The sequence below is a fragment of the Haemophilus sp. HMSC061E01 genome (genome assembly GCF_001810345.1).
GTDB lineage: Bacteria > Pseudomonadota > Gammaproteobacteria > Enterobacterales > Pasteurellaceae > Haemophilus_D.
The window spans coordinates 1-57,671 of the sequence record NZ_KV801005.1; the positions used below are offsets into that span (position 1 = coordinate 1).

Annotated in this window: 52 protein-coding genes (1 of these 52 running past the window's edge); 21 read left to right on the forward strand and 31 right to left on the reverse strand. The window is 39.7% G+C overall.

Annotated features, from left to right (window positions below):
* Positions 1-169: 169 nt before the first annotated feature.
* A complete protein-coding gene (locus tag HMPREF2732_RS03420) occupies positions 170-991 on the forward strand; it encodes a DUF5718 family protein (RefSeq protein ID WP_070591166.1) in 822 nt (273 codons plus the stop codon).
* Positions 992-1,033: 42 nt separating this feature from the next.
* On the opposite strand, the gene birA is transcribed toward HMPREF2732_RS03420, so the two are convergent.
* A complete protein-coding gene (gene birA / locus HMPREF2732_RS03425; protein ID WP_049384783.1) occupies positions 1,034-1,948 on the reverse strand; it encodes a bifunctional biotin--[acetyl-CoA-carboxylase] ligase/biotin operon repressor BirA in 915 nt (304 codons plus the stop codon).
* A 133-nt stretch (positions 1,949-2,081) separates the two neighbouring features.
* On the opposite strand from birA, the gene guaB reads away from it, so the two are divergent.
* The 4 genes from guaB to HMPREF2732_RS03445 all read left to right on the forward strand — a co-directional run bounded on the left by guaB (position 2,082) and on the right by HMPREF2732_RS03445 (position 6,521).
* Positions 2,082-3,545 (forward strand): IMP dehydrogenase, encoded by a 1,464-nt coding sequence (gene guaB / locus HMPREF2732_RS03430; protein WP_049384782.1) that lies wholly within the window; start codon positions 2,082-2,084, stop codon positions 3,543-3,545.
* A 64-nt stretch (positions 3,546-3,609) separates the two neighbouring features.
* Entirely contained in the window at positions 3,610-3,939 is a 330-nt protein-coding gene (locus tag HMPREF2732_RS03435; protein WP_049365428.1) for a hypothetical protein, read from the forward strand.
* A gap of 13 nt (positions 3,940-3,952) precedes the next feature.
* Entirely contained in the window at positions 3,953-5,512 is a 1,560-nt protein-coding gene (guaA, locus tag HMPREF2732_RS03440; protein WP_049384781.1) for a glutamine-hydrolyzing GMP synthase, read from the forward strand.
* Between the two features lie 76 nt (positions 5,513-5,588).
* Positions 5,589-6,521: an AEC family transporter gene (locus HMPREF2732_RS03445; protein WP_049384780.1), complete on the forward strand. Its 933-nt coding sequence runs from the start codon at positions 5,589-5,591 to the stop codon at positions 6,519-6,521.
* A 21-nt stretch (positions 6,522-6,542) separates the two neighbouring features.
* On the opposite strand, the gene HMPREF2732_RS03450 is transcribed toward HMPREF2732_RS03445, so the two are convergent.
* The 9 genes from HMPREF2732_RS03450 to HMPREF2732_RS03490 all read right to left on the reverse strand — a co-directional run bounded on the left by HMPREF2732_RS03450 (position 6,543) and on the right by HMPREF2732_RS03490 (position 16,533).
* On the reverse strand, positions 6,543-6,788 hold the full coding sequence (locus HMPREF2732_RS03450) for a YgjV family protein (protein WP_049384779.1): 246 nt from the start codon (positions 6,786-6,788) through the stop codon (positions 6,543-6,545).
* A 121-nt stretch (positions 6,789-6,909) separates the two neighbouring features.
* Positions 6,910-7,239, reverse strand: a complete 330-nt coding sequence (locus HMPREF2732_RS03455) for a branched-chain amino acid transporter permease (RefSeq protein ID WP_014065151.1) — start codon at positions 7,237-7,239, stop codon at positions 6,910-6,912.
* Positions 7,236-7,961 (reverse strand): azaleucine resistance protein AzlC, encoded by a 726-nt coding sequence (gene azlC, locus HMPREF2732_RS03460; protein ID WP_049362213.1) that lies wholly within the window; start codon positions 7,959-7,961, stop codon positions 7,236-7,238. The genes HMPREF2732_RS03455 and azlC overlap by 4 nt, the downstream gene beginning before the upstream one ends.
* Before the next feature lie 9 nt (positions 7,962-7,970).
* Positions 7,971-8,900 (reverse strand): LysR family transcriptional regulator, encoded by a 930-nt coding sequence (locus HMPREF2732_RS03465; protein WP_005697769.1) that lies wholly within the window; start codon positions 8,898-8,900, stop codon positions 7,971-7,973.
* A 114-nt stretch (positions 8,901-9,014) separates the two neighbouring features.
* On the reverse strand, positions 9,015-10,970 hold the full coding sequence (locus tag HMPREF2732_RS03470; RefSeq protein ID WP_070591169.1) for a site-specific recombinase: 1,956 nt from the start codon (positions 10,968-10,970) through the stop codon (positions 9,015-9,017).
* A gap of 146 nt (positions 10,971-11,116) precedes the next feature.
* On the reverse strand, positions 11,117-12,169 hold the full coding sequence (gene fbpC / locus HMPREF2732_RS03475; RefSeq protein WP_005697795.1) for a ferric ABC transporter ATP-binding protein: 1,053 nt from the start codon (positions 12,167-12,169) through the stop codon (positions 11,117-11,119).
* Between the two features lie 24 nt (positions 12,170-12,193).
* Positions 12,194-14,251 carry an ABC transporter permease gene (locus tag HMPREF2732_RS03480; RefSeq protein ID WP_070591171.1) on the reverse strand — a complete coding sequence of 686 codons (2,058 nt, stop codon included), beginning with the start codon at positions 14,249-14,251 and terminating at the stop codon, positions 12,194-12,196.
* Positions 14,252-14,317: 66 nt separating this feature from the next.
* Positions 14,318-15,355, reverse strand: a complete 1,038-nt coding sequence (locus HMPREF2732_RS03485; protein ID WP_005696379.1) for an ABC transporter substrate-binding protein — start codon at positions 15,353-15,355, stop codon at positions 14,318-14,320.
* Positions 15,356-15,492: 137 nt separating this feature from the next.
* Positions 15,493-16,533, reverse strand: coding sequence for an ABC transporter substrate-binding protein (locus HMPREF2732_RS03490; RefSeq protein ID WP_005697792.1), 1,041 nt, complete (start codon positions 16,531-16,533; stop codon positions 15,493-15,495).
* A 186-nt stretch (positions 16,534-16,719) separates the two neighbouring features.
* Here HMPREF2732_RS03490 and udk point away from each other — a divergent pair, with 186 nt between their 5' ends.
* From udk to HMPREF2732_RS03510, 4 genes are read left to right on the forward strand one after another with little or no spacing between them, the layout of a single operon-like run.
* Complete coding sequence (gene udk, locus HMPREF2732_RS03495) at positions 16,720-17,361, forward strand: uridine kinase (protein WP_070591173.1); 642 nt, start codon at positions 16,720-16,722, stop codon at positions 17,359-17,361.
* An 8-nt stretch (positions 17,362-17,369) separates the two neighbouring features.
* Positions 17,370-17,951, forward strand: a complete 582-nt coding sequence (gene dcd / locus HMPREF2732_RS03500; protein WP_049370185.1) for a dCTP deaminase — start codon at positions 17,370-17,372, stop codon at positions 17,949-17,951.
* Between the two features lie 3 nt (positions 17,952-17,954).
* Complete coding sequence (locus HMPREF2732_RS03505) at positions 17,955-19,145, forward strand: AsmA-like C-terminal region-containing protein (RefSeq protein WP_070591176.1); 1,191 nt, start codon at positions 17,955-17,957, stop codon at positions 19,143-19,145.
* Positions 19,145-20,323, forward strand: a complete 1,179-nt coding sequence (locus HMPREF2732_RS03510) for a sugar transporter (RefSeq protein ID WP_070591179.1) — start codon at positions 19,145-19,147, stop codon at positions 20,321-20,323. The genes HMPREF2732_RS03505 and HMPREF2732_RS03510 overlap by 1 nt, the downstream gene beginning before the upstream one ends.
* 40 nt (positions 20,324-20,363) lie before the next feature.
* On the opposite strand, the gene HMPREF2732_RS03515 is transcribed toward HMPREF2732_RS03510, so the two are convergent.
* The 5 genes from HMPREF2732_RS03515 to uvrD form a co-directional block, all read right to left on the reverse strand.
* Positions 20,364-21,347, reverse strand: coding sequence for a peptide ABC transporter ATP-binding protein (locus tag HMPREF2732_RS03515; protein ID WP_049384063.1), 984 nt, complete (start codon positions 21,345-21,347; stop codon positions 20,364-20,366).
* Positions 21,340-22,323, reverse strand: a complete 984-nt coding sequence (gene dppD / locus HMPREF2732_RS03520) for a dipeptide ABC transporter ATP-binding protein (protein WP_070591182.1) — start codon at positions 22,321-22,323, stop codon at positions 21,340-21,342. Before dppD ends, HMPREF2732_RS03515 begins: the two co-directional genes overlap by 8 nt.
* A gap of 8 nt (positions 22,324-22,331) precedes the next feature.
* Entirely contained in the window at positions 22,332-23,228 is an 897-nt protein-coding gene (locus tag HMPREF2732_RS03525) for an ABC transporter permease subunit (RefSeq protein WP_070591186.1), read from the reverse strand.
* A gap of 12 nt (positions 23,229-23,240) precedes the next feature.
* Positions 23,241-24,245, reverse strand: coding sequence for an ABC transporter permease subunit (locus HMPREF2732_RS03530; protein WP_070583213.1), 1,005 nt, complete (start codon positions 24,243-24,245; stop codon positions 23,241-23,243).
* 109 nt (positions 24,246-24,354) lie between these two features.
* Entirely contained in the window at positions 24,355-26,532 is a 2,178-nt protein-coding gene (gene uvrD / locus HMPREF2732_RS03535; protein WP_070591189.1) for a DNA helicase II, read from the reverse strand.
* Between the two features lie 146 nt (positions 26,533-26,678).
* On the opposite strand from uvrD, the gene HMPREF2732_RS03540 reads away from it, so the two are divergent.
* Positions 26,679-27,725: an ABC transporter substrate-binding protein gene (locus tag HMPREF2732_RS03540; RefSeq protein ID WP_070591191.1), complete on the forward strand. Its 1,047-nt coding sequence runs from the start codon at positions 26,679-26,681 to the stop codon at positions 27,723-27,725.
* A gap of 68 nt (positions 27,726-27,793) precedes the next feature.
* Here the strand turns inward: HMPREF2732_RS03540 and fdhD are convergent, their stop codons facing one another.
* Entirely contained in the window at positions 27,794-28,603 is an 810-nt protein-coding gene (gene fdhD / locus HMPREF2732_RS03545; protein WP_070591194.1) for a formate dehydrogenase accessory sulfurtransferase FdhD, read from the reverse strand.
* Positions 28,604-28,878: 275 nt separating this feature from the next.
* On the opposite strand from fdhD, the gene fdnG reads away from it, so the two are divergent.
* From fdnG to fdhE, 4 genes are read left to right on the forward strand one after another with little or no spacing between them, the layout of a single operon-like run.
* Positions 28,879-31,962, forward strand: coding sequence for a formate dehydrogenase-N subunit alpha (gene fdnG, locus HMPREF2732_RS03555; RefSeq protein WP_148129035.1), 3,084 nt, complete (start codon positions 28,879-28,881; stop codon positions 31,960-31,962).
* Position 31,963: 1 nt separating this feature from the next.
* The gene (gene fdxH / locus HMPREF2732_RS03560) at positions 31,964-32,899 is read left to right on the forward strand and encodes a formate dehydrogenase subunit beta (protein ID WP_070591200.1); all 936 of its coding nucleotides are present in this window, start codon (positions 31,964-31,966) and stop codon (positions 32,897-32,899) included.
* The gene (locus HMPREF2732_RS03565) at positions 32,892-33,608 is read left to right on the forward strand and encodes a formate dehydrogenase subunit gamma (RefSeq protein WP_070591202.1); all 717 of its coding nucleotides are present in this window, start codon (positions 32,892-32,894) and stop codon (positions 33,606-33,608) included. Before fdxH ends, HMPREF2732_RS03565 begins: the two co-directional genes overlap by 8 nt.
* A 59-nt stretch (positions 33,609-33,667) precedes the next feature.
* Entirely contained in the window at positions 33,668-34,576 is a 909-nt protein-coding gene (gene fdhE, locus HMPREF2732_RS03570) for a formate dehydrogenase accessory protein FdhE (RefSeq protein ID WP_070591204.1), read from the forward strand.
* Between the two features lie 50 nt (positions 34,577-34,626).
* Here fdhE and rimI read toward each other — a convergent pair whose 3' ends face one another.
* From rimI to HMPREF2732_RS03585, 3 genes are read right to left on the reverse strand one after another with little or no spacing between them, the layout of a single operon-like run.
* Complete coding sequence (gene rimI, locus HMPREF2732_RS03575; RefSeq protein ID WP_070591956.1) at positions 34,627-35,067, reverse strand: ribosomal protein S18-alanine N-acetyltransferase; 441 nt, start codon at positions 35,065-35,067, stop codon at positions 34,627-34,629.
* A gap of 5 nt (positions 35,068-35,072) precedes the next feature.
* Positions 35,073-35,477: a DNA polymerase III subunit psi gene (locus tag HMPREF2732_RS03580; protein ID WP_070591206.1), complete on the reverse strand. Its 405-nt coding sequence runs from the start codon at positions 35,475-35,477 to the stop codon at positions 35,073-35,075.
* A gap of 3 nt (positions 35,478-35,480) precedes the next feature.
* Complete coding sequence (locus tag HMPREF2732_RS03585) at positions 35,481-36,077, reverse strand: hypothetical protein (protein ID WP_070591208.1); 597 nt, start codon at positions 36,075-36,077, stop codon at positions 35,481-35,483.
* Positions 36,078-36,164: 87 nt separating this feature from the next.
* Between HMPREF2732_RS03585 and rsmC the strand changes: the two genes are divergently transcribed.
* Together rsmC and HMPREF2732_RS03595 are read left to right on the forward strand one after the other, a co-directional pair.
* On the forward strand, positions 36,165-37,157 hold the full coding sequence (gene rsmC / locus HMPREF2732_RS03590) for a 16S rRNA (guanine(1207)-N(2))-methyltransferase RsmC (RefSeq protein ID WP_070591211.1): 993 nt from the start codon (positions 36,165-36,167) through the stop codon (positions 37,155-37,157).
* Between the two features lie 10 nt (positions 37,158-37,167).
* Positions 37,168-37,665 carry a YbhB/YbcL family Raf kinase inhibitor-like protein gene (locus HMPREF2732_RS03595; RefSeq protein ID WP_005696405.1) on the forward strand — a complete coding sequence of 166 codons (498 nt, stop codon included), beginning with the start codon at positions 37,168-37,170 and terminating at the stop codon, positions 37,663-37,665.
* A 75-nt stretch (positions 37,666-37,740) separates the two neighbouring features.
* On the opposite strand, the gene HMPREF2732_RS03600 is transcribed toward HMPREF2732_RS03595, so the two are convergent.
* Positions 37,741-38,091, reverse strand: a complete 351-nt coding sequence (locus tag HMPREF2732_RS03600; protein ID WP_070591213.1) for a DUF496 family protein — start codon at positions 38,089-38,091, stop codon at positions 37,741-37,743.
* A 178-nt stretch (positions 38,092-38,269) separates the two neighbouring features.
* Between HMPREF2732_RS03600 and serC the strand changes: the two genes are divergently transcribed.
* On the forward strand, positions 38,270-39,352 hold the full coding sequence (serC, locus tag HMPREF2732_RS03605; protein WP_065243376.1) for a 3-phosphoserine/phosphohydroxythreonine transaminase: 1,083 nt from the start codon (positions 38,270-38,272) through the stop codon (positions 39,350-39,352).
* A 64-nt stretch (positions 39,353-39,416) separates the two neighbouring features.
* Positions 39,417-40,520 (forward strand): histidinol-phosphate transaminase, encoded by a 1,104-nt coding sequence (gene hisC / locus HMPREF2732_RS03610; protein ID WP_070591215.1) that lies wholly within the window; start codon positions 39,417-39,419, stop codon positions 40,518-40,520.
* Positions 40,521-40,560: 40 nt separating this feature from the next.
* On the opposite strand, the gene HMPREF2732_RS03615 is transcribed toward hisC, so the two are convergent.
* The 4 genes from HMPREF2732_RS03615 to gshAB all read right to left on the reverse strand — a co-directional run bounded on the left by HMPREF2732_RS03615 (position 40,561) and on the right by gshAB (position 45,291).
* Positions 40,561-41,346 carry a Cof-type HAD-IIB family hydrolase gene (locus HMPREF2732_RS03615; RefSeq protein WP_070591219.1) on the reverse strand — a complete coding sequence of 262 codons (786 nt, stop codon included), beginning with the start codon at positions 41,344-41,346 and terminating at the stop codon, positions 40,561-40,563.
* A gap of 18 nt (positions 41,347-41,364) precedes the next feature.
* Positions 41,365-41,829, reverse strand: a complete 465-nt coding sequence (gene ybeY, locus HMPREF2732_RS03620; protein WP_070591221.1) for an rRNA maturation RNase YbeY — start codon at positions 41,827-41,829, stop codon at positions 41,365-41,367.
* A 1-nt stretch (position 41,830) separates the two neighbouring features.
* Complete coding sequence (locus tag HMPREF2732_RS03625; RefSeq protein WP_070591223.1) at positions 41,831-42,919, reverse strand: PhoH family protein; 1,089 nt, start codon at positions 42,917-42,919, stop codon at positions 41,831-41,833.
* A 98-nt stretch (positions 42,920-43,017) separates the two neighbouring features.
* Positions 43,018-45,291 (reverse strand): bifunctional glutamate--cysteine ligase GshA/glutathione synthetase GshB, encoded by a 2,274-nt coding sequence (gshAB, locus tag HMPREF2732_RS03630; protein WP_070591226.1) that lies wholly within the window; start codon positions 45,289-45,291, stop codon positions 43,018-43,020.
* 206 nt (positions 45,292-45,497) lie between these two features.
* Between gshAB and HMPREF2732_RS03635 the strand changes: the two genes are divergently transcribed.
* The 3 genes from HMPREF2732_RS03635 to HMPREF2732_RS03645 all read left to right on the forward strand — a co-directional run bounded on the left by HMPREF2732_RS03635 (position 45,498) and on the right by HMPREF2732_RS03645 (position 49,170).
* A complete protein-coding gene (locus HMPREF2732_RS03635; protein ID WP_049365385.1) occupies positions 45,498-46,496 on the forward strand; it encodes an iron ABC transporter substrate-binding protein in 999 nt (332 codons plus the stop codon).
* Between the two features lie 88 nt (positions 46,497-46,584).
* On the forward strand, positions 46,585-48,105 hold the full coding sequence (locus HMPREF2732_RS03640; RefSeq protein ID WP_070591229.1) for an ABC transporter permease: 1,521 nt from the start codon (positions 46,585-46,587) through the stop codon (positions 48,103-48,105).
* Positions 48,106-48,117: 12 nt separating this feature from the next.
* Positions 48,118-49,170: an ABC transporter ATP-binding protein gene (locus tag HMPREF2732_RS03645; RefSeq protein WP_070591231.1), complete on the forward strand. Its 1,053-nt coding sequence runs from the start codon at positions 48,118-48,120 to the stop codon at positions 49,168-49,170.
* 37 nt (positions 49,171-49,207) lie between these two features.
* On the opposite strand, the gene HMPREF2732_RS03650 is transcribed toward HMPREF2732_RS03645, so the two are convergent.
* The 7 genes from HMPREF2732_RS03650 to HMPREF2732_RS03680 all read right to left on the reverse strand — a co-directional run.
* Entirely contained in the window at positions 49,208-49,927 is a 720-nt protein-coding gene (locus HMPREF2732_RS03650) for a TerC family protein (RefSeq protein ID WP_070591234.1), read from the reverse strand.
* Positions 49,928-49,995: 68 nt separating this feature from the next.
* Complete coding sequence (uvrC, locus tag HMPREF2732_RS03655) at positions 49,996-51,822, reverse strand: excinuclease ABC subunit UvrC (RefSeq protein ID WP_070591238.1); 1,827 nt, start codon at positions 51,820-51,822, stop codon at positions 49,996-49,998.
* Between the two features lie 9 nt (positions 51,823-51,831).
* Positions 51,832-52,590 carry a 3-deoxy-manno-octulosonate cytidylyltransferase gene (kdsB, locus tag HMPREF2732_RS03660; RefSeq protein ID WP_070591240.1) on the reverse strand — a complete coding sequence of 253 codons (759 nt, stop codon included), beginning with the start codon at positions 52,588-52,590 and terminating at the stop codon, positions 51,832-51,834.
* Positions 52,591-52,599: 9 nt separating this feature from the next.
* Complete coding sequence (locus HMPREF2732_RS03665) at positions 52,600-52,779, reverse strand: Trm112 family protein (RefSeq protein ID WP_005696424.1); 180 nt, start codon at positions 52,777-52,779, stop codon at positions 52,600-52,602.
* 18 nt (positions 52,780-52,797) lie between these two features.
* Entirely contained in the window at positions 52,798-53,778 is a 981-nt protein-coding gene (gene lpxK / locus HMPREF2732_RS03670) for a tetraacyldisaccharide 4'-kinase (RefSeq protein WP_070591242.1), read from the reverse strand.
* A 53-nt stretch (positions 53,779-53,831) separates the two neighbouring features.
* Complete coding sequence (gene msbA / locus HMPREF2732_RS03675; RefSeq protein WP_070591245.1) at positions 53,832-55,580, reverse strand: lipid A ABC transporter ATP-binding protein/permease MsbA; 1,749 nt, start codon at positions 55,578-55,580, stop codon at positions 53,832-53,834.
* A 50-nt stretch (positions 55,581-55,630) separates the two neighbouring features.
* Positions 55,631-57,671, reverse strand: the 3' portion of a protein-coding gene (locus HMPREF2732_RS03680; RefSeq protein WP_070591249.1) for a DNA internalization-related competence protein ComEC/Rec2. Its footprint extends 362 nt past the window's final position; the window shows 2,041 of its 2,403 coding nt (coding positions 363-2,403); the start codon falls outside the window, past its right edge; it ends in the stop codon at positions 55,631-55,633.

A 57,671-nucleotide genomic window follows, 5' to 3' on the forward strand; every position in this document is an offset into this window, starting at 1 on the left:
GTCGTTGTGTGGGGCGTATTATAGGCATTTCAGAATTCTTTGCAAGTGCTTTTTTACAAAAAAATTCAATTTTTTTCTTGTCTGATGATTTAATCATCAAAGTGAATTGTCTTTGTTCAATATTCAAGGTAAATTACCTCCAAAGAGTAAGCATTCTAACGAGGTAGTTATGAATTTTGAGCAAATGATTGGTTTCGGTGTGGCAGGAAATTTCGCAGGTCATTTAGAGCAAGCCGGCGAGGCGGCTGATTTCACTCAAGTAAAAACAGAAAATGCCATTCAACCAAAAGCGATTTTCCCTTTTTATGTACCAAGTGAAAAAGCGGGCTTTCTTTCTACCTATCCTTTAAGTCACAATCAAATTAATTTTCCACAAGGCGCAGATAATCTGCAAATTGAACCTGAAATTGCACTTATTTGTGAGCTTATCTATAAAGGAAATCAAGTTGAGAAAATTATCCCGCGCTATTTTGCAGCCTATAATGATTGCTCTATTCGTCGCCCTAATGCGAAAAAAATCTGTGAAAAGAAAAACTGGGGCGAGGCAAGCAAAGGTATTTCATCCAAACTGATTCCACTTTCTTCCTTTATTAAAGGAAGCGAAATTGATCAATATCGTATTGCTTGCTTCCATAAACGCAATGACGAACTCAATACTTATGGCATTGACAGTCCAGCGATTGGTTATAGCTATTTCCACCAACAATTATTAGATTGGATCGTGGATAGAATGAACAATCAACCCGATGAAGGACCGATGAATCATATTGCCTCTTTATTAGAGCTAGCAAACTATCCGAAACAAGCGATTATTAGTATTGGTGCCACCCGTTATACTGAGTTCGGTGAAACACATTTCTTGCAACCTAATGATCTCAGTATGGTTGTCGTGTATAACGGTGAAAAATATTCTGCTGAGGAAATTGAGAAAATGGCAAAAAATAAAAAATTTGCAGATGACATTTCAGCACTTATTCAGAAAGTGGTTTAGCATACATATAAAAGTGCGGTTAATTTTGACCGCACTTTTTATTCACTTCCTTCTTAAAGAAACTTCTCCGGCATTAAAATACCGCTCGCCTTCATCAGTTATGACTTTTAAATAACCGCGTTTATCAATTCCCTGCTCTATACCTGAAATTGCGCCTTGTTCGGTAAAGACATTTACTTCATCACCAAAAAATTCATTATGGTTTATCCATTGTTGTATGAATTCCTCATCAATGCCCTTTTCTTCAAATTGAGCTAATCGAGAATAAATGCGTTGAATCACTTTAATAAGGATCGTCTCACGATCTATATTTGGATCCTGTTCGGTTAGCTGCGCATACGGCTGACTAATTTCGGTTGATTGTGGCAATTTTACATTGATCCCAATACCAACTACTAAGTTTAGCAGACCATTCTTGTTATTAATGATCTCTACCAAGATACCACCCAGCTTTCGCCCCAAAAGTAAAACATCATTTGGCCATTTCACTTTCGCATTTAACGCTTCGGCAATCGCTAAACCAATCACTAAACTTAATCCATCCAATGCTTTTTTAGGATCAATAGTCCAATAAAAACTAAAAATTAACTGCCCTGCAAACGGTGAAAGCCATTGGCGACCACGACGTCCCCGCCCTGCTGTTTGATATTCTGCCAAACACAAATCACCTTTTTTTAATTGGTTAATTTGATTCGTTATAAATTCATTTGTTGAAGAAATGGTTCGATGATAATGCACGGAATAAGGTGAAAGTACGGTCGAAATTGCTTGCGGATTTAACAAAGGCATTTCTGGCACAAGCTGATAAACCTCATTTTCTTCTCGAATATTCAATCCCACTTCTCTCAATAATGCCATTTCTTGCGCCAATTCATTTGGCGTAATATTTAAAAACGACATCAAATCTGACCGCACTTTAGGTTGGCAATCAGACAAACAATCCAATAACGATGACATATTCATTCCTTCTTATAAAAACCTTGGCAAATCTTACCATAAAAGAGAAAAAATTCATTTTCAACTACATGAAAAATCTGTATAATCCCGGCGCAATATTTTTTGACACAACTTTTAACAGCGAGATATTGCCATGCTTAGAATCAAACAAGAAGCTCTGACTTTTGACGACGTTCTACTCGTCCCAGCTCATTCAACTGTTCTTCCGAACACAGCCAACCTCTCAACTCAACTCACCAAAGAAATTCGCTTAAATATTCCTATGCTTTCTGCTGCGATGGATACTGTCACAGAAACCAAATTAGCGATCTCTTTAGCACAAGAAGGTGGCATCGGCTTTATTCACAAAAATATGACGATCGAACGCCAAGCGGATCGTGTTCGTAAAGTGAAAAAATTTGAAAGTGGTATCGTATCTGAACCTGTCACTGTTTCGCCAGATTTAACCCTTGCAGCACTTGCTGAAATGGTGAAGAAAAACGGCTTCGCAGGCTACCCTGTTGTCGATGCTGAAAATAACTTGATTGGTATCATCACTGGTCGCGACACGCGTTTCGTAAAAGATTTAAGTAAAACCGTTTCACAATTAATGACGAAGAAAGAAGACTTAGTCACCGTAAAAGAAGGTGCAAGCCGTGAAACAATTTTAGAATTAATGCATAAAAACCGCGTAGAGAAAGTGCTTGTTGTAGATGATGCTTTCAAATTAAAAGGCATGATCACCGTTAAAGACTTCCAAAAAGCGGAACAAAAACCAAATGCATGTAAAGATGAATTTGGTCGTTTACGCGTAGGTGCGGCTGTAGGTGCGGGTCCAGGTAATGAAGAACGTATTGATGCATTAGTGAAAGCCGGTGTTGATGTGTTGTTAATCGACTCTTCTCATGGTCACTCAGAAGGCGTATTACAACGCGTTCGTGAAACTCGTGCAAAATATCCAAATTTACCTATCGTTGCGGGTAACGTAGCAACGGCTGAAGGCGCTATCGCCTTAGCTGATGCGGGTGCAAGTGCAGTAAAAGTAGGTATCGGACCAGGTTCTATTTGTACAACGCGTATTGTGACTGGTGTAGGTGTTCCACAAATCACTGCTATCGCAGATGCCGCTGCAGCATTAAAAGATCGTGGTATTCCAGTTATCGCTGACGGAGGTATCCGTTTCTCTGGCGATATTGCAAAAGCTATCGCAGCAGGTGCGAGCTGTGTAATGGTTGGTTCTATGTTCGCGGGTACTGAAGAAGCGCCAGGTGAAATCGAACTTTATCAAGGTCGTGCATTTAAATCTTACCGTGGTATGGGTTCATTAGGTGCGATGGCGAAAGGCTCTTCAGACCGTTACTTCCAATCAGATAACGCGGCAGACAAACTCGTACCAGAAGGTATCGAAGGCCGTATTCCATATAAAGGTTACTTAAAAGAAATCATCCACCAACAAATGGGTGGCTTACGTTCTTGCATGGGCTTAACCGGCTGCGCAACCATCGAAGAATTACGTACAAAAGCGGAATTTGTTCGCATCAGTGGTGCGGGTATTAAAGAAAGCCATGTTCACGATGTAACTATTACTAAAGAAGCGCCAAACTATCGTATGGGCTAATTGATAAAAGAGCGGTTTATTTAACCGCTCTTTTGAAATATTTTGGGCAACTAAAAGGACTAAAATGAAAAAACTAGCATTACTCATTCCGTTTATCATATCAAGTTGTGCGCTTTTCGGACCAACTTATACTGGAGAAACAACGGCAAGTTCTTTACTAAAATCAGATACAGAACGTAATATCAATCTGGCTTTTAGAGCAATCCATAATTGTACACCAAAACAAATTCATACTCAGATCAATGATGCAAAAATCAACCCTAAAACATCTACTGTTGATTCAGCATATGAAACTTGGACAGTAAAAGGCTGTAATCAAACTGAAGTATTTAAAATTAAATATATCAGCGATGGTCAAGGTGGAACCTACATCAATATGACCACGTCAAACTAACATAAGGTAAAAAATGACAAACATCCACAACCATAAAATTCTGATCCTCGACTTTGGTTCACAATATACTCAACTGATTGCACGTCGTGTGCGTGAAATTGGTGTTTACTGCGAACTTTGGGCGTGGGATGTGACTGAAGAACAAATCCGTGAATTTAATCCAGACGGTATCATTCTTTCTGGCGGTCCAGAAAGTACCACTGAAGAAAACAGTCCGCGTGCACCAGAATATGTATTTAATGCCGGTGTGCCTGTATTGGGTATTTGTTACGGTATGCAAACCATGGCGATGCAACTTGGCGGTTTAACTGAGACCTCTGATCATCGTGAATTCGGCTACGCTTCTGTTTTAATGGATAATCCGACCGCACTTTTCGCTCATTTAAATGATGGTGACAGCAAATTAGATGTATGGATGAGCCATGGCGATAAAGTAACGCGTTTACCAGAAAACTTCCAAGTTACTGGTACGACGCCGACCTGTCCAATTGCGGCAATGTCTGACGAAAATCGTCGTTTCTACGGCGTACAATTCCACCCTGAAGTAACCCATACTAAAAAAGGCTTGGAATTATTAATGAATTTCGTAGTGAACATTTGTGGTTGCGAAACAAAATGGACAGCAGAAAACATTATCGAAGATGCCGTTGTTCGCATTAAAGAGCAAGTGGGCGATGATGAAGTGATTTTAGGTTTATCTGGTGGTGTGGACTCTTCTGTGGTTGCATTACTTTTACACCGTGCTATCGGCAAAAACTTACACTGCGTATTCGTGGATAACGGCTTACTCCGCTTACATGAAGGCGACCAAGTTATGGAAATGTTTGGCGATAAATTCGGCTTGAACATTACCCGTGTTGATGCAGAAAGCCGTTTCTTAGGCGAGCTTGCTGGTGTATCCGATCCTGAAGCAAAACGTAAAATTATCGGTAAAGTATTCGTGGATGTGTTCGATGATGAATCGAAAAAACTCACTAACGTGAAATGGTTGGCACAAGGTACGATTTATCCTGACGTAATCGAATCTGCAGCTAGCAAAACCGGTAAAGCACATGTAATTAAATCACACCACAACGTAGGTGGTTTGCCGGATTATATGAAATTAGGCTTAGTTGAACCGTTACGTGAATTGTTTAAAGATGAAGTACGTAAAATCGGTTTAGCATTAGGCTTACCGGCTGAAATGATCAACCGTCACCCATTCCCTGGCCCGGGTTTAGGCGTACGTGTATTAGGCGAAGTGAAAAAAGAATACTGCGATTTATTGCGCCGTGCCGATGCGATCTTTATCGAAGAATTACGCAACAGCGGTTGGTATGAAAAAACCAGTCAAGCCTTCAGCGTGTTCTTACCTGTGAAATCTGTAGGCGTAATGGGTGATGGCCGTAAATATGACTGGGTAATCTCGCTACGTGCAGTAGAAACCATCGACTTTATGACCGCACATTGGGCACATTTGCCTTATGATTTATTAGGCAAAGTGTCTAACCGCATCATCAACGAAGTGAATGGCATTTCTCGCGTAGTATATGACATCAGCGGAAAACCTCCAGCAACTATCGAATGGGAGTAACCTAAATCAATTTAAAGGGCAAATTATTTGCCCTTTTCTTCTTTCATAGCACTAATTTCTCTCATCAATATTCACTATGGACATTGCATTTTTACTCGGCACTAAAATTATTGAACTGACACTTATTGTGCTTATTGGTTATGGGTTGGTTAAATCAAAATTATTAAAATCTGAAGATAGCAAGACGCTTTCCGTTATTGGGCTTTATGTCATCAGTCCTGCAGTGATGATTGAAGCCTTTCAAATTGATTACACGCCTGAAATTCTACAAGGTTTACAGCTTTCACTGTTTATGGCGGTGTTTCTTCAGGTTATTCTGATTATTATTGGCAGTCTGTTAAAGCACCTATTAAACCTTGATCCTATTGAACATGCCACTTCCATTTATTCCAATTCTGGTAATTTAATTATTCCGATTGTGATGTCGTTATTTGGCAAAGAATGGGTGATTTACGCCAGCTGTTTTATTGTGGTGCAAACCTTTCTATTTTGGACGCATTGCCGTTTGATTATTGTAGGAAAAGGAAATTTATCCTTGAAGATGATTGCCAAAAACATCAATATTTGGTCAATTCTCGTCGGAGCATTTTTATTTGCTTTTCAAATAAAATTACCAAGTATTATCAATGGCACACTCTCTTCCATCGGTTTGTTTATTGGCCCAAATGCCATGCTTGTTGCGGGTATGCTGATTGCGGCAATACCTTTACGGAGCATCGTATCATCCAAACGCATTTATTTAGTCACACTTTTGCGCTTGTTACTTATTCCGATTGCATTATTGGTATTAATAAAGTTGATTGGGTTTGTACGTTGGGCTGAAAAAGGGGAAATTATTGTGTTGATTAGCTTTTTAGCAACCACGAGCCCATCAGCTTCAACTGTCACACAAATGGCGGTGATTTATAACAACAATCCACAGAAAGCCAGCGCCATCTATGGTGTAACGACGCTGCTTTGTATGTTTACTATGCCACTGGTGATTGCGTTATATCAAATATGGGGGTAAATCGTGGAAAAGTGCGGTCAATTATTTAAGCACTTTTGATGCCGGCTGCTCTTTTTTCAAACGATAAAGTTGATATAAGTTAACGAAAACTAAGAATGCGTTTAGAAGCGCAACTGGATAAGATTTGATGATCAAACTGTAAATGACAAAAAGTACCGCTCCAATTGCATTAACAACTCTCAAGTGAACAATCGATTTAAATAAAAAAGACACAGCCACAAAGAATGTTGCCAAATAGCCTAATAATTCGATGAAATTAAATTCCATAAATCTCTCCGTCAACAATGATTGAGGCGGCATCATAAAAGATTTTGGAATCGAGGAAAAGAGGCGAAATAAAGGCAACCGATTGCAATATCAAGAAATTTTTATTTCGCTCAACATTCGCTTAGATAAAGACTTTTTGCACTAAAAACATATAAAAAATTGTGCCTGCCGAGATAGAAAGAAACATGTTCTTTTTCCAGAAATGTAACCCCAATACCAAAGCACCTGCAATGAAATCGGGCAAACCGTGATAACCACTCAATACATCCACATTTTTATAGCAATACACCACTAACATCCCAAACATCGCCGCAGGCAATACTTTGCCAAGGTAACGAATATAGTCTGGAATCGGGCGATTGGCGGGAAAGATCCAGAATGGCAATAATCGAGTAAATTGTACGCACACAATACAAATCACAATGGTGATAATTTGTTCCATCAATGTCATTTTAGTGCCTCCAATTTAGATGAAAGTTTCGGTCGTCTTACGGTTAATAGAATCCAAATACTAATGAGTGTTGGCACTAAAAAATGCTCTTTCCCAACAATTAATAGCGATGCAAAAGCCACACCTAAACCTAATAATGAGCTTTCATGAGATTTCTCTTTAAGCCAGTTTTCAGCAAAAATCACCAGGAAAAGTGCAGTCATACCAAACTCTACCCCTTTTAAATCAAAAGGAATGATTGAACCAAATAGATTACCTAATCCCGCTCCTACAACCCAATAAAGATGGAGATAAAAACTGACAAAGAACATATACCAGCCTTTATCTAAATGATCGGGAATCTTCGCCATATAGTTAAGGGAAAAACTTTCATCGACTAGGGTACTAATTAAATACCAACGTTTTTTTCCGAGTTGAGCACCATATTTTTCTAACATGGAAATGCCATAAAAAATTTGGCGACCACTTACCATCAGCGTAACCAACGCAACACTTAAAGGCGAAAAAGGCATAACTAAGGCGGCGGCTGCAATAAATTCCACGGAGCCCGCATAAATGAGTGCTGCCATTGCAACGGGGAACCAAACACCGAATCCAAGTGCTTTCATGTAAATGCCGTATGCTATGCCTAAAAATAAAAAGCCGGCAAGCATTGGCATGCTGTAAGGAAATGCCGCTTTTGCTGCGGCTTTGATGGGATTTTCTGTCACTACTTCTGACATATTGACCTACTACAACTCTAAAACAGACAAACCAGGTAAGGTCGAAAAACTTTGTGCTTTTACTGTTTGATGGAAATCTTCGATATAAGCTAAATTAGCATCTTCTTTACGAATCGCGGCATAGAGATTACTGTACAACCCTTCTTCTGTAATTTTACGCGCCACCACATACCCTTTTTCTAAATAAGGTAATGCCGCCCAATAAGGTACGGTAGCAATGCCTCGACGACTCGCTACTAATTGGATCAAGGCGATCGTTAGCTCCGTTGTACGACGTGGCGGATTAATACCTTTTGGTTTCAACACTTGACGATATAAATCTAACATATCATCAGGAACAGGATAGGTTACCCAAGTTTCTTCAGCGAAATCTTCCGCCTGCCAAACCTCTTTATTGGCTAATGGATGATCTTTAGAACAGATTCCCACCATTTCATAAGAAAATAACGGCTTAAATAAAACATCATCATTTTGTTCAACTTCAGACACGATAGCCCAATCTGCACGATGAGATAATAACAATCCAACCGGATCAGTGTGGAAACCAGACACAATATCCAATTCTACCAAGCTCCAATGCTGACGAAATTCATCCATCGCAGGCATTAACCAGTCGAAACAGGTATGACACTCCACTGCAATTCGCAACTGCCCTGCATCACCGTGTTTTACACGTGCAAGTTCACGTTCTGCATCTACCACTTTCGGAAGAATTTCATTGGCAAGACGAATCAAACGATCGCCAGCTGCGGTAAAACGCAATGGATTACTTTTACGCTCAAACAAAGGTAAGCCGAATTGCTCTTCCATTAACTTAATTTGATGAGAAAGTGCCGATTGTGTTAAATAAACACGTTTTGCCGCCATCGAAACGCTGCCTGTTTCCTTCAAAGCAAGCAAGGTTCTTAGGTGACGAAGTTCAAGAAATGTTGGTTTCATTAGAATAATTCATAAAGTTATCGCATTAGATGAGCAACATGATAACGCAAATTAAATTGTGCGAAAAGAAAGTGCGGTCAAAAACGTTGATATTTTTGACCGCACTTAAGTCGATTATTTATCTAATTGAACAGGAAGAAATAAGCTCAATGGTCGTTTTTTCACAATTTGGCAAACTTCATGCCAAATTGGCCACCAGCTATCAATTTCCGCATTCAAAGAACGCAATGCAACCCAAAGCGTTAATGAAAAACTGACAATTAAATTCACTAAACCAATCAACAATACAAAAGCAATGCATTGTAAAAGCAATGAATAGGTAAAATGTCCGCTCACGGCAATATAGCCCACATTTGCAGATGAAAATGCCACATGACGAATATCTAACGGAAGATGCGTTAAGTACCCCACCACACCGGTAATCCCAAGCAGCATACCAAAGCAAAGGTTACCAATTAGCGAGCCATAATTCTCATGCATATAATTAGCAAATTTAACGCGAGTCTTCTCAGACATTAGTTTTTTCAATAACGGATGCTGAGTTAAACGCATACGCATATTCAAATAATTGCTACGGTTATCAAAATAGCCCGAAATAATCCCTGAACAGAATAACCATACCCCCGCAATGGCGGCAAACCATAAGGTTCCCGCAAAAGGATCAATACTATGTAATTGATACGCGATTTGATCAGCATTCATCAATGGTTCACCTGTTTTATATTGGTAACCAAACGCAATCAATGCGGCTAATCCCATCGCAATGAGCACATTACCTAGCACAGCAATACTTTGAGAACGAAATACATCCACTAATAATTGGGCTAATTTCATATTGACGGTTTTACCTTGAGGCGTTTTTTCAACTGCTTCAGCAAAGCGAGCGGCTGTCATGGCTGGCTGTTTGGTTGCCACCGTGAAATGCAGCATAAAGATCACCATGAAACCTAAGCCGTAATTTAAACCTTCTGCAATCCCTTTCCAGACTTTGTCATCAATGATGCTACCTAGATAGGTTTTAAATAACGCCATTAGTGCAATTAACACTCCACCGCCCGCTGCAGAATAAAACATTGCCCAATACTCTTTTTTATCTCTCGTAATGTAATGCTCACCATGATCGCCGGCATTCTGCGTAACACTACGAGCCATTAATCCTGAGCTTTGTTTCCATAGTCGAGAAATACTATGACGTTCCGCTGCCGCACGGGCAAAACAACCGGTTAATAATAAGATTCGACGCGGTAAATAGCGATTTGAAACAAAAATCGCCATCAAGGTTTCTAATCGTTCTAAAGTCTGGGAAAGACGTTCCAATAAATACGCCGTATTTAAGGACGATCCCACTACTGCCCCACGTTTCTGTAAGCCAATAATCAATGCCTTACATTGATCAAACATTACCTGTAAATGGCTATCATCAAAAGCCGTTGATTGGCGACGCGCCTCTACCCAATCAACCACTTCATGATGCAATGCCACAAAAGGTGAATCCGCATTCAACAGAGAGGGCTCCATTCGCATCAACTCAGGATCCATATCTTCAGCCGCAATCCAAATTGAAAGCATTTCAATGGCAAATAGCCCTTCACTTTCAATATGATTTTTTAACCGTTCACGATCTTTTTGTTCTGTATAACGGGTTAAAACACCAAATACGCCTCGCCATGTTTTTAATGGGACGGCATCAATCCAGCGGGCATCATTTTTATCGCTAAACAATAAATAAAAAATATCACGTAAATCATTAATATCTTTAAAAGACGGGTTAAAACGCTCATAAATACGCGTTTTCATTTCTTGCCCAAAACCGCCACGCGTAAGAATCCCACTACTAATAAACAACGGATAAAGGCGTAAACCACATAACCAACCGCATAATAATTTCGAAACAGAATAGCCTAATTCTTTATCGTTCTTTAAGATAAACTTAAATAAATGCAAGGTCGGAGAAATTTTTTCTGTGGGGCTGCTACGTAATAATTGGCACAAGCCCTCTACGAGACCAAAAGCATCGTTTTCCGTCACTTTGTTACGCAAAAATTGCGGTAAGGTATCGGTTTTAATCATGAGCTTTCCCCTTATATCGTTTATATTCAAAAGCGAGACATTATACAGCTCTGTTGGATAAAGTAAAAATGAGCGGAAAAGTGCGGTCAATTTTGAAAGGATTTTAAAAGAAAAGGCGTATGCTTCCATACGCCTTTAAATTGATATTATTTCTCTTTCTTCAGCAAGAAAATACCTTGTTCAGAGAAATTCACATAAGCTTGTTTGAGATCAGCATTGAAGTCTTCTGGTTTGGTGTTAATGAGCAATTCTTTGCCTGCCCAAATTGCCACCACTTCCCAGTGGTTACCCATATAGACTGCACTCTTGATTTCACATTGTTGTGCTGCCTCGCCTTCTGCTTTTAAGTAAATCGCTTCAGGACGAACGCCCACTAAGCATTCACCATCCGGTAAATTAAATTGCGCCGCATTACTTAATGGTAATTTGTAGCCATTCACGTCAATGGTGCCATTTTCTAATTTACCTTCAAAGATGCTTGATTCGCCCATGAAGTTTGCAAGGAATAAAGAATTTGGACGCAAATAAAGCTCTTTTGCTGGCGCTTTTTGCATGATTTTACCTTTATTCATCACAATAACTTCATCGGATACCGCAAATGCTTCGGTTTGGTCATGAGTCACATAAAGTGAGGTAATACCTAAACTTTGTTGTAATTCACGGATTTTTTCACGCATAGAACGACGTAAGTTTGCATCCAAGTTACTTAATGGTTCATCAAAAAGTAATACTTTTGGTTTTAACACTAACGCACGTGCTAATGCCACACGTTGTTGTTGACCACCCGAAATTTGATCCACAAAACGATCTTCAAAACCCGCTAAGTCAACCAATTCTAACGCTTCTTTTACACGTTTAGCACGCTCTTCTTTACCCACTCCTTGCATACGTAAACCATAGCCAACGTTATCACCGATACTCATGTGTGGGAATAACGCATAAGATTGGAATACGATACAAATATCACGATTTTGAATAGATGATTTGGTTACATCTTCACCATCGATAAAAATCTGACCTGAAGTTGGGTTTTCTAAGCCTGCCACTAAACGTAACACCGTGGTTTTACCACAACCAGATGGCCCTAATAAGGTCACCATGGTGCCACGTTTAATGGTTAAATCTAAATTATCAATGACTGTGGATTTACCAAAAGATTTGGTGATATTTTTTAATACTAAGAAATCATTATTACTCATAATATTTACCTACAACTTAACGAGTTAATTCATTTTTTTCGCTTTAGAACGGGAAATTCGGGTATCACCCACAATCCAGTCAAAGAATAAAATAATGGCCATCATCACGATGATTAAAATTGAACCGTATGCGATAGCAACACCATATTCACCATCTTCTACACGGTTTAAAATATAGGCTGTTGCCACACGTGTATCAGCGGTGACTAAGAAGATAATCGCACTCACGGTAGTCATCGCACGAACGAAGCTGGTGACCAAGGCTGAAAGTAACGCTGGTTTTAACAATGGTAAAACGATAAACCATAATGTTTTCCATGAGCTACCTTTTAAAGAAAGAGACGCTTCATCGAGTGATTTATCTAATTGACCAAGACCTGCGATGGCTGCACGCATACCGATTGGTAAATCACGCATCACCATTGAAATGATCACGATAATGCTTGTACCTGTAATGTAAAGTGGCGCATTGTTAAAGGCTAAAATATAAGATACCCCTGCAACGGTTCCTGGTACCGCAAAACAAAGCATAGTTAAGAACTCAAGGGATTTTTTACCTTGGAAATCTTTACGCACCACAATATAGGCAATTAATAAACCGAAAAGTGCGGTCAATGGTGCGGCAATTCCTGCATAGATTAAGGTATTAATCAATGATGGCCATGCCCCATCGCTTAAACCTTGGCCGAATAACATCGCATAGTTTCTCAAGGTTAAGGTGTAATCCACACCCCAGTTTACGGTGAAACTACCGTAGAAAATACTGCCGTATAACGCTAAGTTAAAGAGTACCCAGAAACCAAGCATACCGATGATGGTATATTTTAAGCCGGTTGGTAAATCTTGTACGTCACCGCGATAGGATTTACCTGAAACGGTTACATAAGAACGGTTACCAATCCAAATATATTGGATGATAAATACGGCTAATGAGAAGATTAAAAGCATCGAACCTAAGGTACTTGCTGAAGCATAATCTAATTGTGAGCCTGCGATATAGAAGTAGATTTGTGTCGCGATGACGTCAAAGCTACCGCCTAATACTAACGGGTTACTAAAGTCCGCTAAGGATTGGATAAACACGATTAAAAATGAGTTTGCCAATGCTGGACGTAATAATGGGAAGATGATATTGAAGAAAGTTTGGTAACGATTTGCACGCAAGGTGTAAGAGGCTTCTTCAATTGATGGATGAACCGATTTTAATGCTCCATCTAAAATCATGAATGAAATCGGTGCAAATGCAAGAATCTGCGCAATGGCAATCCCGTTAAAACCGTATAACCAGTTGTGGTTCTCAAATCCAAATGTTGAAGCTAAGAACTCAGTCACATAACCAGAACGACCAAGCATCAATGTTACCCCTAAACCCACAACGAATGGTGGAGTTACGATAGGTAAAATAGAGAAAATTTTACCAATGAATGCCGTTCTACGTGCAATACGGGTGGTATAAAGTGCAAATGCTAAACCGAAAATCGTTGATACGATACCTACAAAGCCTGATAAGAATAGCGAGTTACTAATCACACGTACAATGTAGCTTTGAGTCAAAATTCGCATCACTTGTTGTGGTGCAAAAGTATCACCGTCATAGAACATTGAAACAAAGATGGCCAATGTCGGGTAAACGATGAAGAAGAAAATTAATAAGATAATGCAAAGTAAAGAGGCGATAATAAATTTATCCCCTTGCATCACTTTTAATTTTGCGAAGGAAAATGTTGCTAATGCGGTTAAACTGGCGATTAATACAATCACTGAATAACCCATGCTGACTTTACAAATTGTTGCACTGACAAAGATAAATAATGTCGCTGCTGCAATAAGATATAGCTCTGCTTTCGCTTGTGTATCCTTAGGCAATTTAAGAAGTGGCATCAATCCGTATAAAAGAACCGGTAAAAACCATAATGCCGTAATATTTAATGAAGACCACCCCATTGCACCTAGGTATTCATCGCTTGTGCTTTCAAACAAGCCATAATCTAAAGCGTGGGAAGGCAGAAGAAGAAATGCAATCACTGCAAGAATTATCCAAAAGTTCGCTGATTGGATAATAGGAAGTTTATTTGCGTTCATACAACCTCGCATAAAAGAAAAAAAGCGAAATAATATAATAGCTATTATTTCGCTATGTATACATCATTATTTTGCTAATTTAACATCATCAACCCATTTTGTGATCAAACGTTTACGTAAATCACTTGAGCCGTATTTGTCAAAATCATAATTAATTAAATTGATGGATTTAAAATCGAGCGCATAAGGCGATTGCTCAGCAGTGCTATTGGTTAAAATAGAATACGCTTCCCCTTTTTTCCAGGTTAACTCTTGAGCTTCTTTTGATAACGCCCAATCCACAAATAATTTTGCATTTTCAAGGTTTCTTGCACCTTTAATAATGCTCACGCCACCAATTTCATAGCCTGTACCTTCGCAAGGAACAACTAATTCAACTGGTGCGCCTTTTGCTTTCTCTAAAGAATATTCATGTAAAAAACCAATTCCGATTGCGGTTTCACCACGCGCTGTATTACGGGTTGCGGTGTTACCGGATTTGGTATATTGGGAAACGTTTTTATTGAGTTCTTTGAGATATTTGAATGCTTCATCCTCGCCCCAAAGTTGGATATAGGTGGCTAATTGTGTATAACCTGTTCCAGAACTTTGTGGATCAGCTGCTTGGATCTCATTACGGTACGCAGGATCGGCTAGATCTTTCCAACATTTTGGTGTCGGCAAATTGAGTTTTTTCAAACGTTCTGGGTTAATACCGAAGCCTAATACACCGAGATAAATCGCGGAGGAATAGTTGCCTTTAATTTTAGCTGGGTCTCTAAACTGTTCAGGAATTTGTGCAAGATTTGGTGACTTATACGCTTCAAGTAAGCCCATTTCACCCGCTTGAGAATGCGGATCAAGCGTACCGCCATACCACACATCCCCTTGAGGGTTGTCTTTCTCAGCATCAATTTTGGCTAAAATTGTGCCTGTACCACCACGGATAAAACTAGTTTTGATTCCGTATTTTTTCTCAAAAGCCATGGTTTCTTGCTCGCACATCGTATTTTGTGCACTACAATAAACCACTAAACGACCTTCTGCAGCAGATGCGTGAGAGCTTAGCAACACGCCACCAAATACAACACCAGAAAGTGCTAAAGCAACGTTAGACATTTTCATTGGTCCACTCCTGTGTTTATAAAATAAGATGAGCTAATACGCTCATCGTAGAAACCCACGTAAAAATCTATCTAGTGGGGCTAAAATGGTAAAAGTGCGGTCAAAAAATCTCATGTTTTTCAACCGCACTTTAAACATTATTTCGCTAATTTAACGTCTTGAACCCATTTTTCAATTAAGGCTTTGCGTTGTTCAGTTGCACCGTATTTTTCAAAGTCATAATTGATGAGGTTCAGTTTATTTGGATCAAACGCAGTTGGCGATTGTTCCGCTGTGGTGTTGGTTAAGATTTGTAAAGAATCGCCTTGTTTCCACGCTAACTCTTGACCTTCTTTAGATAATGCCCAATCCACGAATAATTTTGCGTTATCAATGTTACGCGCACCTTTTAAGATACTTACGCCACCTAACTCGTAACCAGTACCTTCACAAGGCACCACTAATTCCAACGGCGCACCTTGACGTTTTTCAAGTGCGTAATCGTGTAAGAAACCGATACCTACCGCAGTTTCACCACGTGCCGCATTACGAGACGGAGTGACACCTGATTTGGTGTATTGAGATACGTTTGGATGTAATGCTTTTAAGAAATCAAAGGCTTTTTCTTCGCCCCAAAGTTGAACGAAAGTAGCCAACGCAGTGTATGCTGTACCAGCACTTTGTGGGTCAGCAATTTGCACTTCGCCTTTTAAACGAGGATCCGTTAAATCTTTCCAGCATTTTGGTACTTCTTTAATACCTAATTTCGCTAAACGCTCGGTATTCACACCAAAACCTAAGATACCCATGTAAATAGCGGATACATAATGTCCTTTGGTTTTCGCTGGATCACGGAAACGTTCAACAATTTCATCAATGTGTTTAGATTTATAAGGTTCGATTAAACCTAATTCTGCCGCTTGTGCTTGAGGGTCGAATGTACCACCAAACCAAACGTCTGCTTGTGGATTATTTTTTTCTGCTTCAACTTTTGCAAAAGTACTGCCTGAACCGTTGCGAATAAATGAGGTTTTCACATCATATTTTTCGCCAAAGGCTTTCGTTGTCGTTTCACAAAGAATATTGGTCGCACTACAATACACCACTAAACGCCCTTGAGCATTAACGGCTGATGATGTCATGAAGCCTGCAGCTAAAAGTGCGGTTGAAATGGAGAGAGAAATTTTATTCATTTTCATCGTACACTCCTCATAAATAACACTGATGAAATAATAAAAACGAGCACATCGTAAGCGCAAACGAAAAAAAATTCCGTGAACTACTTCACAAATTTAAAAAATTTAAATAAAAAAGAAAGGTGAATTTAAACTGATTTTTCTTTATAATCCCACTAATTTTTACCTTCCGTTTTTTGAGGACGTTTTATGTCAAACTCATCTTGTATCATCATTGCTATCACGGGGGCATCCGCTTCAGGGAAAAGCTCCATTGCATCTACCGTTCACAAAGAACTTTGTAATGAATTAGGTTGCCAAGAAATTGGCATCATTGCAGAAGACAGCTACTACAAAGATCAAAGTCATTTGGAAATGAGTGAACGTGTGAAAATGAACTACGACCACCCGAATTCAATGGACAGAGATTTACTTATTCAACACTTGAAAGAGTTAAAAAACGGAACTGCCGTGGATATTCCGGTCTATAGTTATGTTGAACACACCAGAACAGGTGAAACCAAACACTTCACGCCGAAAAAAATTGTGATTTTAGAAGGGATCTTATTGCTTACTGATGAGCGAGTTCGCCAATTAGCCGATATTTCAGTCTTCGTGGATACACCATTAGACATTTGTTTTATCCGTCGTTTACAACGTGATATGGAAGAACGTGGTCGTTCACTACAATCTGTCATTGATCAATATCGTGCAACTGTGCGCCCAATGTTCATGCAATTTATCGAACCATCAAAACAATATGCGGATATCGTGATTCCTCGTGGTGGTAAAAACCGTATTGCGATCAATATGTTAAAAGCTCAAATTCTTCATTTGTTAAACCAAAAATAGGAAAAATCATGCGTCTTTGCGATACCGATATCGAACGCTATCTAGATGATGGCATTATTTCTTTAACGCCTCGTCCTGAAAATGACAAAATCAATGGTGCGACCATTGATGTGCGTTTAGGCAATTCATTTCGCGTATTTCGTGAACATTCCGCGCCTTATATTGATTTAAGTGGACCGAAAGAAGAAGTCTCTGCTCAACTTGAATCAGTGATGAGTGACGAAATTATTATCGGTGATGATGAAGCCTTCTTCTTACACCCTGGTATGTTGGCGTTAGCAACCACATTGGAGTCAGTGAAACTCCCTGCCAATATTATCGGTTGGCTAGATGGTCGTTCTTCACTTGCTCGTTTAGGTTTAATGGTTCACGTGACCGCTCATCGTATTGATCCAGGTTGGGAAGGCAAAATTGTGTTGGAATTCTACAACTCCGGCAAATTACCTTTAGCATTACGTCCTAATATGGTAATTGGTGCTTTAAGTTTTGAAGTGTTAAGTGGCCCTGCTGCACGCCCGTATATAAGCCGAAAAGATGCGAAATACAAACATCAACAAAATGCGGTAGCGAGCCGAATTAATGAGGATTAATCTATGAAAAAGATCGCAATTAGCCTGTTGATCGTGCTGTTTGCGATCTTTGCTTTTTTTTATGTTCAACTTCAACAAGCTAAAAGTCTTTTGACCGAACAACTGACGAAACGAGATATTCAACTTGAAACGGTAAGTATTAGCCTCTTTCCACAGCCTGTTATTTCCTTAGAAAAGGTTAAATATCACGCGATTTCTGCACAAAAAATTGAAGGAAAATTACCTTTTATTTCACTCGTTTTTGGGAATCCAACGATTGACGAAATTCAAATCCAGCAAGCTCGCTTTACCGAAAATGCATTGAATTCAGCCAATATCCGCATGGTATTTTCAGATTTTTCACTCAAACAATTTTTAAAAAAAGATCTTACTTTTAATGGTAGCAACCATATTTGGGTGAACCTTGAAAAACCTATTTATGGCAACACCGCAACCTTTGATTTTCTTTTTAACAAAGGAAATATCGCCCTTCGTCAGGAAGGTGAATCACTTATTCAATTTGATGACGTGCAATTAAATCAGCAAAAATTAGGCTATATTGAAATTCATGCTGATTTAACTAAGCCACAGAAACTTGCCATTGGTTACATTCGACCAACATGTACCACGAATTGTCTTGCCGTACTCAAATTTAGTAGCTATCTGCAAAAAAGTGCGGTCAATTTTTCTGGTAAAAATTTTCCGTTAACACAGTTGTTAGCGTTACTTAATTTTCCTCAAACCATGACGGGCACAAGTGATTTTAATGTTCAATTAGCTTTTGCAAATTCAGAATTAGCCCAAGGGAAATTTGATTTTAATGCACGTGATGGTGAACTTTTAGGACTTAATCTACTAGATATGGCGGCACAGTATTTACCGATTAATTACAACAGTGATTTAACCGCGAGTAGAAATATGAACACGCCTTATGAGCGTTTTGAATCAAGCCTTTCATTCGAAAATCATTTGCTTAAAGTCGATAAAATAAACTTAAAAACAACCGCACTTTTAGCTGAAGGTGCTGGAGCCATTGATTTAGATAATGTACAATGCGACGTCAATTTAACCTTAAAATCCACTAACGAAAAATACAAAAAGCTGGCATTGCCTATTCGCTTTTTCGATAGTTGCTACTCACCACAGTATAAGGTGAATATTGACCAAAACTTTCGTCATCAATTGAAAGAATTAATTAAAGAGAAATTAAAATAATGTCATTTTATCAGAAAGCAGAAAGAACCCAATATTGGCGCGTAGTCATCATGGCTTGCGCCGCTTTTATTTTTAACACCACGGAATTTGTGCCAGTTGCGTTACTCACTGACATCGGACAAAGTTTTGATATGCAAAGCTCCGATGTAGGTTTAATGATGACCGTTTATGCTTGGACGGTTATGATTATGTCTTTACCCGCCATGCTCGCGACAGGTGATATGGAACGTAAAGGCTTATTGCTGAAACTTTTCGTTATTTTTATCATCGGCCATATTATCTCGGTCATTGCGTGGAATTATTGGATTCTTCTCATTGCTCGTATGTGTATTGCGGTAGCGCATTCACTCTTCTGGGCAATTACCGCATCATTAGTGATGCGTGTGGCACCGAAGAATAAGAAAACACAAGCAATTGGTATGCTCGCTATCGGTACATCCCTTGCGACTATTTTAGGCTTACCATTAGGCCGTTTAGTCGGTCAATTAGTTGGTTGGCGTATTACTTTCGCAATCATTGCAGCATTAGCTTTGGTTGTGATGGTATTTATTATGCGTTTATTACCAAACCTACCAAGTAAAAATGCAGGCTCGTTATCTAGTCTGCCGATTTTAGCAAAACGTCCATTACTTATTGGACTTTATGCCACAACGGTAATCATTGTTTCAGCACACTTTACCGCTTATACCTACATTGAACCCTTTATGGTTCAAATCGGCGAACTAGATCCAAATCTTGCGACAATAATTTTGTTGGTATTTGGGGTTTCTGGCATTACCGCAAGTGTGATCTTTAACCGCTTATACCGCTTTGGTCCAACCCAATTTATCAGTACGGCAATGATTTTATTGGCAGTCTCTTTAGCATTTATGCTTGTTTCTGCAACTTATACCGCCACCATGTTTACCCTTGCTTTTATTTGGGGTATTGGCATTTCTTGTATCGGACTGGCATTACAAATGCGTGTACTGCAACTTGCACCAGATGCAACAGACGTAGCAAGTGCCATTTATTCAGGTATTTTCAATGCGGGTATTGGTGCCGGCGCACTGTTTGGTAACCAAATCGCTCGCCATATTGGTCTTGAATATATTGGCTTTACGGGCGCAGCATTAGCGATGATTGCACTCGGCATCTTTGTCTTCTTCAACTTTCGCTATCGTTCTCAAAACGTCTAAAAAAATGACCGCACTTACTCAAGTGCGGTCATTTTCTTTTCTAATCGAGATGGAAACAAGCGATTAGCTTACCATCAGGATATTTTTCCAATTTCGGTTGCTCATTTCGACATTTATCAGTCGCTTTCCAACAACGCGGATTAAATGCACAACCTTTTGGTGGATTAATCGGGCTAGGTAATTCGCCCTTTAATTTAATCCGCTGACGACGTAATTCAGGCGATAATCTTGGCGTAGCCGAAAGTAATGCTTGCGTATAAGGATGTTGTGGGTTTTTAAAGATCTGCTCTTTTGTACCCATTTCAACACAGCGACCTAAATACATCACCATCACCTCATCTGCAATGTGTTCAACCACCGAAAGATCATGGGAAATAAACACATAAGATAAACCAAGCTCAGCTTGCAAATCCATCATCAAATTCAGCACTTGCGCACGAACGGACACGTCTAACGCAGAAACGGGTTCATCCGCCACAACCACGTCAGGTTCAAGCATTAAACCACGAGCAATTGCGATACGTTGACGCTGTCCACCCGAAAACATATGTGGATATCGATTATAAAACTCTGCACGCAATCCCACTTTTGCCATCATGGCCAATACTTTTTCTTTACGCTCTTTTGCCGATAGATTGGTATTAATGACTAAAGGTTCTTCCAAAATTGTGCCAATTTTCTTACGCGGATTCAGTGAAGCATAAGGGTTTTGAAACACGATTTGGATTTTCTGACGGCGCAATGCTTTCGTTTCGTGATCATTCTCTAAGAAATTTTTCCCGTTGTAATACAACTCACCTTCTGTCGGTTCTTCTATCATCGTCAAAAGACGACCTAGTGTTGATTTACCACAACCTGACTCACCGACTACGGCAAGGGTTTTGCCTCGTTCTAAGGAAAAAGACACACCATCTAATGCCTTAACTTGCTGTGTTTTCGCAAACATCCCTTTTTTCACAGGATAATATTTTTTCAGCCCAATGGCATTGAGCAATGGTGCATTTTCTTGTGCGACATCAGTCATTGCTAGGTTCTCCTTGGGCATTTAATGGGGTGTGACATTTAACTTGTCGATTTCCTACGTGACGTAATTCAGGTTCCACACTTCGACAAAGATCAGTCGCATACGGACAGCGTGGATTTAATAAACAGCCTTGTGGGCGATCGTATTTACCTGGCACCACACCGGGTAAAGATTGCAAACGAGATTTACCTTCTGCAAACTCTGGTAAAGAACGTAATAACGCTTGGGTGTAAGGATGTTTTGGCTCACGGAAAATATCTTCTGCTCGTCCTTCTTCGACCACTTGTCCTGCATACATCACAATAATACGATGTGCGGCTTCTGCGACTAACGCGAGATCATGCGTGATAAGAATCAACGACATACATTCTTTTTGCTGTAACTCAAGCAGCAAATCTACAATTTGTGCTTGAATAGTCACATCCAATGCGGTGGTTGGCTCATCTGCAATCAGCAATCTCGGTTTACAAGCTATCGCCATAGCAATCATAACGCGCTGGCTCATTCCGCCAGAAAGCTGATGCGGATAAACATCAATACGTGATTCAGGATCAGGTATCCCGACTAGGCGTAATAGCTCTAAGGTGCGCTCACGGCGTTCTTTTTTGCTACCGCCTTGATGCGCTTTAATGGCTTCCATAATTTGGAAACCTACTGTATAAGCAGGATTTAAGCTTGTCATTGGGTCTTGGAAGATCATAGCTATATCAGCCCCAACTAATTCCCGCTTTTCTTTTGCCGGTAAGCTTAAAAGATCTTTTCCTTCAAATTCTAGGCCTTTCGCTGAAACACGCCCTGGAAAATCAATCAACCCCATCACTGCAAGGGAACTCACAGATTTCCCCGAGCCAGACTCGCCAACAATACCTAATACTTCACCTTGATTAACTTGATAGCTAATACGATCCACCGCTTTAAAAGGTGCTTTTTCATCACCAAAGTGAACAGACAGCTCTTTTACATCTAATAATGCCATTCTGCCCCCTATTGTTTTAATTTTGGATCGAGTGCATCACGCAACCCATCGCCCATTAAGTTAAATGCTAAAACAAGCGATAAAATAACTAAACCTGGAATGGTAACCAACCAGTTTGCCGCCTGCATAAAGCTACGTGATTCAGATAACATAGTACCCAATTCTGGTGTTGGTGGTTTTGCGCCGATACCTAAGAAACCTAAAGTCGCTAATTCTAAAATCGCATTAGAAATCCCCATCGTCATTTGTACGATGAGAGGCGCAAGGCAATTCGGTAAAATCACAATAAACATTAAACGTAATACGCTTGCTCCCGCCACTCGTGAAGAGGTAACATAATCTCTGTTTTTCTCATTCAATACCGCCGCACGTGTTAAACGCACATAACTTGGAATGGATACCACAGCAATCGCCAACGTCGCATTCGTTAAAGAGGGCTCTAAAATTGACACCACCACAATGGTTAAAAGCAAGTTTGGGATAGCCAACATGATGTCAATGAAACGAACAATTAATGTATCTAATGCTCCACCATAATAGCCTGCGAGCAAGCCAAGACTCGTTCCTAAAATGCAAGATAAAATGACAATAATGAAACCTGCAAAAACAGAAATCCGCGTACCATAAATAATGCGAGAAAGAATATCTCGACCAATGTCATCCGTACCCAGTAAATAAGCTGAATTGCCGCCTTCATACCACGCAGGCGGTAACAATAGCGCTGAACGATTTTGTTCGATAGGATCAAAAGGTGCAATCCAAGGGGCAAAAATACTGATTAATGCGACGACAAGAATAAAAGTGATCCCAATCACCGCCCCTTTATTTTGTTTGAAATAAAACCAAAACTCCTGCAACGGTGTGCGAGGCGCAATCGTTTCAATAGATAAAGTTTGTTCCGTCATTAATAAGGCTCCTTATTGATGGCGAATACGTGGGTTTACCACGCCATAAAGTAAATCGATCGTCAAATTCACCACAATAATAATTGTAGCGATAATCAACACAGCGCCTTGTAAGACTGGATAATCACGATTAGAAATCGCATCAATAATCCATTTACCAATACCCGGCCATGAGAAAATTGTTTCGGTTAAAACTGCACCGGATAATAACTGTCCTACAATCAATCCCACCACGGTCACAACAGGGATCAGTGCATTACGTAGCGCATGAACAATCACAATTCGGGTATAACTTAAGCCTTTGGCTTTCGCTGTACGAATATAATCTTCACCTAACACTTCCAACATCGAAGAACGTGTCATTCGGGTAATCACCGCAAGTGGAATGGTACCTAGCACAATAGATGGTAGAATCAATGACTTAATGGCATTTACAAAGGCGCCTGGCACGCCTGAAAGCCAAGTATCGATTAACATAAAACCGGTTGGTGTATCGATCCAGAAACTGTCTTCTAAACGTCCCCCTTGTGGTAAATCTAACCAAGGTGAAACATATAAGATCAAAATTAATCCCCACCAGAAAATTGGCATGGAATAACCCGTTAATGACATAGCTGTCACGGTATGAGAAATCCAGCTATCTTTCTTGACGGCAGCAATCGTTCCTAGCGTAATGCCGGCAATTAATGACCAAAATAGTGCAAAGAAAGCCAATTCAAACGTGGCAGGGAAAAGTGTGAAAAACTCAGTCAGAACAGGTTGTTGAGTACGGAATGATTCACCAAAATCGCCTTGTATTACATTACCAATATAATTGAAATATTGCTGATACAACGGTAAATCGAGACCAAGTTGTTTCATCATTTGTTGATGAACTTCTGGCGTTAAACCTCGCTCTCCCATCATGATCTCCACGGGATCCCCCGGAATAAAATGAATGAGCGCAAAAGTCACAAAAGTGATGGCGATAAAGGTAGGAATCACCATCAAAATACGTTTTAAAATAAATTTAAACATCTACTTCCCACATGATAAAAGTGCGGTCATTTCTTCGAATGCTTTCGCACTTGGCACCTTGAGCATAAACATCAATATTCATACTCGTTGCAATAAAATCCTCCCGATTCTACCGCACTTTTTCTAATTTTGCCAAATGTGCAATCAACCACTTAATTCCTTGAGCTTGGAAAGCAATTTGTAAACGGGTGTTATTATCTGAGCCTTCAACGTTTATAACAGTGCCAAAACCAAACTTTTCATGTTTCACTTTTTGCCCCATTTTCCATTCATTTTCTGGCAAACTCGTGCTTAAACTCCCTACTTTCGCTTGGTTTAATGCTCGGGTGACTGTTCCGCGTAAACGGATTTCTTGAATGCACTCTGATGGCAATTCTGCAATAAAACGCGAAGGTAAATGGCGTTCTTCTTTCGTGTAAACACGACGACTTTCAGCATAACAAATGGTAAGTTTTTGCTTCGCTCGAGTAATGCCCACATAAGCAAGACGGCGTTCTTCCTCCAAACGACCAGGCTCTTCAAATGAACGGAAACTTGGGAATACGCCCTCTTCTACCCCCACCATAAATACGCGCGGAAATTCCAAGCCTTTTGCTGAGTGTAAGGTCATCATTTCCACACAAGATTGATGCGGTGAAGCCTGCTCTTCTCCCGCTTCTAAAGAAGCATGAGTTAAAAAGGCGGTAAGATCGGTCATATCCTCTGCTTCATCAGGTTTGATAAATTCTCGGGTTGCCGTCACCAATTCTTCTAAGTTTTCAATACGGACTTCACCTTTCTCGCCTTTTTCCTGTTTATACATATCGTATAAGCCAGAATGTTTAATCACGAAATCAGTTTGTGCAAACAGTGGCATTTCAGCTGTATCCACCTGTAAAGAATTAATCAACTCTTGGAAACGAAGCAATGCGGTTGAAGCGCGTCCCGTTAGCATATTTTCTTGTGTGGCCACTTGCACTGCTTGCCATAAGGTTATTTGACGTTCACGGGTTAAATTTCGTAACACATCTAAAGTACGATCACCAATACCACGCGTAGGCGTATTAATCACACGTTCAAACGCGGCATCATCTTGACGATTATTAATTAAACGTAAATACGCCAACGCATCTTTAATTTCTTGGCGTTCAAAGAATCGCATTCCACCGTAAATACGATAAGGAATTTGACAACGAATCAAGGCTTCTTCAATGACACGAGATTGACTATTACTACGATATAAAACAGCACAATCATCTAATTTTCCACCGTCATCTACCCAATTTTGGATTTGAGACGCCACAAATTTTGCCTCATCTAATTCATTAAATGCTGCATAAATACCTACTGGCTCACCCATTTCACCGTCGGTCCATAAATTCTTACCGAGGCGATCACTATTATTCGAAATAAGTTGGTTGGCACTTTTCAAAATATTGCCAGTAGAACGATAATTTTGTTCCAAACGAATGGTTTCAGCATTGAAATCTTTTAGGAATTTTTGAATGTTTTCGACCTGTGCACCACGCCAACCATAAATGGATTGATCATCATCGCCCACAATCATCACTTTGCCCGTATTACCGGCAAGAATTTTGATCCAAGCATATTGGATTTTATTGGTATCTTGAAACTCATCCACCAAAATGTGCTGAAAACGTTGCTGATAGCGTTGTAAAATTACGGGCTTTTTAGCAAATAATTCATACGCACGAATTAACAATTCAGCAAAATCCACCAATCCCGCACGATCACAAGTATCTTGATAAATTTGATAAATCTTAATCCACTCTTTTTCCTGGCGATCACCAAAATCATTAATATCTTGCGGTCTTAGACCTTCATCTTTTTTATTATTGATATACCAACATGCTTGTTTTGGTGGAAATGCTTTATCGTCATAATTGTGCAATTTCATCAAGCGTTTTACTAAACGAAGTTGGTCTTCAGAATCCAAAATTTGGAAGTCTTGTGGCAAGTTCACATCTAAATGGTGAGCGCGTAATAATCGATGGGCAATGCTATGGAATGTGCCAATCCACATGCCAAATAAATTGGATTGAGCATGTTTGGATAAAGTATCTTGAATACGATGGCGCATTTCAGCAGCGGCTTTATTGGTAAAGGTTACTGCCATAATGCTACCTTCAGAAATATTTTCTACGGCAATCAACCAAGCAATACGATGAGTCAGTACGCGAGTTTTACCACTTCCAGCCCCCGCAAGTACAAGGTAATTACCAAGCGGTGCTGCCACTGCTTCACGTTGTTTATCATTCAAGCCATCAAGTAATTCTGAAATATCCATTGCTCTTATTTTAATCTGGTTAAATTTACAGGGATTATAGTGGGAATTATATTTTTAAACAACCTGATATTTACAAATTTACTCCGTCCCTTTATATTAGCAATATCAAATAATTACTAAATATTGACGAAGTTAAAGGAGACACAATGTCAATAAAAACAACGCTAAAATTAACCGCACTTTCAGCCCTAACCGCCCTCGCGTACACTTCTCACGCACAGGCTGAAGGAAAACTTACCGTCTATTGCAGCGTGCAAAACGTTGTATGCGAAAAAGTCACTCAAGCCTTTAGTAAAAAATACAATGTAGATGCACAATTTGTGCGTAATAGTACTGGTGTAGTGTTAGGCAAAATTAAAGTGGAAAAAGAAAACCCACAAGCTGATTTCTGGTTTGGTGGCACCATTGAACCCCATCTTCAAGCCGCAGAGTTAGGCTTGCTTGAATCCTATCGTTCTCCATTACAAAAAGATATCATGCCGCAGTTTAAATCTTTAATGGATCAACGCGGTAATTTCACCTCTGTGATTTACTTAATGGAACTAGGCATTGGGGTGAATACTAAAAAATTGAAAGAATTGAATATTCCTGCGCCAAAATGTTATGCAGATCTACTAAAACCTGAATATCAAGGGCAAATTCAATATCCCGATCCACGTGTTTCTGGTACGGGTTATTCCCTTATCAGCACTTTTTCCACATTATGGGGAGAAGAAAAAGCTTTTGATTATTTGAAAAAATTAGAGCCAAATCTCATGCAACATACCAAAACAGGCCTTGCGAGCAACTATTTGGCTAACGGTACTGTAGCGATTGATTTAGGTTTTATGTTGGTTTATCCGCGTGAGAAGAAAAATGGTGCGCCAGTTGAAGGCATTTTACCATGCGAAGGCGTAGGCTATTCTTTAGGCGGGGCAAGCATTATTAAAGGAGCTAGAAACCTTGATAATGCCAAGCTATTTATGGATTTCGTGCTAAGCAAAGAAGCACAAGAAATTCCATGGAAAGAATCAGACTCTTACCAACTTCCAACCAATATCCATGCAGAACCTGCACCAGGTTTCCTACCGGCTGGTAAATTAAAACTGGTGGATATTGATTTTATGAAATTTGGTACAGATCAAGAAGGTAAACGCCTCACCCAACGTTGGGTTTCTGAAGTGCTCTTAGAGAGTAAATCGCCAAAAGAATAAAAGGAATAAACAAAAAGTGCGGTCAAAATAAGAATGTTTTTGACCGCACTCGTTTTTATATAGATAAACTAAGCTAAAACCAACCGCTCTTTACCCGCATAGATATTAGCTTTTCCAGGGCGAGCAAAGCCGATAAGGGAAAGATTGTGTTGTTCAGCCATATTGACGGCAAGATCTGTTGCTGCAGAAATTGCAACAAGTAACTCGATGCCACAAGCTACCGATTTTTGGACCATTTCATAACTGGCTCGGCTTGAAACAAGTACGAATCCTTGCGGTTGATTCTGTTTAGCATGCCAGCCGATTAATTTATCTAGTGCCACATGTCGCCCAACATCTTCTCGAATCGCCAGTAAATTACCCGATAAATCAAAAAAGGCGGCGGCATGTGTCGCCCCTGTTTCTTTTCCGAGTGTTTGATTAGCTTGTAATTGTTCTAAACAGCCATCTAATAAATTTAAATTAAATTGGAAAGTGCGGTCTAATTTCGGCAATTTTTTATAAACTTGTGAGATTTGTTCTGTGCCGCAAATGCCACATCCTGTTCTACCTGTTAATGTACGGCGATGATCTTTTAATGCTACAAATTGACGGCTAGATAATTCAATTTGCACTTCAATGCCATTGCATACTTCCACCACATCTATGCCATAAATATCCGCTTTTTTCTCAATAATACCTTCCGCTAATGAAAAGCCTAAAGCAAAATCCTCTAAATCTTGGGGAGAGCACATCATGACGGTATGTGCAATACCATTATAGACAAGTGAAACAGGGACTTCCGCAGCCAAACTATCTTGTTTTTCCACTAAAAGTGAGGTCGGATTTTCAGATGTTTTTTTTAAAAAATTAATTGTTTTTTGGATTATCCAGTGCATTATTTTTTCCCAATAAAATGACTGTTGTAAAAATGTTACTTTTTTTTAACAAAAAATGTTTGTTTTGTGATCTAGCTCAAGTTTTAAAGCGATTATAACAAGTTTTGATTATAGATTTTCGGTTAAAAAATAGTTAAAATCGACTCCGTTTAAATTGGTCATTGTTATAATCAATTTAATGGTTGATACGTTATTTTAACGAAATCAAATAAATTATCTATACGAATTTATACTATCGAAATATCTTAACGGTTCGCCGTTATGAAGGAGTGATTATGCAGGTCTCTAGACGTAAGTTCTTTAAGATCTGTGCAGGTGGTATGGCGGGGACGTCTGCGGCAATGTTGGGTTTTGCACCATCATCTGTCTTAGCGGCACCACGTGAATACAAATTATTACGGGCTTTTGAATCCCGTAACACCTGTACATATTGTGCAGTGAGCTGTGGTATGTTGTTATATAGCACAGGCAAACCTTACGATGCTTTAAGCAGCCATACAGGCACCAATACCCGTTCTAAATTATTCCACCTTGAAGGTGACCCTGACCATCCGGTAAGCCGTGGGGCATTATGTCCTAAAGGTGCGGGCGCGTTAGACTATGTTAATAGTGAAAGCCGTGCATTATACCCTGAATATCGAGCACCGGGTTCGGACAAATGGGTTCGTCTTTCTTGGGAAGAAGCGATCAAACGCGTTTCTCGTTTATTAAAAGATGACCGTGATGCGAACTTCGTTGAAAAAGACGCAAGTGGCAAAACCGTTAACCGTTGGACCTCTACTGGTATTATGACCGCCTCCGCCATGAGCAACGAGGCCGCACTTCTTACTCATAAATGGGTTCGAATGTTGGGCATAGTGCCGATGTGTAACCAAGCGAATACTTGACACGGACCAACGGTAGCAAGTCTTGCTCCATCATTTGGTCGCGGTGCCATGACAAACAACTGGGTTGACATCAAAAACGCCAATCTTATTATTGTTCAAGGTGGTAACCCTGCTGAAGCTCACCCTGTTGGCTTCCGTTGGGCGATCGAAGCGAAGAAAAACGGTGCGAAAATCATCGTGGTTGACCCTCGCTTTAACCGTACAGCTTCTGTAGCTGACCTTCATGCACCAATTCGTTCCGGTTCTGATATCGCATTCTTAATGGGTGTGATCCGTTACTTATTGGAAACTAACCAAATTCAACACGAATACGTTAAACACTATACCAATGCTTCATTCTTAGTTGATGAAGGTTTCAAATTTGAAGATGGTTTATTCGTAGGCTTTGATGAAGAAAAACGTACTTACGATAAATCTAAATGGAATTACCAATTTGATGAAAATGGTAATGCTAAACGTGACATGACCTTACAAGATCCACGTTGTGTGATTAATATCTTGAAAGATCACGTTTCTCGCTATACCCCAGAAATAGTTGAACGTATTACTGGTGTTAAGCAAAAACTCTTCTTACAAATCTGTGAAGAAATTGGTAAAACCTCTGCACCGAATAAAACCATGACGCACTTATATGCGTTAGGCTTTACTGAACATACAATCGGTACTCAAAATATTCGTTCAATGGCTATGATCCAATTACTCTTAGGTAATATGGGGATGCCAGGAGGCGGTATTAATGCATTACGTGGACACTCAAACGTACAAGGTACAACAGATATGGGCTTATTGCCGATGTCTTTACCTGGTTATATGCGTTTACCGAATGACAAAGATACGTCTTACGAACAATACATTAATGCGATTACGCCAAAAGATATCGTACCAAACCAAGTGAACTACTATCGTAATACCTCGAAATTCTTCGTGAGTATGATGAAAACGTTCTATGGTGATAAAGCAACCAAAGAAAATGGTTGGGGTTTCGATTTCTTACCAAAAGCAGACCGCTTATACGACCCTATCACTCATGTTAAGTTAATGAATGATGGCAAATTGAACGGTTGGATTTTACAAGGTTTCAACGTATTAAACTCATTACCGAACAAAAACAAAACTGTTGCAGGTATGAGCAAATTGAAATTCTTAATCGTGATGGATCCGCTTCAAACTGAATCTTCTGAATTCTGGAAAAACTTTGGTGAATCAAACAATGTGAATCCAGCAGATATTCAAACTGAAGTATTCCGTTTACCAACCACCTGTTTCGCAGAAGAAGATGGTTCTATTGCTAACTCTGGTCGTTGGGCTCAATGGCACTGGAAAGGCTGTGACCAACCAGGTGAAGCGTTACCAGATGTTGAAATTCTTTCTATGATTCGTGAAGAAATGCATCACCTTTATCAAAAAGAAGGTGGTCGTGGTATCGAATCTTTCGAAGCGATGACTTGGAACTATGCTCAACCGCATTCACCAAGCTCCACAGAATTAGCGAAAGAATTGAATGGTTACGCGCTTGCTGATCTTCTCGATGCTGATGGCAACGTCATGTATAAAAAAGGTCAATTACTTAACGGATTCGCTCACTTACGTGATGACGGTACAACTTCATCAGGTAACTGGATCTATGTGGGTCAATGGACTGAAAAAGGTAACCAAACCGCAAACCGTGACAACTCTGACCCATCAGGTTTAGGTTGTACATTAGGTTGGGGCTTCGCATGGCCAGCAAACCGTCGTATCCTTTACAGTCGTGCTTCACTTGATATTAACGGTAATCCTTGGGATAAACACCGCCAATTAATCAAATGGAACGGTAAAAACTGGAACTGGTTAGATGTAGCTGACTATGGCACACAACCACCAGGTTCTGATGCAGGTCCATTTATTATGTCTGCAGAAGGTGTTGGCCGTCTATTCGCTGTAGATAAAATTGCGAATGGTCCTATGCCTGAACACTATGAACCAATTGAAAGTCCGATTGACACTAACCCACTACACCCAAGTGTTGTCTCTGATCCGACTGTTCGTATTTATAAAGAAGACCGTGAATTTATCGGTTCAAACAAAGATTTCCCTTATGTGGCAACCACTTATCGTTTGACCGAACACTTCCACAGTTGGACTGCTCAATCTGCGTTAAATATCATCGCTCAACCACAACAATTCGTGGAAATTGGTGAGAAATTAGCAGCAGAAAAAGGCATCCAAAAAGGTGATATGGTGAAAATTACTTCTCGCCGTGGCTACATTAAAGCCGTAGCAGTGGTAACGAAACGTTTGAAAGATTTAGAAGTCGATGGACGTACCGTACATCACGTGGGTATTCCAATTCACTGGAATATGAAAGCCTTAAATGGTAAAGGTAATCGTGGTTTCTCCACCAACACCTTAACACCATCTTGGGGTGAAGCAGTCACTCAAACACCAGAATACAAAACATTCTTGGTAAACATTGAGAAAGCGGAGGCATAATATGGCAGGAAGTGGTCAAGGCGTTCAATCGCAAGACATTATCAAGGTCTCCGCTACGTCTGGTTTAACACCAGCACCTCAAGCGCGTGATCATAAAGTTGAAGTTGCAAAATTAATCGACGTATCCACCTGTATCGGTTGTAAAGCCTGTCAGGTGGGCTGTTCAGAGTGGAATGACATCCGTTCTGATGTTAATGCTCAATGTGTGGGGATCTACGATAACCCAGTAGATCTCAACGCAAAAGCATGGACTGTGATGCGCTTTAATGAAGTGGAAGAAAATGATCGTTTAGAATGGTTAATCCGTAAAGATGGTTGTATGCACTGTTCAGAACCAGGCTGTTTAAAAGCTTGTCCTGCACCTGGTGCAATCATCCAATATGCGAACGGTATCGTGGATTTCCAATCTGATAAATGTATCGGTTGTGGTTACTGTATTGCAGGTTGTCCGTTCAACATTCCACGTATGAACCCTGAAGACAACCGCGTGTACAAATGTACCCTTTGTGTGGATCGTGTTTCTGTAGGCCAAGAACCGGCTTGCGTGAAAACATGTCCAACCGGTGCAATTCGTTTTGGTTCTAAAGAAGAAATGAAACTTTACGCAGAACAACGTGTTGCTGACTTAAAATCACGTGGTTACGAAAATGCAGGTATCTACGACCCTGAAGGCGTAGGTGGTACGCATGTTATGTATGTACTTCATCATGCAGATAAACCAGAACTTTATTCAGGATTACCAAAAGATCCTCAAATCGACCCAACAGTTACCTTGTGGAAAGATATCTTGAAACCGGTAGCCGCTGTGGCAATGGGTGGTTTAGCGCTTGCTGAAATTGGTCACTACTTAGCTGTAGGTCCAAACGTAGAAGAAGACGTGGAAGATCATCACCACGAATTTGAAGAAGAAGATAGAAAAGGGGGCAAAGATGAGTAAGATTGAGATTAGCAATGATACTCGAATCATTCGTCACAGAACGCCTGCTCGTTTTAGCCACTGGCTACTCGTAATCTGCTTCTTTATGACGATGTTCACTGGTGTGGCTTTCTTCTTCCCAGATTTTGCATGGTTAACTGAGATTTTAGGTACCCCGCAACTGGCGCGAGCAATTCACCCGTTCACCGGTATCATTATGTTTGTTGCCTTTATTTTCCTTGGCTATCTTTACTGGGATCACAATATTCCAGAGAAAAACGATATCCGCTGGTTAAAAGGCATGCTTGAAGTATTGAAAGGAAATGAACACGCTGTTGCTTATAATGGTAAGTATAACCTTGGTCAAAAAATGTTATTCTGGACATTGAACTTGGCGATGGTTACCTTGCTTGTAACCGGCATCATTATGTGGCGTCAATATTTCTCACACTACTTCTCTATCCCAGTGTTGCGTTTTGCGATTTTACTTCACTCACTAAGTGCATTCATGTTGTTCACCGGTATCTTGGTACACATGTACATGGCATTCTGGGTGAAAGGCTCCATTCGTGGTATCGTGGAAGGTTGGGTAACCGTTCGCTGGGCGAAAAAACACCACCCTAAATGGTATAACGACGAAGTACTTCCTGAGCTAGAAGAAGATCTTAAAAACGAAGCTGAAGGTAAAAAAGTAAAAACCAAAGCATTGTTCAAAGGTATCAATGGCTAAAATCAAAAAGTGCGGTTAAAATGACCGCACTTTTTCTTATCAATACTTAAGAGACTATTATGAGTATCAAAATCTTATCTGCAGACGAAATCAAACAAAAAACGAATTCATACGATATTCCGCCTGTTTTGTTTGCTAACCCTAAAAATCTTTATCAACGTCGTGCAAAACGTTTAAGAGAATTAGCGAAAGATCATCCATTGGCTGATTATTTACTCTTTGCTGCAGATGTTGTGGAAAGCCAATTAAGCGTATTTGAAAAAAATCCATTAGAAAAACAGCATTTCGATAATTTAGATGAACTTGAACCGTTAAATACTAAAACATTTAAACGCTCAAGCATTTGGATTGAATATCTCAAAGAAATTTTACATAGCATAAAACCAAAAGCAAATGAACAGGTTCTTACTACCATTGAAAATCTTGAAAAAGCCTCAGAGAAAGAGCTTGAAGAGATGGCTAGTCATCTTTTAAACCAAGAATTTAATTTAGTGAGCACAGATAAAGCTGTCTTTATCTGGGCGGCACTTTCTCTTTATTGGTTACAATTGGCTCAACAAATTCCTCATAACAGCCGCCAAGAAGGTATCGATAATTTGCATTACTGCCCTGTTTGTGGTTCTGCCCCTGTTGCTAGTGTGGTACATATCGGTACATCGCAAGGTTTACGTTATTTACACTGCAGTCTCTGTGAAAGCGAGTGGAATTTGGTTCGTGCCCAATGCACTAACTGTAATGAACACAAAAATCTTGAAATGTGGTCATTAAACGAAGAACTTGCTCTCATTCGTGCTGAAACCTGTGGTGATTGCCAAAGCTACTTAAAAATGATGTTCCAGGAAAAAGATCCAAATGTTGAAGCCGTAGCAGATGATTTGGCATCAATTTTCTTAGATATTGAAATGGAAGAAAAAGACTTCGCTCGTAGTGGATTGAATCCATTTATCTTCCCTGCAGAAGAAGTGTAATGTCTTATTTTTAGATAAAGTGCGGTCAAAATTGACCGCACTTTTGCATTCTAGAGATAACATGCCATCACAACAGCATTTTCTCGTCCACCATCCGGTTTAGGATAATAATTCTTACGGATATCAACTTCATTAAATCCCAGCTTTTCATAAAGGAAACGAGCGGGATTCGATTCACGCACTTCAAGCCAAAGGGTTTGAATGCCTTTCTCTTTAAGCTTATCCATTAAACCTTGCAATAAAAACGAACCGTAACCCTTTCCTTGTTGAGTTGGATCTATCGCAATATTGAATAATGTGGCTTCATCTAATACCGTTTGGCAAATTGCAAAACCAAGCACTTGCTCTTTTTCCACTAATTTTAGATTAAGATAACGTTCGCCGACATTATTTTTCAAGGTTCCCAATGACCAAGGCACTAGATGCGCAACTTGTTCAATTTCATATAAGCGATCCATATCGCATTCTTCAATAGGAAATAGAGAAGGCATCATGATTAAATTTGTTGGATTTGTTGCCAAAGCTCACGCTTAGCTTGGCTATTTTGCTGGAATTGTTGCCAATCAACGGAGCGATAAATACGCTCTGCATTTAAGCAATAAGGCAACGCGCGGTCGATTTCATCAGCATTTTCAGCCAATAACCAATACCGCACAGAATGTTGTAAAGTAATATGTTGAATTTGATCGAAATTCAGGCAAAGGCAATCTTCTTTATTTAACTCAAGTGCGAGTCGTATATCTGAAAAAAGTGAGGCGTTTGATATGTTATCTTTCGCCACCACAATAAATTTCACTTGTTCAGACACACTCACACCAACCGCCCCTTGTAATACTTCTGGACGATAGAGCTGCCAACGGGTTATTCCCATTTCATTTAAAAGAAGATTGCGTCTATCCATAGATTAACGAGCGATAGTATCTAGCGGATAATCTCTTAAACCTTTAACAATTGCTTGTTCTTGCGCTTCAGTTGGTTTTTCTTGATACGCTTTTAAGCTACGGAAAGAAAGAATATTTTTCGCTTGATAAATCACCGCGATAAAACGTTGAAAATCTTTACCATCACAAGCATAGTAAACATCTGAAGCGCTTCCAATTGTTTTTAACTCACATACTTTTTTATTGGCATCAAGATATTTTGTTGTTAATGCTGGAACATGTGAAAGGTCTTTTAAGTAGTAGGTTTCACTAGTGATAAATTTACGATTGCTACGATCCACACTTGCCGCACCACTTAAAAAACGCGGATCTTCTGATTTATCAAAGGCTTTCGTTTGTTTATAGAATTTCTCACCATTAAATGTGACTTCTTCGTTACCCTTTTTGATTCGCTCAAATTGCGCATCTAAACTTTGTGCTTGTGCAGCAGGTAATTCTACAGTTGAAGTAGTTGGTAAGGTTGAAGTTTGTTGTTTTCCTCCCTTACTTTGAAGTTGTTCAATTAATTGACAGCCAGACAATAAACTTGCCATTGCGACTGCGGTGATGATTTTTTTCATAAATAATTCCTTAATAAATACGTTTAAATCGTTATCTTTTGTTAGAATAACACGTAATTTTAACCAATAACCCACAGGATTTAAAGCGTGATTTCTCTCGAAAGCGAAGTTTTACAACGCCACCTTCCCCTTTTTAACGGTAAATCAATTCTTCTTACCGGTGGCATTAATGATGATTTTCCTCAAATATTGAAAAAACATTGCCAATCTGTGCAGATTTGGAGCTGGTATTTTGATTATGCTAAAACCCAAAGTGCGGTCAATTTTGAGGTTGAATTTCAACCGCAAGCTGATTTGATTATTTATTATTGGACGAAGAATAAACAAGAAGTGAATTTTCAGCTGATGCAACTACTCGCCAAAAGTAAAATTGGTCAAGAAGTATTGATTATCGGTGAAAATCGTTGTGGCGTCCGTTCAGCTGAAAAACTGTTTGAACCTTATGGTGAAATTGGCAAAATCGATTCAGCGCGTCGTTGTGGCTTATATCATTTTTCCTTACAAAAACAACCGCACTTTGACCTTCAATCTTATTGGAAATGCTACCAAAATGATGCATTAGGCGATCTCCGTATTTTCAGCTTGCCGGGTGTATTCAGTGCCAATGAACTTGATAATGGAACGTCACTTCTACTTTCCACTTTAACGTCACCAATTCAAGGCAAAGTATTAGACGTTGGTTGTGGTGCGGGTGTCATTGGTTCAATGATCAAAAAACATCACCCTAAAGCGGATGTCACAATGACTGATATTCATGCAATGGCAATTCAATCTGCTCGCCAAACGCTTGCTGAAAATCAACTTGAAGGCCGGGTTATTGCAAGCGATGTGTTTTCCCATATTGAAGGGAAATTTGATCTGATCATTTCAAACCCGCCTTTCCACGATGGAGTCGATACTGCTTATCGTGCAGTGAAAGAACTTATTCAACAAGCAAAATGGCATTTGACGGCCGGTGGTGAACTTCGTATTGTTGCTAATGCATTTCTGCCCTATCCCGATTTATTAGCGCAACATTTCGGTAAATTTGAAGTCCTTGCTCAAACCACCAAATTTAAAGTGTATTCCGTGAGAAATTAAGGAGAAAACAATGTTTGTAACCAGTTCAGCCATTCAAAATGGTGCTTTTGAAGACAAATATGGCAAACGCGGCACACAATTTAGCCCAAATGGTATGCCGACCTACTCTATTCCATTTGAAATTCACGATGCCCCTCAAGGCACTAAATCCTTTGCGGTTGTCTTAGAAGATAAAGATGCAATTACGGCAAGTGGCTTTGTGTGGATTCATTGGCTTATTGCGGATCTTGAACGTACCGTTATCCAAGAAAATGAAAGCCAAACCGCAACAGATTATGTACAAGGTGCAAATACTTGGGCGAGTAAATTAGGTCAATTTGATATCGAAGAAGCCTCATTCTATGGTGGTATGGCGCCACCAAACTGCTTGCATCGTTACGAGCTTATTGTGTATGCGCTCGATACCAAACTTAACCTTAAACCGGGATTCCGTTTTAATGATCTACATTTTGCGATGCAAGGGCATATTTTAGATCAAGCTGTGGTGATGGGCACTTATGATGTTTAATCACTTATAGTTCATCCTAAAAACACCATAAAAAATGACCGCACTTCAACAAAGTCGGTCATTTCTTTTAGGATTTTATAACGTGATTTTATTCGCGTCTTGCACTAATTTCGCGTGTGCTTTTTTCTGTTCTTTCATCTTATTGCTCGTTTCACGGCGTAAAGTAGAAAGTTCCGCATTGCGAATGTTGTACTCATCCACACGGCCTTCATAATCATCACGCATATTTTCGATAATCGCACGAACATCTTCAATGCTCATATCATCACGAATATATTGATTTAAGTTATCTAACAATAAGACACGTTTTTGGTTATCACGAATTTTACGGTTGTTGTCTTCAATGTCACGCTTAAGTTTATTTTTTAAACGATATAAACGCACATACTCTAATACTTCTTGGAAGGATTTATTTACATTTCCCATGATCGACTCTCTCAAAGTTAAAAATAAACTTCGGGTAATGTAGCCTTTTTTTTCGTCCCCGTCAAAAGCTTAAATTTAAATTGATGGATTAGATCAAAAAACTGTTTGATTTAGTTGATTATCCTATTCGGTAGTGGTAAAAATGAAGAATCTATTCAAAATAAAATAAGGAAACACAATGTCAAAAGTTTTTAATTTTAGTGCTGGTCCAGCCATGATTTTCCCTGAGGTACTACACAAAGCACAAGCTGAGCTAACTAACTGGCTTGGTCAAGGTGTGTCTGTGATGGAAGTCAGCCACCGTGGCAAATATTTTATGGAATTGATTACTCAAGCAGAAAAAGATCTGCGCGAGGTATATAACATTCCAGATAATTATCGCGTGTTATTCCTACAAGGTGGCGCACGTGGTCAATTTGCGGCATTACCGATGAACCTAATTGGTGAGAAAGGCAAAGCACTTTACTTAAATAGCGGTCACTGGTCTGCAACTGCAGCGAAAGAAGCGCGTAACTTTGCTGAAATTGATGAAATTACCATTGTGGAAAATGGTGATCACACTCGCATTACCAACCTTGATTTCAGCGACATTGCGGAACAATACGATTACGTTCACTATTGTCCAAATGAAACCATCAGTGGTGTTGAAATTTTTGATGTACCGAATGTGGGTAATGCGGTACTTGTAGCCGATATGTCATCTAATGTGCTCTCTCGCGAAATTGACATTAGCAAATTCGGTGTCATTTACGCGGGTGCACAAAAAAATCTTGGTCCAGCAGGGATTACACTTGTGATTATTCGCGATGATTTAATTGGTCATGCTCGCCAAGCGACACCATCAATTTGGAATTACGCCACACAACGTGATGCTGATTCTATGATCAATACTCCACCAACATTTGCTTGGTATCTCTGTTCATTGGTCTTCAAACACATTCAAGCGATTGGTGGCTTAAAAGAAATTGCAAAACGTAACGCAGTGAAAGCACAAACCCTTTATGATTACATTGATAGCAGCAAACTCTATCGTAACGTAGTGGCTAAAGAAAACCGTTCAACCATGAATGTCACATTTGTGACAGGCAATCCTGAACTTGATGCTAAATTTGTTGCAGAATCGACAGCTGCCGGTCTTCAAGCCTTAAAAGGTCACAAAGTGTTAGGTGGTATGCGTGCATCTATCTACAATGCAATGCCATTAGAAGGTGTACAAGCGCTCATTGAATTCATGAAAAAATTTGAAGCTGAAAACAGCTAGTTATCTGATTCATTAAACTCAACGTGCGGGCTGAAAGGCCCGCTCGTCTTTATAAGGAAAGCATATGCAATACATCAACGTTGCCAATCAAGGCGTAAAATCTCTTTCACCTTACCAAGCCGGAAAACCCATCGAAGAACTCGAACGTGAATTAGGCATTACTGATATCGTTAAACTGGCCTCAAATGAAAACCCTTTCGGCTTTACTGAAAGTGCGAAAAAAGCCATTCAAGCCCAACTTGATCATTTAACTCGCTATCCTGATGCGAATGGTTTTGAACTTAAAGCAACTATTGCAAAAAAATTTGGTGTGCAACCAAACCAAATCACCCTTGGCAATGGTTCTAACGATTTATTAGAGCTCTTTGCTCATACCTTTGCGGCTGAGCATGATGAAGTGATTTATTCACAATATGCCTTTATTGTTTACCCTTTAGTGACCAAAGCTATTAACGCCGTCGCTAAAGAAATCCCTGCTAAAGATTGGGGACATGATTTAAACGGATTTTTGACCGCACTTTCAGATAAAACCAAACTGATTTTTATTGCCAATCCAAACAACCCAACGGGGAATTTCTTAACGGAAGCAGAATTAGATGCTTTCTTAGCCAAAGTCCCTGAAAATGTGATTGTGGTATTAGATGAAGCGTATACTGAATTTACTCATCCAAGCGAACGCGTTAATTCTTTTGCATTACTGGAAAAATACCCGAACCTTATCGTTTCACGCTCTCTATCAAAAGCTTATGGTTTGGCAGGTTTACGCATTGGCTACGCGGTCTCTAATCCTGAAATTGCAGATTTATTAAACCGTGTTCGTCAGCCATTTAATTGTAACAGTCTCGCTTTAACTAGCGCGATTGCAGTGATGAATGATGATGCTTTTGTCGAAAAAGTGGCGGAGAATAATCGCCAAGAAATGAAACGTTATGAAGCCTTCTGTCAACAATATGGCTTAGACTTTATTCCGTCTAAAGGTAACTTTATTACCATTGATTTTAAACAGCCTGCCGCACCAATTTATGATGCATTATTACGTGAAGGCGTGATTGTACGCCCAATTGCAGGTTATGGCATGCCAAATCACTTACGCATCAGCATTGGCTTACCACAAGAAAATGACAAATTTTTTACTGCACTTGTTAAAGTGCTGAATTTAGGAAAATAAAAATAAGGCGCTTTCTTTTAACTAGAAAGCGCCTTTTTATTTATTCAGGGAAAATCTCATTCAATATCAATGCAATTCCATCATCATTATGCGAAGCCGTGACACGATTTGCGGCTTGTTTAATTTCATCGGGTGCATTGCCCATTGCAACGCCTAATCCTACGCTTTCTAGCATATCTAAATCGTTAAAGTTATCACCGAAAGCAACACATTCTTCCATCTTCACATGAAAGTAATCTTCGAGAAAACGTACTGCATTGCCTTTTGTCGCGGATTTATGCATCACTTCAAGGAAATTCGCATGAGAACGGCAAATACTTAAATGCGGGAATTTCTCTTTTAGGATTTTCTCAATGCTAATCACCTCATCCGTTTCTCCAATGATTTGAATTTTATGCGGAGAATAAACCGCACTTTCATCATAAGGATCGATCTGGATGCCCGTTACGCTACGTTCATAAATCACCCATTTATTATCTAAATCTCTAGCAACGCAATCATCATAAGTATAATAATTCACACCCAACGCAGGATGGTCTGCTAATACTTGATTAATGGCTTGAATATCAGCAGGATCAATTTGTACTGAATAAATAGGCTTAGCGTTTTTATCTAAAATTAAGGCTCCACTAAATGCCACAATGATGTTGTAATTTTCAATGAGTTTCGCATAAGGCCAAATACCAAGCGGCGAACGCGCAGAGATTGGTGTAAATGGAATACCTTGTTTGGTAATGCGTTGAATTGCGTCTAAGGTTTTAGGCGAAATTCGATGATCAGAAGTTAATAAGGTACCATCAAAATCACTGAATACGGCTTTATACATAATTGCTCCAAATCGTCATTATTTTTCTGAAAGGTAAGGGTCAGCAAAGCCCAACCCCTGCATAATTTCAGTTTCTAAACTTTCCATTTCTTCGGCTTCATCATCGTCAATGTGATCGTAACCCAGCAAATGTAAGCTACCATGCACAATCATATGCGCCCAATGTGCCATTAAAGGCTTTTCTTGCTCGATAGCTTCGCGTTCTACTACCTGGCGACAAATCACCAAATCGCCCAACAGCGGTAATTCCACTTCGTCAGGACATTCAAAAGGGAAAGACAACACATTGGTTGGACGATCTTTTCCACGATAAGTCAAATTCAAGTCATGACTTTCTGCTTCATCTACAATGCGTACCGTCATTTCGACATTATCACTTTCTGGTTGCACTGCGGCGGTTGCCCATTGTAGGATTTGCTCTTCTGACGGCAAGCCTTCTGTATTTTCGCTCGCCAATTGCAGATCTATAATCATATTGCCCATATTATTCTCCTAAATTCGTTTCATTTTCTAACCGCACTTTTTGCTCACGTTCAGCTCGACGCTGCGCAGCGATTTCTTGACGGCGGATTTCATCTTGGGCTTCCCATTCTTCGTAAGCTTGTACCACTTTTGCCACCACAGGATGTCGTACAATATCTTTACTCTCAAAATAGTTAAAGCTTAACTCTGACACTTTGCTTAACACTTCCATGGCGTGACGTAAACCCGATTTGGTGCTGCGCGGTAAATCGATTTGGGTTACATCCCCTGTAATCACGGCTTTAGAATTAAAACCAATACGGGTCAAAAACATTTTCATTTGTTCGACCGTCGTATTTTGGCTTTCATCTAGAATGATAAAGCTATCATTGAGTGTACGCCCACGCATATAAGCTAATGGCGCGATTTCAATCACATTACGCTCCATCAATTTTTGTACGCGTTCGAAGCCTAACATTTCAAATAACGCATCATAAAGTGGTCGTAAATAAGGTTCAATTTTTTGGCCTAAATCACCCGGTAGGAAACCTAATTTTTCGCCAGCTTCCACCGCAGGACGAGTCAGCAAAATGCGACGAATTTCTTGGCGTTCTAATGCTTCAACTGCCGCTGCTACGGCTAAAAAGGTTTTCCCTGTACCAGCGGGGCCAATCCCAAAACTAATATCGTGCGTAAGAATATTATGTAAATATTGAATTTGATTTTCACCACGCGGTTTAATCAAACCACGCTTGGTTTTAATTGTGGTGCTATAGACGTGATTTTCACTACGTGACTCACTTCCCGCTTGCGATAACATTCTGCTCTCTTGCAAGGCAATATGCACATCTTCTAAATCAAGTTCTTTCACTTTCCCTTTAATTGGTGCAGTCTCCACATATAATGTTTGGATTAATTTAGCCGCACGATCAATTAATTGTTCATGGTGAGATTTGGGATTTTCATCATTTGATTTCACGGTAAAAGTGAAGTTATTGCGAGAAATATTGAGGTTAAATTCTTTTTCAATCAGTTTGATATTTTCATCGAATGCACCACAAAGAGATTGCAGACGATCATTTTCTTGAGGCTCGAGGGTAAAAGTTGTCATTAAATTTCGTTTTAGAATGGTGAATACTGTCTCCATTTTAGCCTAATTACGATGAATGTAAAACGGGCTTCACCAACTGATGAAGCCCGATAACCAAATTAAGGCAATTCAGGGAAAAGCATCTTAATCACATTCATTGTCAATCGTCGAGATTGTCCACTAAATGGAAAAATATGCATCATCATCATAGGATTAAAGTTTGCCTCAATCACACCCCACGAACGTAAACTCGGTTCTGCCGGCTGTTTCAAATCAGGAATAATTAAATCTACGCCACAAACTGCCGCCCCCATTGCCTTGCTAATCCCTACCGCAATTTCTTTGTAACTGGCATGCATTTCATCTGTCATATCAATAGAATCGCCGCCTGTACTAATATTGGAATTCGCACGTAATTGGACAAGTTGATCTTTCGCTGGAATAGAATCCACGGTTAAACCTTGTTCCTTAAGCTGCAACTGCTCAATATCCCCTAATGCAATTTTTTTCAATGGTGTACGACTGCCATCACCCCGTAAAGGATGATCATTTTTATCCGCAACTAATTCAGCGACGGTATGTACACCATCTCCAATGACATTTGCTGGAACGCGTAATAAGACGGCTAAGGTTTGATCACCCAGCACAAAGAAACGATATTCGGTGCCTTGTAGATAATCTTCAACCATGATTTCTTTATCTTCACGGAAAGCAATTTCTACTGCTTTTGCAAAATCTTCTCTATTCGTTACACTTTGTTGGAAAATACTGATCCCTAAACCAAAATTCGTTGATTTTGGCTTAATCACGACGGCTCGATTCTCAAAAAGTGGGAAATTTTCTACCGCACTTTTCACATCGGTAAACTCGATACTTTGCGGTACATTAAATCCGGCTTTTGCTAAGACTTTCTTCGTCACTACTTTATTTTCCATGATGAGTGGAGAAATATAGCTATCGTGAGAAGTCATATTACCGTTTTTGACATATTCCAAATGATCGCCAAATTGAAGACTGATAAATTGATCGCGTTCATCTAAAATCTCAATCTTTAATCCTTTTTTAATTGCATCAAACAATAACGCCTGTGTGGACAGTTCCATATTATCAAACGCACTTAATGCATAAAAACGTTCAAAGGCTTTTGCTTTATTGGATTGCGCGATATCCGCCCCTAACTGTTGGTAACTGCCAACCTGTTCAATTGCCGCGACTACTTTCGCACAAAGCGTTTGGTTTGGATCCGCAAATTGCCCTAATTTGTCTTTAACAATCGTTTTAATCTCATCACTCACATTGAGTTGCTCAAGCATTTTGAGCATTTCAAGGAGGACTAATTCCCCTTCTACCGCATAAACACTCAGTTCTCTTGGGTCTTCCCATGCCACTTCAGCAAGACGTGCTTTACCTAATTTAATGCCTTCTTGATCAGCGGTATCATCAAGCCATGCCATTAACAAAATAAAATAATGAATGAATTTCGCATCAGCAAGTTCCATTCCATAAGGTGCAAACGGATTGAGATCAAACAAACGGAATTCCAAGTATTGGATTCCTTTTTCAAGTAAATCTCGCGCTTTTTTAGCACCACGCAAACGTACACTTGAGTAAAACTCTTTTTCCGCAATCAAATCACCCGATTTCACCCAACGTTCTAACGTCTCAACATACTCTTGCAAACTGTCATAAGAGACAGAGATCTTTGGATCATTCACATAACCATATTTCCCTGAACGTAAACTCCGCACATATTGATGCGGTTTAAGGGGGGAATTGTCTCTGAAATATTTTTCCTCTACCGTCGGTGTCGCAGAAAACAGATAAAGCAGAATCCATTGATAGCGTAAGAAGTTTTTTGCTATTTTTAGGTAAAAATCATTTTGAAAATCAACCGCACTTTGTGTTTCATTTTGTGCATGAAATAAGGCATCAATAAACTTAGGATCAATTTGAAAATTGTAATGAATACCGCTGACCATTTGCTTATATTTACCGTAAGACTGGACTAAATGCTCACGATAAGCCACATCTTCCTGATTATCTAATTGTGCAACCTTAATTTGCTCTTCTGGCGGTAACCCTGCAGGCATACTGAATGGAAAAATAAATTCATCCTCTGGTAAAGTTCGCAGAGTTACTTCATGAATAGCTGAAAGCCACCGTAATGTATCCTCTAATTTTTTCATTGGGGGAGTCACCAATTCCAACTGACTTTCTGCAAAATCTGTTTGAATGTAAGGGTGGAAACGACGATTACCAAAAGCTTTGGGGTGCAATGATGTCACTATTGAACCATCTGCATGCACCCGTTGACTTTCCTTTTCAATCCCAAATGACCCTTGCTGAAATAAGAGCTCTAGGTGATGTTGTTTAATGATTTGCTGAATATTCATATCCGTCCTTATTAGAAATTTCCACCTGACATTATGGAGAAAAAACAACGTAGAGCGAAGTAAGAAAATAGAATGGAATATGAAATTTTGATATAAGAGAAAAATATCTGAGAATTATTTGCATTATCTATTATAGATTATTAGAATGGGACGATTCTTATTTTTAGAAAAATGGACAATTTGTCCAATCACATAAAGGAGTTTTCATGAAAATTAAGCATTTCCAAATTGCAGCCCTTACCGGCTTAATGGCATTTGCAGGCTTCGCTTCTGCAGATATTACCGTTTACAACGGACAACATAAAGAAGGTGCAAAAGCCGTTGCCGATGCGTTTACAAAAGCAACGGGCATTAAAGTGACCTTAAACAGTGCGAAAAGCGATCAACTTGCGGGCCAATTGAAAGAAGAGGGAGATAAAACCCCTGCAGATGTATTCTATTCCGAACAAACTGCACCTTTCGCAGCACTCTCTGATGCGGGTTTGTTAGAACCGCTTTCAGCAGACACCATTAAACAAACTGCACACAAAGGTGTGCCTGTTGCACCGAAAAAAGACTGGATCGCATTAAGCGGCCGTTCTCGTGTTGTGGTTTATGATCACACCAAATTATCTGAAAAAGACATGGAAAAATCCGTGTTAGATTATGCAACACCAAAATGGAAAGACAAAATTGGTTATGTTCCGACTTCAGGTGCATTCTTAGAGCAAGTTGTTGCGATTACTAAATTAAAAGGTAAAGATGCGGCACTTAAATGGTTAAAAGGTTTGAAAGAAAACGGTAAACTTTATGCAAAAAACAGCGTTGCCCTTCAAGCCGTTGAAAATGGCGAAGTACCAGCAGCGTTAATTAACAACTATTACTGGTATGCACTTGCAAAAGAAAAAGGTGCTGATAACCTCAAAACACGTCTTTACTTCATTCGTCATCAAGATCCAGGTGCATTAGTGACCTATTCTGGTGCAGCTGTATTAAAAGGTTCTAAAAATAAAGAAGAAGCGAAAAAATTCGTTGATTTCTTAGCAAGTAAAGAAGGACAAGAAGCGTTTGTTTCAGTACGTGCAGAATACCCACTTCGTACCGATGTGGTTTCTCCATTTAACATGGAACCTTATGCAAAATTAGAAGCGCCTGTTGTTTCGGCAACCACTTCTGAAGACAAAGACAATGCAAACAAACTTATTGAAGAAGCTGGTTTGAAATAAGTTTAATTTGCTATGCTATGCAATATAGGGCGTGTAATACACGCCCTTCTGTTATTTACTCTACACTAATACTTTCAAAGGATTTTTTGTGTCTAATCGCCCTCCTCGCTGGCTTGTTGCCTTAATCGTGCTGATTAGTTTGCCATTATTACTCCCTTTTTTGTATGTTATTGAACGAGCTGCAGATGTTGGATTAGCTCGCAGCATTGAATTACTTTGGCGCCCAAGAATGTGGGAACTGCTCAGTAATACCCTACTTTTAATGGTATTTGTCACGCTTTTTGCCATTATTCTCGGCACACTATGTGCGTTTTTATTAGAACGTTATCGCTTTTGTGGAAAAGGCTTTTTCCAAGTTGCCATGACGCTTCCGCTTTGTATTCCTGCCTTTGTCAGCTGTTTTACCTGGATCAGTCTCACCTTTAGAGTAGAGGGCTTATGGGGAACTATCGGCATTATGACGCTGAGTTCTTTCCCACTCGCTTATCTTCCTGTGGCAGCAACTTTAAAAAGACTCGACCGATCTTTAGAAGAAGTGAGTCTTTCACTGGCGAAAAGCCAGGCTTACACATTTTGGCATGCGATTTTCCCGCAACTCAAACCCGCTATCGGCAGTAGCGTATTATTAATTGCCCTTCATATGTTAGTGGAGTTCGGTGCGGTATCCATTTTAAATTACCAAACTTTCACCACCGCCATTTTCCAAGAATATGAAATGGCCTTTAATAACAATACCGCTGCCTTACTTTCTGGTGTGTTAATGGTCATTTGTATCCTTGTGGTGATGGGCGAAATTCGTTTTAGAGGCACACAAACACTCTATCAAAGCGGCAAAGGCGTAATACGCCCCTATCCATTAAAAACGCTCTCTGTTGGAAAACAAATTTTAGTCGTGAGTTTCTTTACAACCATTTTTGTGCTCAGTATTGGAGTGCCGATTACCATGCTGATTTATTGGCTAAAAGTAGGAAATTCCATTGAAAGTGCGGTCGATTTTGGGGAATTTTTTACCGCTTTCACAAACTCACTCACCATATCAACACTGGGTGCTGCGCTTACCGTTATTTGTGCCTTACCATTAGTATGGGCGGCAGTACGCTATCGCAGTAAATTGACGATTTGGCTTGATCGCATCCCTTATCTACTTCATGCAGTACCAGGGCTCGTGATCGCATTATCGTTAGTTTTCTTTACCATCAACTATGCGTATTCCCTTTATCAAACCTTTGCTATGGTTGTGGTCGCCTACTTTATGCTTTATCTTCCAATGGCACAAACGACCTTACGAGGATCGCTTGAACAGATGTCTGATAACATCGAAAAGGTGGGACAAAGTTTAGGCCGTAGCAACTTTTATATTTTCCGTACCTTAGTCATCCCCGCTATGTTACCTGGAATTGCTGCCGCATTTGCTTTAGTTTTTTTAAACTTAATGAAAGAGCTCACCGCAACCCTATTACTCACACCGAATGATATTAAAACGCTTTCAACCGCAGTGTGGGAATATACATCCGATGCACAATATGCGGCAGCCACGCCTTATGCCATTATGTTAGTGCTATTTTCCGGGATTCCTGTATTTTTACTGAAACGATACGGTTTTAAATAACGAAAAGATAAAATGACAACATTACTCGATATTAAAAATTTGAATAAATCCTTTAATGGACAACAGGTTTTACACAATATCTCGCTACAATTAGAGAAAGGTGAAATTTTGTTTCTTCTTGGTGCATCTGGTTGTGGGAAAACCACCTTATTGCGTAGCATTGCTGGTTTTGAACAACCAACAAGCGGTGAGATTTGGTTAAAAAATCAACCTATTTTTAACGACAATATCAATGTGCCAACCCAACAGCGCAAATTAGGTTATGTGGTACAAGAAGGTGTGTTATTCCCCCATTTAAATGTTTACCGCAACATTGCTTATGGCTTAGGAGATGGCAAAGGAAAAACAGAGGCGGAAAAACAACGCATACAGGAAGTAATGAAACTAACCGGCATTAGCAGCTTAGCTGATCGTTTTCCTCATCAGCTTTCAGGCGGGCAACAACAGCGTGTTGCACTTGCTCGAGCCCTCGCACCAAGCCCTGAACTCATCCTGTTTGATGAGCCATTCAGTGCATTAGATGAGCATCTAAGAAATCAAATTCGTTACGATATGTTACAAGTATTAAGAGAAAGTGGCTCATCCGCTATATTTGTGACCCATGATCGTGATGAAGCGCTCTGTTATGCAGATAAAATTGCGGTGATTCAAGAAGGAAGAATCCTCCAAATTGCGACACCTAAAACACTGTATTGGTCACCGCAGCATTTATCCATCGCCACATTTATCGGAGAAAGTATTATTTTCCCTACAACATTAAAAAATGATGCTATCGCGACCTGTCAATTAGGTGAGGTCGCTGTCGAAAATAAAGGAAATGGTCATACGCAAGGGAAGGTTTTATTCCGCCCTGAGCAATTCTCTCTTGCAAAAAAAATCCAAGATCCGACTGCGTCTTTTAAAGGTGAGATTAAACGGATTGAATCGAGAGGACGCGCTATTAATCTTTGTATTGATGTCGGCGGTTATGAATTTAATCTTAATGAAGATCTCATTAATCATTACCAAATTGGAGAACAAGTCACCCTGTATTTATATGGAAAAGGCGTGTTCTATAATGATTAAAAAAGGCGGAACACATTGTTCCGCCTTTTTATATGATTTAATGACCAAGTGATTTTCGCATTTTGATGTTGAGCATTTCAACTACTGCTGAGAAGCCCATTGCAAAGTAAATGTAGCCTTTTGGAATATGGATATCCAAACTTTCAGCCATTAAACTTACTCCAACTAAAATTAGGAATGCTAAGGCTAAAATCTTCAATGTTGGATGGGTATCAACAAAATCACCAATTGGTTTCGCCGCAAACATCATCACACCTACTGCAATCATAATTGCTAAGATCATCACTGGAAGGTGATTTGCCATCCCTACGGCTGTGATCACTGAGTCTAAAGAAAATACAATATCTAAAATCGCAATTTGGATTAATACACCCAAATAACTGACTTTCTTCTTGTTATTCTCTTCTTCATGATGTGCTTCAGGATGCATCGCTTCTTTAATTTCGCCTGTACTTTTCACAATCAGGAATAAACCCCCAAGGAATAAAATCAAATCACGACCTGAAATTTCCTGACCGACTAAAGTGAACAGTGGTTCCGTTAATTTCATCATCCAAGAAAGGGAAACAAGAAGTAAAATACGGGTAATCATCGCTAATCCAAGACCGATAATACGACCAGATTGACGTTGATTCGCAGGTAAACGTCCCACTAAAATACTAATAAAAATAATGTTATCGATACCCAAGACAATTTCAAGTGCGGTCAAAGTGAGCAATGAAATCCATGCTTCAGGATCAACAAGCCATTCAAACATAATGTGTTCCTATATAAAATCCGAAAGGTTGAATCATAGACAGTTCGCGTAGAAAATCAAGATTTTTCCTAACTTTTTAAGGTCTCGAAAATCTTTTCTGCTAACGCTTTAGAAATACCAGGTACAGAGGCGATTTCATCCAACGTGGCATTTTTGACACCTTGCAATCCACCTAAATATTTCAACAAGGCTTGGCGTCGTTTAGCGCCTACCCCTTCAATGGTTTCCAATCCACTTTGGGTAAAGGCTTTTTGGCGTTTTTGACGATGACCGCTAATCGCATGATTGTGACTTTCATCTCGAATATGTTGGATTAAATGCAGGGCAAGGCTATCATCCGGCAAATGAATCTCACGATCTTGTTTGCTGATAATCAACACCTCTTGTCCCGCTCGACGATCGACACCTTTTGCCACACCAATTAAGTGCGGTCGATTTTTATCCCATTTTACATTGAGCTGATGAAAAACCTCTAAGGCACGATTAAGCTGCCCTTTACCACCATCAATAAAAATAATATCGGGAATTTTATCTTCATCAAGATCGCGGTCGTAGCGTTTCTTTAAGGCTTGCTCCATCGCAGCATAGTCATCGCCCCCCGTAATACCGTCAATATTAAAACGGCGGTAGTCTGATTTCAGCGGGCCTTCTTGATTAAATACCACGCAAGATGCCACGGTTTGATTACCCATCGTATGACTAATATCAAAACATTCCATGCGTTTAATTTCAGGCATATCGAGCAATTCACAAAGCGCCTGATAACGTTCATGCATTCTGGAAGATTGTTTAAGTTGAGTCGCTAAAGCCGCTTTGGCATTAATTTGTGCCAACTGCAAATACTTGCCTTTATCGCCTTTAGCGGATTCTTGTATCACCACTTTTCGGCCGGCTTGTTCAGTTAATAAAGCCTCAAGCTCCGCTTTTTCATCTAGTTTATGATCCACAATAATACTATTAGGAATACTTCTGCCCTGATGACCTTGCAAATAGAACTGCCCAACAAACGTTGCCGTTAATTCGGATAAATCTGTATTAGCGGGCACTTTCGGAAAATAACTGCGATTGCCTAATACTTTACCTTGACGAATAAACATTACCTGAACACAAGCTAAACCGTGCTGATACGCAATGGACATAATATCCATGTCGTCCAAACGCTCATTGGAAACAAATTGTTTTTCGATAACTGCACGAACGGCTTGAATTTGATCACGATAGCGTGCCGCCCCTTCAAAATCCAAGTCTCGGCTCGCCTGTTCCATTTTGCCAATGAGGTAATCTAATACTTGCTGATCTTTTCCTTGCAAAAATAATCGCGCTAATTCCACTTGTTGGTTATATTCTTCATCTGTCACATAACCTGGCACACAAGGTGCTGAGCAACGTCCGATTTGATATTGCAAACAAGGACGGGAACGATTGTTATAAACCGAATTTTCACATTGACGAACAGGGAATAATTTTTGCATTAACGACAAGGTTTCACGCACTGCCCCCGCATGAGGATAAGGCCCGAAATACTCGCCTGCTATTTTTTTCGTTCCGCGATAAGAAGTAATACGAGGATGACGTTCTTTCGTCAATAAAATAAAAGGATAGGATTTATCATCTCGCAATAATACGTTATAACGAGGCTGATAAAGTTTAATGAAGTTGTGCTCTAGCAACAACGCTTCAGTTTCTGAAGAAGTAATCGTCGTATCAATATGATGAATTGACGACACCAAGGCTTCTGTTTTTTTGCTGCTTAAGTTTTTTCGGAAGTAGCTGGAAAGGCGCTTTTTGAGATCTTTCGCTTTGCCCACATAAATAACCTGATCTTTATCGTCATACATACGATAAACACCAGGTTCATGAGAAACGTCTGAGAGAAACTTCTTGGAATCAAACATCAGTAAAAACTATGCCAAAATTGACCGCACTTTTTCTAAATCTTCAGCCGTATCAACACCAACAGCAGGCACTTCTTTCGCCAATTCCACGTGAATACGCTCACCGTACCATAATACACGGAGCTGCTCTAACTTCTCTAAGTTTTCTAATTGTGTTGGTGCCCATTGCACATATTGTTTAATAAATCCCGCACGGTAAGCATAAATACCGATATGACGAAGATACGCATCAGCCAGTTGTGCCTTTGAGGTATCCGCTAATTGCATAAATTGATCACGATCGTAAGGGATTACTGAACGGGAAAAATACAACACATAGCCGTCTTTATCAGTGATGACTTTCACGGCATTTGGATTAAATAACTCTTCCGCTTCATGAATTTTTACCGCAAGCGTTGCCATATTCACGTTAAATTTCGCTAAATTCTCTGCCACTTGGCTCACAATAACAGGCGGAATTAACGGTTCATCCCCTTGAATGTTTACAATAATTTCATCATCAGCAATACCAAGCTTACTTACCACTTCCGCTAAACGCTCTGTACCAGAATTATGTGCTTCTGATGTCATACAAACTTCAGCCCCAAAAGCTTTTGCTGCTTTTTCAACTTGTTCGTTATCTGTCGCGATAATCACTCGACTTGCGCCTGATTGTTGAGCTTTTTCAAAAACATGTTGAATCATGGGTTTACCGGCAATATCAGCTAAAGGTTTACCCGGTAAGCGGCTCGATGCAAAACGAGCAGGGATAATAACTGTAAATGACATAATCATTCCTTATTCTTTCAATGTTTCGGCTTTTTCTGCCAACAATACCGGCACGCCGTTTTCAATAGGATACGCCACTTGCTCAAAAGGGCAAATGAGCCGTTGATTTTCTTGATCGTATTTCAATCTTGCCAAACATCTCGGACAAGCGATCACTTCTAATAATCGAGGATTGAGTTTCTCACGCATATTTCACTCGAATAGGGTTTACATCAAATGACGAATTTTTTCCCACAATTGTGGAAGTTTTTGACCTTGGTTTTCAGCCTCAACAATCTCCGCATCAACGGGGACATACCACCAATTCTCTTTAGCAAAAGCTTGGCATTTTACTGCGTCCTTTTCGGTCATAAAGAGCGGTTGGTTTTCAGCGAGTTTTTCTAATAATTGCGGCTCAAAATGTTGATGATCTTGAAAAGCTTTCGTATTTTCTAAACGAATATTTAAATTTTCCAACATCGTAAAAAAACGTTGAGGATTGCCAATTCCTGCGATGGCTGAACCTTGAGTAAATTCACTTAACAAGCGTTTTTCTGCCGTCACTAAATTAATTGCGTAATGAGGAACCAATTGCATTATGGCATCAGAATAAGCATTTTTTCCGCCATTAGTAATCACAAAGTCCACATTTTTTAAACGACTTGGCAATTCACGCAAAGGCCCTGCTGGTAGCACAAATCCGTTCCCTAAAGCGCGTTCTGCGTCCATCACAACAATTTCAATGTCACGTTGCAACTTATAATGTTGTAATCCATCATCCGAAATAATCAGATCGCAATCCTGTGTTTTCAAAAGTAATTCAATAGCTTGTTGACGATTCGGTGAGATCACAACAGGCACACCTGTTCTTTTGGCAATTAAAACAGGTTCATCGCCACCTTGAACGGGATCTGTTTCTGGTGTAACAAGTAAAGGATAGGTTTTAGATTGGCTACCATAGCCACGAGAAATCACGCCTACACGCAATCCTTGTTTTTGCAACTCTTCAACTAACCAGACAACAACAGGGGTTTTACCATTTCCACCAACAGAAAGATTGCCGACAATAATGACTGGTTTCGGGGATTTATAAGAGGATAAGATATTCAGAGAAAATAGTGCTCGGCGAATTTGGCTAATCAACCAAAATAGCAGTGAAAAAGGAAGAAGCAACCAAGCAAGCTTTGAATTAGAGTACCAAAAAGGCATTTCATTTATCCTATATTGATTTTGGGCGAACACATTGGTTCGCCCTTATTATTTTAGCCGCTAAACTGCATACTGTGTAATTGTTTATACGCACCATCAAGCGCTAATAAATCTTGATGTGTACCACGCTCTTTAATTTCACCGTGTTCAATGACTAAGATTTCATCGGCATTTTCAATGGTTGATAAACGATGGGCAATCACCAATACTGTACGATCTTTTTTCAGCTCTTCTAATGCAGACTGAATCGCTCGTTCAGATTCTGTATCTAATGCCGATGTGGCTTCATCTAAAATTAAAACTGGTGAATTACGTAGTAATGCACGAGCAATCGCTAAACGCTGACGTTGACCACCTGAAAGAGTTGCACCATTCTCACCAATAACGGTATCAAAACCTTGTGGAAGTTTCTCGATAAACTCTAGGGCATAAGCTGCTTTTGCTGCTTCGATAATTTCTTCACGCGTGTATTTATTTTCTGCTGCGTAAGCAATATTATTGGCAATCGTATCGTTAAATAAATGCACTTGTTGAGAAACAACAGAGCAATTCTCACGTAAATTAGATAAACGATAATCTTGAATTCTCACGCCATCTAATAAAATCTCGCCTTCGTCAATATCGTAGAAACGCGTCACCAAATTGGCAATCGTTGATTTCCCCGAACCTGAGCGCCCCACTAATGCCACAGTTTTGCCTGCGGGCACATAGAAAGAGATATTATTTAAGGCTTTTTCTTCCTTACCATCATAAGCAAAACTCACATTTTTAAATTCTAAATCACCTTTTGCGGGTTCGGCTTTATACGTGCCATTATCTTTCTCTGTTTCCAAATCTAAGATCGCAAATAATGTCTGACAAGCCGCCATACCGCGTTGGAATTGTGAGTTCACATTCGTCAAAGATTTTAACGGACGCATCATCGCTAACATGGAAGAAAAAACCACCGTAAAAGAACCCGCTGTTAAATTATGATCAGCAATTAAAGGCGTGGTCGCCAAATAAAGTACCGCAGCTAACGCTAAAGAGGCAATCACTTGCACAACAGGATCTGAAATCGCATCGGCAGTCACCATCTTCATACCTTTACGACGCATATCGTTACTGACTTTATCGAAACGCTCTTCTTCCACTAATTGCCCACCAAAAGAAAGTACCACTTTATGCCCTTTTAGCATTTGTTCCGTTGCAGAGGTTAATTCCCCCATAGAGTCTTGCATATTTTTACTGAGCTTACGAAAAATCTTAGACACCATGCGAATCAGCACTGCAATAATCGGGCCAATCACGAAAAGTACAAGTGTTAATTCCCAACTGGTATAGAGCATCACAACAAGCAACGAAATTAAATAGGCTCCTTCGCGAACAATCGTCACTAATGAGCTAGATGAAGAGTTCGCTATCATTTCTGAATCATAGGTAATACGAGAAAGCAATTTGCCTGTTGAATTACGATCAAAAAAGCTCACTGGCATAAACATTAAATGTTTAAACAAACGGCGGCGCATAATCATCACTACTTTACCGGATACCCACGCCAAGCAATAGCTAGAAATAAAGTTAGTCACACCACGCAATATAATCATGCCAACTACAACAAACGCCATCATTTTCAAGAAAGAATGATCGGCTTTACCAAAACCGTCATCGAGCAAAGGCTTAAGCAGATAAATCAAACCTGAATCAGCCAAAGCATTAAAAATTAAAGCAAAGGCAGCGACTAACAAACCTGATTTAAAAGGTGAAATCATCGGCCATAAACGCTTAAAAGTTTGTGTAGTTGAAAAATCTTTATCTTGCATAGCTTGTCTTACATCATGTTATCTTAAAAAAATTGGCTGCATTGTACCTGTTATTTTGTGGATAATCCAATTACACGGACAAACCAAGGTAAAAAATCTCCTCTCGCCTTTTCAATTTCAATGCCCTTTTCAGTAAAATTTAACCTTATATGACCTGAAATAGCCGTATTTTCGACCGCACTTTGATAACGATTTAATCGTTCAATCACGGTTGGATGAGGAAAATTCCACGCATTCCATCGTCCACTTGAAATTAAGGCTATATCCGGTTTTGTCTGTGCTAGTAAAATTTCTCCAGTTGAAGTTTTACTACCATGATGTCCCACCTGTAACACGTTAATTTTGCCGAGGTTTTCAGCAAAAGATCTTTCTGTTGCCACATCCGCATCACCGGTTAACAGAATCTGATACTGTCCATCCGTGAATAAAATCACGCAAGATTGGGGATTCTCCGCCCTATCTGTTATTTGCGTTGGTGAAAGAACTTTAAAATCAAGCCCTCGCCACTGCCATTGTTTCCCCTGAAGACAAAAAGTGCGGTGCATTTCGCCATAGCTTTTGCGAGAAGGTGTAATCAGCTCAATCTCTGGGTATGCGGTTAAAATCGTTTTAGCACCGCCTGAATGGTCATTATCATCATGGCTTAAAATCAAGGTTTCAAGTTCAATCCCTTCCCGTTGAAGATAAGGCAATATTTCCAATTCCGCCATGGAAGAGCCCCCTGTTCCACTCTGCCAAGCTGGGCCCGTATCATACAACACGCCTTTCCCTTCTTTTACAATTAAGGTTGCTAAACCTTGACCAACATCTAACGTATCTAACTGCCATTTGGGTTTCGTAAAATATCGATACCCTAGCGTACTCATACAAACACTAAAAATAAGAATAACGCCTAAAAGAGCTTGCTTATAAGCTTTTGGCGATAAGATTTTTGTGTAATTTAATGTAAAAAATCGACTTGATTTTAACGGTGTATTTTTTGTTTGAGTTTGAGATGCAAAATACAATCCACATAACATGCTGCCAAAAACAAAGCTTAAAAGTGCAGTCAAAACGAGGGATAAATTCATCGAAATTGGCATATACGAGCCCTGGAAAAAACTGAGGCATTGCGTAATACCTTGAGCAATCGCATTTGAAAGAGGCCAAGAAGAAAATGCGCCATTCGTTAACACCGCAAAAAGAATCAAGGGTACCAGTAAGAAACTATACAAGGGCACGGCGATTAAATTCGCCAAAAATCCATTTAACGCAAAGCCATTAAAAAAGAAAAGCTGAATAGGTGTGAATAAAATTAGAAGCCCGAACTGCAAATGAAACAAGCCCAAAATCAACCGCACTTTGCGGGATAATTTTTGATGTCGCCATTCAAAGATCGATAAGGGAACATATCGGTACCACACAATCAAACAAGTAACAGCACCAACTGAAAGCCAAAGGCTCACCGAAAGTGGCATAATCGGATCGCAAAACAACAAAAATGCCACCACTAAACAAAGCATTTTCGAAGGCGTGTAATATCGTCGAGAACATTGAAGGATTGCAATAAAAAGCAACGCCATCATTGCACGGAAAGTCGGTAAACTAAATCCGGCTAAATAGGCATAACCTAAGGCAATCAACACACCAAAGCAAAGTGGAAACCAGGGTGAAATAAAGCGCGTAGGCAGTACGAATTGCAAGAATCGAGCAAAGAAAAAGCCTATCCCCATTGCTAAACCAATATGGAGCCCTGAAATCGCAATCAAATGTGCTGTATTCGTTTGTTGATAAATCAACCACGTTTTATTATCCAGCCAAGCCCGCTCACCAAATGCCAATGCAATAAGCAAGCCTTGCAAAGAAAGCCCCTCTGTTTGCTTGAGGCTAGTCTGTAGAAAATATGTGCGGTAAGAAAAATCATCACCAATTTTGACCGCACTTTTCACATTTCCAACGGCAATAATCCTTTTTGAAAAATACCATTGTTGTCGATCAAATCCCCCATGATTAAGTCTTGCAGAAACAGGTCGAAGTTTTACATCACCCCGCCAAACTTCGCCGAGTTGTGGCTTTTCCGGCGCTTTCCAATTAATAAAAATCCGTTGTTCT

Bases quoted from the DNA above. Each gene is read 5' to 3' on its own strand.
- dcd (WP_049370185.1), top strand. From the start codon at position 17,370: ATGCGTCTTTGCGATACCGATATCGAACGCTATCTAGATGATGGCATT.
- HMPREF2732_RS03530 (WP_070583213.1), bottom strand. From the start codon at position 24,245: ATGTTTAAATTTATTTTAAAACGTATTTTGATGGTGATTCCTACCTTT.
- gshAB (WP_070591226.1), bottom strand. From the start codon at position 45,291: ATGAATATTCAGCAAATCATTAAACAACATCACCTAGAGCTCTTATTT.
- fdhD (WP_070591194.1), bottom strand. From the start codon at position 28,603: ATGCACTGGATAATCCAAAAAACAATTAATTTTTTAAAAAAAACATCT.
- uvrC (WP_070591238.1), bottom strand. From the start codon at position 51,822: ATGTTTGATTCCAAGAAGTTTCTCTCAGACGTTTCTCATGAACCTGGT.
- HMPREF2732_RS03580 (WP_070591206.1), bottom strand. From the start codon at position 35,477: ATGGATAGACGCAATCTTCTTTTAAATGAAATGGGAATAACCCGTTGG.
- msbA (WP_070591245.1), bottom strand. From the start codon at position 55,580: ATGCAAGATAAAGATTTTTCAACTACACAAACTTTTAAGCGTTTATGG.
- HMPREF2732_RS03490 (WP_005697792.1), bottom strand. From the start codon at position 16,533: ATGAAAATGAATAAAATTTCTCTCTCCATTTCAACCGCACTTTTAGCT.
- HMPREF2732_RS03585 (WP_070591208.1), bottom strand. From the start codon at position 36,077: ATGAAAAAAATCATCACCGCAGTCGCAATGGCAAGTTTATTGTCTGGC.
- HMPREF2732_RS03435 (WP_049365428.1), top strand. From the start codon at position 3,610: ATGAAAAAACTAGCATTACTCATTCCGTTTATCATATCAAGTTGTGCG.
- HMPREF2732_RS03595 (WP_005696405.1), top strand. From the start codon at position 37,168: ATGTTTGTAACCAGTTCAGCCATTCAAAATGGTGCTTTTGAAGACAAA.
- kdsB (WP_070591240.1), bottom strand. From the start codon at position 52,590: ATGTCATTTACAGTTATTATCCCTGCTCGTTTTGCATCGAGCCGCTTA.
- ybeY (WP_070591221.1), bottom strand. From the start codon at position 41,829: ATGGGCAATATGATTATAGATCTGCAATTGGCGAGCGAAAATACAGAA.
- lpxK (WP_070591242.1), bottom strand. From the start codon at position 53,778: ATGCCTTTTTGGTACTCTAATTCAAAGCTTGCTTGGTTGCTTCTTCCT.
- HMPREF2732_RS03480 (WP_070591171.1), bottom strand. From the start codon at position 14,251: ATGAACGCAAATAAACTTCCTATTATCCAATCAGCGAACTTTTGGATA.
- guaA (WP_049384781.1), top strand. From the start codon at position 3,953: ATGACAAACATCCACAACCATAAAATTCTGATCCTCGACTTTGGTTCA.
- HMPREF2732_RS03540 (WP_070591191.1), top strand. From the start codon at position 26,679: ATGTCAATAAAAACAACGCTAAAATTAACCGCACTTTCAGCCCTAACC.
- uvrD (WP_070591189.1), bottom strand. From the start codon at position 26,532: ATGGATATTTCAGAATTACTTGATGGCTTGAATGATAAACAACGTGAA.
- HMPREF2732_RS03600 (WP_070591213.1), bottom strand. From the start codon at position 38,091: ATGGGAAATGTAAATAAATCCTTCCAAGAAGTATTAGAGTATGTGCGT.
- serC (WP_065243376.1), top strand. From the start codon at position 38,270: ATGTCAAAAGTTTTTAATTTTAGTGCTGGTCCAGCCATGATTTTCCCT.
- fdxH (WP_070591200.1), top strand. From the start codon at position 31,964: ATGGCAGGAAGTGGTCAAGGCGTTCAATCGCAAGACATTATCAAGGTC.
- fbpC (WP_005697795.1), bottom strand. From the start codon at position 12,169: ATGAGTAATAATGATTTCTTAGTATTAAAAAATATCACCAAATCTTTT.
- HMPREF2732_RS03625 (WP_070591223.1), bottom strand. From the start codon at position 42,919: ATGACAACTTTTACCCTCGAGCCTCAAGAAAATGATCGTCTGCAATCT.
- HMPREF2732_RS03645 (WP_070591231.1), top strand. From the start codon at position 48,118: ATGACAACATTACTCGATATTAAAAATTTGAATAAATCCTTTAATGGA.
- HMPREF2732_RS03635 (WP_049365385.1), top strand. From the start codon at position 45,498: ATGAAAATTAAGCATTTCCAAATTGCAGCCCTTACCGGCTTAATGGCA.
- HMPREF2732_RS03515 (WP_049384063.1), bottom strand. From the start codon at position 21,347: ATGACTGATGTCGCACAAGAAAATGCACCATTGCTCAATGCCATTGGG.
- HMPREF2732_RS03565 (WP_070591202.1), top strand. From the start codon at position 32,892: ATGAGTAAGATTGAGATTAGCAATGATACTCGAATCATTCGTCACAGA.
- HMPREF2732_RS03465 (WP_005697769.1), bottom strand. From the start codon at position 8,900: ATGAAACCAACATTTCTTGAACTTCGTCACCTAAGAACCTTGCTTGCT.
- HMPREF2732_RS03525 (WP_070591186.1), bottom strand. From the start codon at position 23,228: ATGACGGAACAAACTTTATCTATTGAAACGATTGCGCCTCGCACACCG.
- udk (WP_070591173.1), top strand. From the start codon at position 16,720: ATGTCAAACTCATCTTGTATCATCATTGCTATCACGGGGGCATCCGCT.
- HMPREF2732_RS03615 (WP_070591219.1), bottom strand. From the start codon at position 41,346: ATGTATAAAGCCGTATTCAGTGATTTTGATGGTACCTTATTAACTTCT.
- azlC (WP_049362213.1), bottom strand. From the start codon at position 7,961: ATGTCAGAAGTAGTGACAGAAAATCCCATCAAAGCCGCAGCAAAAGCG.
- hisC (WP_070591215.1), top strand. From the start codon at position 39,417: ATGCAATACATCAACGTTGCCAATCAAGGCGTAAAATCTCTTTCACCT.
- HMPREF2732_RS03420 (WP_070591166.1), top strand. From the start codon at position 170: ATGAATTTTGAGCAAATGATTGGTTTCGGTGTGGCAGGAAATTTCGCA.
- birA (WP_049384783.1), bottom strand. From the start codon at position 1,948: ATGTCATCGTTATTGGATTGTTTGTCTGATTGCCAACCTAAAGTGCGG.
- HMPREF2732_RS03470 (WP_070591169.1), bottom strand. From the start codon at position 10,970: ATGATTAAAACCGATACCTTACCGCAATTTTTGCGTAACAAAGTGACG.
- dppD (WP_070591182.1), bottom strand. From the start codon at position 22,323: ATGGCATTATTAGATGTAAAAGAGCTGTCTGTTCACTTTGGTGATGAA.
- HMPREF2732_RS03455 (WP_014065151.1), bottom strand. From the start codon at position 7,239: ATGACATTGATGGAACAAATTATCACCATTGTGATTTGTATTGTGTGC.
- HMPREF2732_RS03510 (WP_070591179.1), top strand. From the start codon at position 19,145: ATGTCATTTTATCAGAAAGCAGAAAGAACCCAATATTGGCGCGTAGTC.
- HMPREF2732_RS03505 (WP_070591176.1), top strand. From the start codon at position 17,955: ATGAAAAAGATCGCAATTAGCCTGTTGATCGTGCTGTTTGCGATCTTT.
- HMPREF2732_RS03450 (WP_049384779.1), bottom strand. From the start codon at position 6,788: ATGGAATTTAATTTCATCGAATTATTAGGCTATTTGGCAACATTCTTT.
- HMPREF2732_RS03665 (WP_005696424.1), bottom strand. From the start codon at position 52,779: ATGCGTGAGAAACTCAATCCTCGATTATTAGAAGTGATCGCTTGTCCG.
- HMPREF2732_RS03485 (WP_005696379.1), bottom strand. From the start codon at position 15,355: ATGAAAATGTCTAACGTTGCTTTAGCACTTTCTGGTGTTGTATTTGGT.
- rimI (WP_070591956.1), bottom strand. From the start codon at position 35,067: ATGCCTTCTCTATTTCCTATTGAAGAATGCGATATGGATCGCTTATAT.
- HMPREF2732_RS03445 (WP_049384780.1), top strand. From the start codon at position 5,589: ATGGACATTGCATTTTTACTCGGCACTAAAATTATTGAACTGACACTT.
- HMPREF2732_RS03650 (WP_070591234.1), bottom strand. From the start codon at position 49,927: ATGTTTGAATGGCTTGTTGATCCTGAAGCATGGATTTCATTGCTCACT.
- guaB (WP_049384782.1), top strand. From the start codon at position 2,082: ATGCTTAGAATCAAACAAGAAGCTCTGACTTTTGACGACGTTCTACTC.
- fdhE (WP_070591204.1), top strand. From the start codon at position 33,668: ATGAGTATCAAAATCTTATCTGCAGACGAAATCAAACAAAAAACGAAT.